Raw genomic sequence first — 57409 nt, 5'->3', positions numbered from 1 at the left:
TACACCTGCAGGGTGGGGTCGGTCTGGTCGGCCCGCATGAGGTCTCCCGTGTGAAGAAGGGAACGATGCTTCTTGTAGAGCTCGATCCACGCAGCGAGGTCGAGGGACTCTTGTTGGGTGGCTTGTGTGAGATCCCATTCGATACCGAAATGACCGAACAGAGCTGTTGCGGCGCGAAATGACAGCTCGTGCCGGCGGCCGGTGGTGTGGTTGACCCCTGATCCGATGTGCGAACCGAGCATCTCGGCGGGAAGGAGCTGCATCGTCCAACGGTTCATCTGCTGCCGGTCGACCGAGTCGAGGCAGTCGCTCACCCACACCCGGTCGGTTCGCTCGATGACACCGAGGTCGACGCGCGATCCGCCTGAGGCGCACGATTCGATTTCGAGACCGGGGTGCCGTCGCTTGAGATCATCCATCAGGCGGTAGGCGGCGAGGGTCTGCTCGTGAACTCCGGGAGCGCCGGAGGGGTAGGTGCCGGCGTCGATCAGGTCTCTATTGTGATCCCACTTGATGTACGTGATGTCGTACTCCGAGAGGATGCTCGACATGCGTTCCACGATATGGTCGTATGCCGCAGGGATGCCGAGATTCAGCACCTGTTGATGCCGCGACTCGACGGGCAGCCGCCCGCCGGTCTGCATGATCCACTCCGGGTGCGCCCGCGCCAGGTCGCTGTCTTCGTTGATCATCTCGGGCTCGAACCAGAGCCCGAATTCCATGCCGAGGCCCCTCACCTGGTCGACAATGGGGGCGAGCCCGGTCGGCCAGACGTCTGTGTCGACGCTCCAGTCGCCGAGACCACGGGTGTCGTCACGTCGCCCCGAGAACCAGCCGTCGTCGAGCACATAGCGCTCGACGCCCATCGCTGCCGCACGGTCGGCCAAGTCGATGAGTCGGGCGCAGTCGTGGTCGAAGTACACCGCCTCCCACACATTCAGGGTGACCCGTCGCTCGCTTGCCGGATGCTCGGCGCGGCTGCGAAGGTACCGATGAAACCGGTGTGCCTGGTCGTCGAGCCCGCTACCGTATGCGCCGTAGAGCCATGGCCCGCGGTAGCTCTCGTCGGGTTGCAGTCGAATCTCACCCGGCAGCAGCAGTTCGCCGCCGCCCACCACCTGAAACCCGGTCGACAAGCGCTCGGCGTAGTGGCGGTGATTGCCGCTGAAAGCAACGTGAACGCCCCATACCTCGCCGTGCTGAAAGCCGAATCCGGGCGTACCGACACTGAGGATCGTCGCCGCATCCGGGCCAGTGCGGCCCTTTCGGCCTTCTCGCTCATGGATGCCGACGACAAGTTGACGACGCTGTGGCGTGCGCTCTCTACTCCAACGGCCGGCAAAATCGAGAATCTCGCTGGCTCGAGAGGGTACCGGCAGCGCCACGTTCAGGTCGGTCACGGTGTACGTGCCCGCAGCAGTGTTCGTCAGTTCGGCGCGGGCGCGCAGCAGCCCGCTCACCAGCAGTTCGACCTCGATCGTCAGGCTCAGCCCCGCATGGCCGTCACCGGCCCGAAACGTTACCGCGGCCGCGCCGGCCTCACTGAGGATGCCCTCTCGATGAGGTTCGGTGGTGAACTCGATCGACGTGACAGCGAACTTGGGCGACCAGTCCGTACCATCGCGATGCCCCGCCACCCCGGGCTTGCCCTCCCAGCCTGCGTGCAGCTCTGGCAACAGTGCCAGACGAACGGGCTGGTCGACCACGTTGCCACTAGCGGGCTCTACCAATGCGTCAGAAAGCGCGCGAGCGTCTTCAGATGTGAGCGATCCGAGAGCAGACCCCCAGTAGACAACCGCTGGCAATCGCGCGTCGGTCGCGTCGAGCAGCAGGCTCACCCCAGCGGTCGTCAGGTGCACCAGCGCGCTGGGCGGGGTCGTGTCCGTCGTATTCATCGGGCCTCGAATCTCAGCTTCATCGAACGGGTCTCGGGGCGGAGCAGTGCGTCTGGCCAGACGTCTGGGCCGCACGCCCGCGAGCCGAGACCGTTCTGTGCGACATCGAGGTACAGGTACGTCGCAGTGGGCGTGAGCAGTTCGTGCTGGTGGGTTGCGCGGGCGACCTCGTGGGCGGTGTGCCGGGCGAGGGTGAACCCCGGCAGCCGGCCCCGAACATCGTGTTCTGCCTCGATACGCAACCACGACCCCTGCGCGGAGTCGATGTCGAGTTGCCGCACGTCGCTCCGATGCCCGCTCTCCTGAGGCCAGGCGTACGGGAACGTCAGCTCGTCGATTCCGGCACGAAAACGGCCAACCTGAACTCCGCGGCGCGAGTCGGGGTACGACTCCCCCGGCCCCGTACCGAACCACTCCGCACCGACCACATCGGCCGGCAGGTCGAACCGCACTCCGAGCCGCGGAAAGACGATGTTCCAGCGGGAGGAGGGAATCATCCGAAGGCTGAGGAGCACTGCCTCGCCATCGATCTGCCACTGCTCGTCGAGGGTGACCGCGACACGCGTGTCTGCTGCGGCCCAGCGGGTTGTGCGTTCGAAGGTGGTCGCGGTGGCCTGAACATCGACCACGCGGCTTCTCAACCGGTCAAGCCCGGCGCCTCGCCATTGGTCTGCGTACGACGGGCCCGGTATTCCGAGCCCCCGCCCTTGCATCGGGTCACTGACGTCGTAGCTGCCCATGTGCGAGCCGCCGTCGTTGTCGGTGGGGGCGCGCCAGAGCTCGAGTCGAGGCCCGGAGATGCTCTGGCCGGCCAGGGCGCTGAGCCTGCCCGACGTGAATTCTGCCGGACCGAGGGTTTGCCGCGCGAAGGCGTCGCGTTGGGGTCCGGATGCCGCCAGAGCCTTCGGGTCTGGCGCGAACCGCGAGCGCTGGGGCGCCGCGCCCGTCTGCAGAAGCGTCTGCTGTACGGCGAGTACGTGCCCCGCCGGCGCCCAGGCGGTGTCGATGGCGAGTTGTGCCTCAACCGTGAACCACAGTTCTCCGGTCTGAATCCTCAGCAGAGTGGGGTCAACAGCTACGTCGACGGTCACAGCCGACCCGGCCGGCAGGGCCACACCGATCTCGGAGACCACGTCGAGCAGGCCAACGGCAACCCTGACTCCGTTGTGCTCGATGCGCCACGCGAAGGTGAGGTCTGAGGCATCGGATGAGTGGCGTCTGTTCGAGACGGTCACCCGCACCGACTGTTCGACAACGGTGAGAGAGAAGCGGAGGGGGGCGGTGACCGCCTTGAACTCGACGAGGCCGGGGGTGGGCGTTCCATCGGAGAGCACCATGCCATCCATACAGAAGTGACCGTCGTGCACACCGGTCTCACCGAAGTCGCCGCCGTAGCCGAAGAACTCGGTGCCGTCGGGCGTTCGCGTGCGTATGCCGTGGTCGCGCCACTCCCACACGAAGCCGCCGTGCAGCCGCGGGTACTGGTCGACCAGGTTTTCGTAGAGGTCGATGCCGCCCGGCCCGTTGCCCATGGCGTGAACGTACTCGCAGAGCAGAAACGGCTTCGTGCGAAGCTTCGCCGACTGCGCGCCCGAGGCATCGAGCAAAAGCTCGGTCGAGTCACTGCCGATGCTCGTCACTTCGGCAATCGAGGCATACATGCGCGAATACACGTCAGTGTAGGCACCCGTCTTGTCTCCTTCGTAGTGAACGGGGCGCTCGGGGTCGCGGGCGTGAACCCACTCCGACATGGCAGCCAGGTTGGCGCCGGTTCCAGACTCGTTGCCGAGCGAGAACATCACGATGCAGGGGTGGTTCTTGTCGCGCTCGACGGTTCGCTCGATGCGATCGAGGTACGTGGGGAGCCAGGCCGGGTCTTCGCTCGGATTGCCCATCCACTCGTCGGTACCGGGCCCGAACACGCTGCCGCCATGATGAAAGGCATGCGTCTCGATGTCGCACTCGAGCATGACCCAGAAGCCCAGTTCGTCGGCGAGGTCGAGCACCCGGGGATGCGGCGGATAGTGCGCCGTGCGAATGGCGTTGACATTGTGGCGCTTCATCAGCTCGAGGTCGCGACGCACGAACTCTTCATCGAAACCGCGGCCGAGATCGGGGTTCGTTTCGTGCCGGTTCATGCCGTGCAGCACCACGCGGCGCCCGTTGACGAGAAACTGGTCGCCCACGATCTCGATGGTGCGAAATCCCAGCATGAGTTCAATCGTCTCGGCCCCGTGACCGCCGGTGACCGTGGCGGCGTAGAGCCGCGGGCTCTCCGCCGTCCAGGGCAGGACCGCGGCGACCTCTGTCGGCTTCACTTCAGAAGCTGCCGCCCACTCGACATCGATGTCGAGTTCGGGAATGCGCAGGCGCACGGGGAATGCGGCGTCGCCGGCGCGCAACTCCGTCGTCAGCAATCCCCTGCCGGTGGTGTGGTCGAAGCCAGCGCGGAGCCACACGTCTTCGATGCCGCCGACCGGGCGCGCCTGGAGGGTCACCGAGCGGTAGATACCGGGCAGCCACCACTGGTCTTGATCTTCAATATAGGTCGAAGCCGACCATTGGTGCACGCGCACCGCGATGGTGTTGTGCCCGGCCTGCACGGCATCGGTCACATCGAACTCCTGGGCCAGGCGCGAGCCTGTACCCACCCCGATCTCGACTCCGTTGACCCACACCCGGTACCGCGACTCGACGCCCTCGAAGCGCAACACCACGGCTTCGAACACGCCCCGCTGCATCCATTCCGGCGGCAGCACGAACGACCGGCGGTGATCTCCGGTCGGGTTCTCGTCGGGTGAGAACGGTGGGTCTTGGGCAAAGGGCAGCTGCACATTGGTGTACTGGGGAAAACCGTAGCGGCCCTCTGCGTGCAGCACCCAGTGGCTCGGCACAGGCAGCTCATCCCAGGCCGAGTCGTCGAATTCTGCAGCGGCGAACGCATCGACCGGTTCTCCGTCTGGCAGAACATCGGGAGCCCCGAGGGTTCCAGGGGCGCCGCTCAGAAGGCGAAACCGCCACGTACCGTCGAGCGCCAGGGTGGGCGCGTCTGAATGCAACCACGACCGTGCGGGCCGTCGCTGACCACGACCGGGGCCGACGTCGTTCAGGTAGTGAGTCGTGTCGTTCATCGAGGGGCCTTTCACGGTGACGCGCGCGGCGCGCGGAATCTCAAGGTCAACAGTTCGAAGGGGCGCAGTTGCAGTTCGAGCCGTCGTGGGGCCGACGAGCGGATCGCGTTGCTCGAGACTACTCGCTCGAGCAGGTCGGTCGGTTCGACTGCGTGCCAGTCGATCGACGTCTCGAGGGTCGCCGACGAGCGGTTGCCGTGGGCTTCGTACAGACGCACCACCAGGTCTCCGCTGTCGTCTTCAGCGAGCTTCACCGCTTCGATGACAACAGCCGGGTTCGACACCACCAGCAGTGGCGCTACCGGCGTGCCGTGGGTGGGCAACGGCACGAGGCTCTGCCGATAGCCGTCTTCGACCGCCTCGGCTATGCCGCCGGGCCGCAGGCTGACCGTAAAGGAGTGTGCACCGCGATCAGCACTCGGATCGGGGTAGTTCGGAGCCCGCAAGAGCGACAGCCGGGCCATCACCATGGGTCGGCCTGACGGCGCGGTCAGCGTGCGCATGTCGTGGCCGTAGACGACGTCGTTGGCAATCGCCACACCCCACGACGGCTCGCCGACATGTATCCAGCGGTGGGCGACCGTCTCGAACCGCGCGGCATCCCACGACGTGTTTCGATGGAGGGGCCGATGCAGGTGCCCGAACTGAATCTCAGACGTGGCATGGTCGGCGCGCACATCGATCGGAAAGGCGAGTTTCAGCAGTTTCTGCGACTCGCGCCAGTCGATGTCGAAGGCCAGGTCGAGGCGGCCGTCGGCGATGCGAAATCGCAGGTCGATGGATGAGGCTCCGAACTCATGGCGCACCGCAACAGCGTCGCCGTCGATTCGAACAGAAACGGGGTCACGAAGCTCGCGGCCGGAGCGTTGGTCTTCTTCATTGATGTCCCAGGCATCCCACTCACGCGGGGTGTCACGCAGAACCTGCAACACGGCTCCGGCTGTTGCCTCGGGTAGCATCTCGCGGCCCACGGTGAGATCCCGCACGGAGACCAGTGTGCCCGCCGCGTCGATCACAACGCGCAGTGTCGGATCCTCCAGCACGAACGTGCCGCCGAGCGCACGCGGCATCACGGGTGTGCGAAGAGAAACCGGCCCGATACCCATCGCTTCGACACCGTTCTGGGCATAGGGGCCCGCGTTGGCGGCGAGTGGCGTGCCACCATCGCCGCTCTCACGCTCGGCGGTCAATTCTGCAATCGCCGCAGAAATGAGAGCCGTGAGTGACGCCTCCACGCGTGCGTACGCGGCTTCGGCATCCTGATGCACCCACGCGATAGAGGTGCCGGGGAGAATGTCGTGAAACTGCTGCAGCAGCACCGTCTGCCAGGCCTCTTTCAGCTCGGCCGCGGGGTACGGCGCGCCTCGCAGAATCGTTGCCGTGCTCGACCAGAGCTCCGCCTGCCTGAGAAGCGCCTCGCTGTGGCGGTTGCCGCGCTTCGTCTTCTGTTGAGAGACCAGAGTGCCGCGGTGCAACTCGAGATACATCTCGCCGATCCACACCGGCGGGTCGCTCAGTTCTGCCTCCGCCGCGGTGAAGAAGGAGTGCGGATCTGACAACCGCACCTTCGGCGACCCATCGAGGTCACGCTTGCGAGCGGCCTGCGCGAGCATCTCGCGGGTCGGCCCGCCGCCCCCGTCACCCCACCCGAAGAGGCCGAGCACTTCGCGGGCTGCCCCCTTCTCGCTGAAGGTGCGTTCAGTACGGGCGAGATCCAGCGCCCCGAGGTCGGAGTTGTACGTCTCTGCCGGGGGAAAGTGCGTGAACACGCGCGACCCGTCGATACCCTCCCAGTGAAAAGTCGAGAACGGCATCTTGTTTGTCTCGTTCCACGACGGCTTCTGGGTGAGAAAGTACCGGGCCCCCGCGGCGCGGGCGATCTGGGGCAGAGCGGCGCTGTAACCGAACGAGTCGGGCAGCCATACCTCGTCGGTCTCCACCCCGAACTCGTGAAGAAAGTACTGCTTTCCCATGACGAACTGCCGCGCAAGGGCTTCTCCCCCGGGCATGTTCGTGTCTGACTCGACCCACATGCCGCCCACCGGTCGAATGCGACCGGCAGCGACGGCAGCCCGAACCCTCTCGAACAGCACAGGCTGGCTCTGCTGAAGCCAGGCGTATTGCTGCGCAGACGACGCGGCGAAGACGAAATCGGCGTCACGGTCGATGAGATCGAGAACGTTTGCGAAGGTGCGTGCGACCTTTCGCACCGTCTCACGGGTCGGCCAGAGCCATGCGCAGTCGATGTGAGCGTGACCGACTGCTGAGACGGTGAGAGCGCTGGCGGGGGCCGTCGTTGCCAGTACTCCGGCGAGAGCGCTGCGTCCGAGCGCCGCCGATGCGGAAACGTCGTCGGGATCCATCAGGTCGACCATGCGTTCGAGCGCATGAACGATCTCCGCGCGCCTGGCACCGTCTCGGGGCAGCACATCGACGAGCCCATCGAGGGTCACGATGTCTTGCAGCAGCTCCCACACCACGAGGTCGCGCCGGGCCACTTCGAGCTTCAGCAATCGGTAGAAGGGTTCGTCGCCAGAGGTTGCCAGGTCGCCGAGCGACGTGGGCTCGTACTCGTACGGAACCTGCACGAGCGGGTTCGCCGCAGCCTCGAGTAGTAATCGGAACGGGCCCGGTTGGGGTAGCGGCACCCACGCGTTGAAGGGTTCGATCGCCTTCACGATCGAGCCGTCAGGTCGGTATGCCGTGGCCTCGGCCTGAAATCCCGGCTGGTCCCCGGTGAATCCGAGATCCACCACGAGCTCGGTTTCTTCCGGCGCCCAGTCGGCCGGAACCTCACCTCGCACGTCGAACCAGACGGTGTCCCACGGCCGGCCCCATCGGGCACCGAGGCTCATCGGCTCGAAGGTCTGCTTCACGGCGTACGCGAACGTCACCGGTTCACCGCCGACGGCCCAGGCGGCCACTTCGACTGCGCGCGACTCCCGGTAGAGCGCCGGTTGGATGCGAAATCGCGTGAATCGACGTACACGCTGCATCGCGAGCGCAGAGGCGTCGAGCCGCACCCGACCGTTCGGATTCGACTCGTCGCTCACTCGTGCAACTCCCGTGGTTCGACGAGCTCGCGAGTGTAGTAGTCGACCAGCCCTGCAGGCGAGGTCAGCACCGGGCGGTCGAACTCTCCAGACAGGTACATCGGTGTCACGAGATACGATTCCCGGGCACGCTCGGGCTTCGCCCACTGCACCCCATTCGCGATGACTCTCTGCACATCGGGGTGGTGGTACACAGGGAAGATCTCATCGCCCGGGCTGAAATAGAACACCTTGCCGTACCCGCGCCGGTAGGTGACGCCGCTTCGAAACACCTCCCCGCCCGAGAAACTGCTGATGAACACGAGCTCATCGGGTTCAGGGATATCGAAGAATTCGCCGTACATCTCCTGGCCCGGGATGACAATCGGCTGCGGAACACCGTCGGAGATCGGATGCCGCGGCGCAACTGTCCACACCAGCTCGCTATCAGCGTCGTTGCGCCAGCGGAGGCTGCACGTGGTGCCCATCAGGCGGCGAAAGATCTTCGAGTGGTGCCCCGAATGCAGCACGATGATGCCCATCCCCTGAAGCACGTGCCGATGGATGCGCTCGACAACCTCGTCGGCTACTTCTTCGTGTGCGGTGTGCCCCCACCAGAGCAGCACGTCGGTATTCGCGAGCGTCTGCTCGGTCATCCCGTGCTCGGAATCGTCGAGTACACGGGTCGTCACCACGGCAGCAGCGCCGAGCAGGCGAGTGATTCCCTCTGCAATAGTGCTGTGCATGCCGTCAGGGTAGATACCGCGAACGACAGGGTTGACCTGTTCGTGGCGGTTCTCGCCCCACACCACCACTCTGATCGGCTCGGTGGTGTTCTGTTCTGAGGTGGTCATTCGGCGCCTCCTGACGCGATCAAAGCTGGGGCTCGGCCCCAAGCCGGTGTTTCAATTCCGTCGACGGCGCTCGCCCACGATTGCAGCTGGCTGGCAACGTCGTCGTGTAGTTCGTCGGCGATGGCTCGGGCGAGTGACTCCTCGAGAAGTTCGGCGATCACGACGCGCTCTCCCCCGCGATCGCTGCTCTGAACTGCCGCCTCGACCATCGCAAGGCTCCGCACATTCGCACGCACCTCGTTCTGCGGCGTCGTACCAGAGCGCACAGCCGAAGCAAATTCTTCGAGTGAGCCTTCGATGCCTTCGCTCGCCTCGCCGACAGCAAGACTCGATTCGGTGGTATCGACCTGCACGACGCTGTCGCCGTTCCATGCCGCGGCGCCGAACTCGCCATACGCATGCCAATCGGCATTCCACGATGTCTGAAGACCCGGTGTGCACCGGCTTCCCGAGTAGATGAACCTGGCCCCGGATGCGAGCTCGAACTCAGCCGAAGCGGCGGCGTCTCCGGCGAACCAACTCCAGGCCGGGTTCCAGGAGCTGCACCGCACGGCAATCGGCTCATCGCCCGTGAGGTAGCGCACCATGTCGAAATGGTGGATCGACATGTCGACGAGCAGTGGATGCGCCATCTGTTCACGAAAGCCCGGTTCATGATCGGCGTGGTAGAACTGCGCGTGCACGGCCGCCAGCGGGCCAAGGCCCGCCACGCCCCGGCGAAACGCGGCGAGATGGTTGAAGTACCGGCGTGACTGGCTGACCATGAGCAGGCCACCGGTCACGTTGACAAGCGCTACCTGACGAAGCGCTTCGGCCACGGTGGGCGCCAACGGCTTCTCGCAGAGAACTGGGAGGCCCGCCCGCAGTGCCTGCTCGTTCACCGTGTTGTGCGCCTGCGGCACCGTCACATTGATCACGGCCTTCGCTCCAGAACGTTCGGCGACGTCGGCGATCGAGGTTGCGACGAGAGCGCCGTCGATACCGGCGGCGGCAACCGCCGAGGCAGCGAGGTCGAGGTTGAGGTCGACTACACCGACGGGCACGGCATACGCCGACGCGCTGAGCATGCGGATCCACTCCAGGCCCATGGCGCCAGCACCGACGACGATGACGGGCAGTCGGTCGCCCGGCACCCAGGCCTGTTCGATCCGATCAGCGGGGGTCGCGGTCATCCTTTCACCGCGCCACCGAGGCTCGAGCGCAGCAAGTGCTTGCGCACGAAGATGTAGAGGATCGCGGGCGGAGCCACATAGACGATCGCACTGGCGGCCAGCAGGCCCCAGTCGACCTGGTTGTGCTCGCTGAAGGCACGGAACAGACCGATCGAGAGCGGGTACAGTTCCTGACTCTGCAGCATGACCAGCGGTGTCAGAAAGTCACCCCACACCCCCATGAACGTGAGCATGGCGGCGGCACCCAAGCCGGGGCCGACGAGTGGCAGCACAATGCGCCAGATGGCCTGGAAGCGCGAGTTGCCGTCGACCCACGCGGCCTCTTCGAGCTCGATGGGAACGGCAGAGATGGTGCCTTTCAGCAGCCACAGGGTAACCGGAAGCTGCAGCACGGCCTCGACGAGAATGAGACCGTAGAGCGTGTTCGTGAGTTTCAGGTTCACCAGGATCAAGTAGAGCGCCACGATGGTGGCCGGGGCCGGAATCACCCTGATCAGAAGGATGCCGTACATGAAGGCGCGGCGGCCTCGAAATTCGAAGCGGGCCAGAGCGTACCCGCCGGCAAGCCCGAGAATCAGGTTGAGCGCGGTGGCGCCAATGCCGATGATGAGGCTGTTCATCAGCAACAGGGGCGTGCCCGAGTTGGTGAAGAATCGCGTGAAGTTCTCGAACGAGAGCGTGGGCAGCTGAACGTTGGGGCCCGCGTGCGCGTCGATGGCGCTCAACACGACCCAGGCAAAAGGCACGAGACAGAAGAGGCCCAGCAAGCCGATCAAGGTATAGCCGAGCACCCGCTGCATCTTCGCCACCGGGGTGAGCCGGCGACGACGGAAGGTCTGCGGTGGCGCGACCTCGGGGGGAGAAACGGGTTTGACCGCGACAGACGTCATGTCATACCTCCACTTTCGCGAGCCGCACATACACGAGCCCGAGCACCAGCACGATGGCCAGCAGAATCATCGACGCGGCACTGCCGATGCCGATCTGGGAGAACTGCAACGCGCGTTCATAGATGTAGATCGCGGCGATGCGGGTCTGGCCGGCGGGGCCGCCCTGCGTGAGGAAGTACACCAGGCCGAACGCTCCGACGGTACTGATGGTTGTGAGAAGCAGATAGAGAAATACCGGGCCTCGAATGAGGGGAAGTGTGACGTGCCGAAAGACCTGAATGGCGCGCGCCCCATCGATGCGTGCGGCCTCGATGAGTTCCACCGGAACGTCTTCGAGCGCGGCTTGGAACATGATCATGGCGAAGGCGATGCCCCGCCAAATGTTCACGGCGACGACCGACGCCAGTGGCACCACCTGCAGCCAGTCTGTCGATCCTGCGCCGAAGAAACTGGTCAGCAGGTTCAGCGTGCCAGACGAGTTGTTCGAGAGCACGCTGGCCCAGGTGAGTGAGGCGACAACCTCTGGTACGACCATCGGCATGAGGATCGCGGCGCCGAAGATACCCTTGCCCCGAATCCAGGGGCGGCTCAGCAGAATGGCCGCAACCATGCCCAGCACCGTCTGGCCGATGATGGCCGAGTACAGCACGAACTCCCCGGTGTGCCCGAGTGAAGACAGAAAGTCAGCGTTTGTCAGCAGGTAGGCGTAGTTGTCGAAGCCGACCAACTTGGGGCTGCGGGCGGCGAAGCCGGTGAGCTGCGTGTTGGTGAAGCTGAGGTACATGCCGTAGACGGCCGGTGCCACGATGAACACAATGATGAGCACGGCGGCCGGGCCGAGCAACAGCGCGATGAGCGGTGTCGAACGGCGGCGACGGCGCTTCCGCGCTGGCGGCTGTGAGGCCGCCAGCGCAGAAGCCGGTGCAGTTACGGTCGACGTCATTATTTGATGAGGCTGGGGCCGAGCAGGTCGGTCGCGTCCTTCTTGAACGCGTCGTAGGCCTGGTCTCCGTCAGCGGTGCCACTGATGATGAGTTCGGTCGCTGCGGCTACCGCCTGGGCGATCTGGTCTGCGCCGTCACCCGTCGGAACATAGACGCTGCTCGCAAGGTTCTTACCCGCCGCGATCAGTTTGGGTTCGTCGGCATAGGGCTTCACATCGGCGAGATCGTCACGCGGAGAAGCTGCGCCCGAACTCACCAGCTGGTCTGCCAGCGGTTCTCCTGCCGAGAGGTACTCGGCCAACAGCATCGCCTCGTCTTTGTGCTGACTCTTCTCTGGAATGCCGAAACCGAAACCGAGACCGCTCCAGCCATAGGGCGTGTCACCGCTGCGGAGCCCAGGGTACTGCCACGTGTCCACGACGTTGTTCAAGTCGGGGATAGGTGCTTTACCAGCGGGGCCCCAGTCGAACTTCCAACCCGAGGTGCCCTGCGCGGCGACGGGAATCGTGCCAGCCGGGAACCCGACGTATTTGGTCGGCTCCCAGGGGTTCGGGTTCTGCAGGTCTTGAACTGGGAGAAGGCCCTTGGAGAAGAGTTGGCTGTACAGGTCGAACACCGCGTGGAAACCACTGCTGTTCAGATCCCACTTGCCGGTGTCCAAGCTGTAGTAGTTTTTGTCGGTTCCACCGAGAATCGGCTGAAACCCTTCGGTCCACGTGCTTCCACCCCAGGCGGTGCCAGCCGGGATCACGATTGGTGTGCCGCCGGTCTTATTCTTGACCTCCACCATGCGGGCGAGCAGGTCGTCCCACGTGGCCGGCTGGGTCGTAGAGATGCCGAGGCTCGTCAGCACGTCTTTTCGGTAGAAGAGGTTCTGCACACCCGTTTCGTGTACGAGATCGTAGACGTGACCGTCTTGACGGGCCGAAGCCGTCTTGATCTGCGGGTAGTAGTGCGACCACCCGTCCCAGTTGTTGAGGTAGTCGTCAAGAGGAGCAAGATAGCCCGCGCCGGCGAAGCCCGGAACGACGCTGTCACCAAGGTCGAGAACATCGGGTGCCTGGCCTGCGATGAGCTGCTGCGTGATTTTGGTCTTGAACTGGTCGTCAGTGAGAACGTCTGCCACCATGGTGACTTTGATGTTCTTGCCCTGCTTCTTCATCTCCGCTTCGAAGCCGGGAATCAGCTTGTTGACGGCATCGATTCGGGTCTGTTGATACTCCGTGATGGAGATGTTGACAACCCCATCGCTGTTGCTGTTGCTGCTTGCGGAGCAGGCGCTGAGCCCACCCGCCGCGACGACGCTCGCGGCGAGGAGGCCGATCACGCGAGAACGCTTCATTGCGGAACCTCTCTTGAACCCTATCCTGTTGGCTACTTTGCCTATTCGATGGGATAAAGCATGTTGCAATGTTAGGACACACTCTCGGTGGCGTCAATACTTTTGCCTAGTTGATAGAATTACTCCAGCGCGACAAGATGTGGCAACGCACCGCACCGACCGATAGCTAGGGAGGCATGACCGTGCTTCGAGGCAGCAACCTCCTTCGCCTGGCCGACTATAACGAAGCCGTCGTGCTTGATCTCATCCGTCGTAACCCCGGTAAGAGCCGGGCCGACCTGCAGAGAGACTCCGGGCTCGCGTCGCAGACCATCTCCAACATCACTCGCCGTCTGATCGAAGCCGAGATGATTCGAGAGAGCGCCCCGAGCAACACGCTTCGCGGAAGACCCAGCATTCCGCTCGCTGTCAACGGCAGCGGAACTTTTTCCATCGGTGTTCACATCGACCCTGCCCGCCTGACCATCCTGCTGCTCGATGTTGCCGGGGAAGTGCGCGACTGGAAGCAGCTGCGCACCCCGCAAGCCACGAGTCCCGAAGATATGACCTCGCTCATCGCCGTGAGTACGGGGCGCCTCATTCGCGAATCGGGCGTCGATCGCGACCGAGTACTCGGGCTCGGCATTGCTGTACCAGGCCCCCTCGACGTTCGCACAGGCGTAGTGCTCGACCCGCCGCAGCTGCCGAAGTGGCGAGATGTGCGCCTCCGCGCAGACCTCCACGATGCGACCGGTATGCCCGTACTGCTCGACAAAGACGTCACCGCCTCAGCCACCGCAGAGCTGCGTCACTCTGATGACGCGGATTTTCTCTTCATCTACCTCGGCTCCGGTGTCGGCGCGTCGGTCGTCACCCAGGGCCAAGTGCTTCGGGGGGTGAGCAACAACATCGGTGAGATCGGAGACATTCTTGTCGACCCGTCAGCCGAAGATCTCGGGTGGAGCGGGCGACGGGGCGGGCTTGCCGCGGCCTGCGTGCCCGAGGCGCTCGTCATCCAGGCCTCGCAGGCCGGCCTTCTGCCTCTGCCCGATCTCGACGACTACCTCGCCATCGACGATGCCTGCACGACGCTGACAGAGCTCGCTGCCAGCGGAAACACCGTAGCCCAGGCACTTCTGTACCGCGCCGCACAAAGGGTTGCGGTGGGTATCGGCGTTCTTGTGAACTTTCTCGATGTTCCACGAGTTGTGCTTGGTGGCCCCGCCTGGAACCGGCTGGCGAGCACCTTTCTACCGATCCTCGAAGACGCGGTGCGGAGCGAGCTCGTCGTGTCCCGAGACGTCTTCTCTGTCGTCGGCTCCGCGGTCGGCGAACAGATTGCCGCCCAGGGCGCCGCCGAACTCGTCATGGACCACTTTCTGGCGCCGCGTCCGAGCGTGCTCTTCATGGACTGAGGCGCACTGTCGGTTCGAGTCGTCTGCGATGCGATGCAATGCAATGCAATGCAACCACCGAAGGCCGCCGACCGGCCCGACACCACTGTGGATGCGGGTCGACCGGCGGCCTTCGCGAGCGCCTGAAGGCCGGAGCGCGTTACCGCATCTGCCGACGGCGGCGACCAGCGACGAAGACGCCAGCACCCGCGGCCAGAAGGAGCGTCGCCACGAGGCCGATCAGCGCCACCTCTGAACCCGTCGCCGCGAGGTTACCCGAGGGCGACTGCCCGTTGCCCTGGCCGGCGACGGGCGCCGGAGTAGCTGGGGAGGAGCCGCCGCCGATCGTGGGAGGAGGTGTCGGTGTGGAGGTGGGGATGGCATCCGCCTCCGTCGAGAAGGCGACGGTCGTCGCCTCGGAGAGCGGCCGAGCCGCCACCTTCACCGAAACCGTTCGCGATGCGGCATCGTATGTCCACGCAGATGCGCCGACGGCGACACCGTCAACGGTGACCACTGCAGGCTGGGCGGCGTTCGTGAAGGCTGCCGTCCAAGCGCGGTTCGTGACCTGGCCGGTGAAGGTGCCAGAGACGGGAGCGATGTTCAGTTTTCCGCCGGTGGCCTGCTGCGTGTACGACAACGCCGTGGTGGCACTCTTCACGCTCTCGGCCGCGCCGCCATCATCCTCGTAGAGGGTGAATGACCCGTCGGCGCCCGTGGCCACGTTGACAGTGACATCTGTCAGCGGGTTCTGGCTGTCATTGGTCACGTTGTTGGTGCGGGTCGGCACGATTCCACCGGAGCGAACGAATACCGGCATGCGATCAAGACCCGTCGTCACGTCAGCGGTGGTTCCTCCCTCGTGAGTCTCGCCGGTGAAGTAGTCGACCCACTGGCTGCCGTCGGGAAACCAGACCGAGGTCGTCGCAGTGTCACCGGGAGTGGTGACCGGCGCGACGAGAATGTCTGAACCGTAGAGGTACTCCCGGCCCGCCATCGAGTAGGCCTGCTGCGAGGTGGGGTACTGCAGGTACAGCGGCTTCACGATCGGCGTGCCGGTTGCGGTGGCCTGCGCGGCGAGGGTGTACGAAAGCGGCACCAGGCTTTCGCGCAGGTTCAGGAACGACGTGGCCGAGGCATCCGTGGCCGCATCGTACTGCCAGGGCAGTCGGTCGCTGTGGTTGCTGTGCAGACGATCGATCGGCTGAAAAGCACCGAACTGCACCCAACGGGCATACAGGTCACCCGGCAACTGCGTACTGCCTTCTTCGGCACCAGGCTTCTGGTCTCCCCCGAAGTGGCCACCGATGTCGTGGCTGATCGAAGCCAGGCCTGTTGCCGCCGATTCGCCGGGCGTGTAGCCCACCTCCCCCTGCAGCATCTGCCACGTCGATCGGGTGTCACCGGTGAAATGCAGTGTCGTGCGCTTGTCGGCCCACGGCCCGGTCGGAACCGCCTGCGGGTTGCCGTACCCGCCGGCCGTCAGCGAGCCGTATGCCCGCGAGAATGCGAAGCCCCGGCCGCCGAGTGCATCGTTGGTGTATGCAGCGTACTGGCTGTTGATGAACGCGTCGGGGGTGACGCCGTTCGCCGAGTATTTCGACTGCTCGTTGCAGCACCAGTCAAGCCAATAGATGTCGGCGCCATCGCTCTGAAACTCACTGTGCAGATCGAAGTACGCCTTCAGCTGGGCAGGGTCTGACCAGTCGATGAGAAACTTGTTGGTGTCGGTACTCGGGCTGAAGGCTCCGTTGGCCGTGGTCTGGGCGGCCGCGAACTTCGGGTCGTCAGACTGGATGGTCGGGTGGATGTTCAGGGTGTTGTGAATGCCCTCGGCCTCGAGGGAGGCGAGAAGACCCTTCATGTCGGGGAATTTGTTCGTGTCGACTTCCCACCCGTTCCAGGTGTCTTTTGCCTTGAAATCGGTGTCGATCGCCATCACATCGACCGGCACACCCTCTGAACGGAATTTCGGCACGATCTGATCGGTGAACTCAGAAGCAGTGCGGTCGTAGTACTCCGAATACCAGACGCCGTAGGCCCACTGGGGTAGCAACATGGTCGGGCCGGTCAGCTGCGAGAGGTCTTTCAAAGCTTGTTCGTAGTTGGTGCCGTACCCGAAGACGTATCCGTCGTGATAGGCCTGGCCGCCGTGGTCACCGCGTGCGGTGACAGCCTTCGTTGTCGGGTCGTAGAGGCTCGACGTGGTGTCATCGACGAGCGACCAGCCGTCTTGAAACAAGAGACCCGGGTTCGTCTTGGGGGAACCGTTCACCTGGTCGAGGTCGCGGCGGTAGCCGCCCAGTGCGGCATGCGGCGCGAGCAAGGGCGAATCACTCTGCACGAGAGCGACAGTGTCGATGTTGAGCTGGCAACTGGATGCATCGGGGCAACCGATCGTGACGTCATTGTTGCCCGCGGCGAGCTGAATTGGCGTGCTGACGGTGTTCCAGTAGTCCCAGCCGCTCGTTGCGGGTAGCGAGACAGCGGTCGGTGTGCCCGAATTGGACTGTACAGCGATGCTGCGAGCGGCGCTCTGCCCGTTGGCGTAGCGCACCTGCATCGCGTATTCGCCGTCGGCGGGCACGCCCGTCACATGTGTTGTTGCCGAGGCACCCTGGCCGAGACCGGCGAGAAAGCTGCCGGCGGAAGCGCCATTGTGGTCTGCGCCGATGTTGGCGCCCCCGGCAAGGGTGCCGGTTTCTGCCTCACACAGAGCACCGAAGGTGCATGACGAGACCGCAACGGTCGGGGCCGGATAGCCCGCCCCGGGAGCGACGAGCGCCAGACTGTCGAGGTTGATCTGGCCCGAGTCGCCGGCGGCGCGCGTGACGGTAATGCGGTGTTCGCCCTGCGTCAGCGTGAGCGGAACCGACGCGAGCGACCAGGAATCCCAACCGGCCGTCGGCGGCAGGGTGAGGGTCTGGGCGGCGCCACCATCGACCGAAGCGCTGAGGGTACGATCGGTGACCTTGCCGTCACCGCCCTGGCTGTTGGCATAGCGCAGCGTGAGGTTGTCGGTGCCGGCCTGGCCGATCGTGGTCTGGAAGGTGAGAGCGTTGCCGACAGCCTCGTAGCCGGCAACGAACCCCTGCCCGGTGTACCCCGAGTGGTTTGTCGCCAGGCTCAGCCCGGCGAGTGACAGCCCCTCGGCTTCACAGAGTGAACCCGAGATGCACTCGGCCGCATCGGTCGTCGCCCACGGCGAACCGGAGACACTCTGGCCAGACGAGGTGACCAACGAGACCGAGAGATTCTCTCCAGTGAAGTCGCCCGAACCCACCCGGTACTTCACGAGCATCTGACCGGTGTCGATCGTGAGCCAGCCGTCGGTGGTCGTCGTCGTGAACGGCGCGGCAGCGAAGTCGTCGCGGCCGACGACGTTGAAGGTCGCCCCGTCGGTGAACTGACCATCGCCGGCGTACTCCGTGCGAATGACCGTCGGTGACACGATCTGAAAGCGAGCATCACCAGAGGCGACAGTCTGTGCTGCGAGGCCTGTGTTGGGTTGGGCGGCTACAGGCAGGGCGGTCAAGCCGACCACCCCGAGAGCCGTGCCGGCTACAAGTAGTGACGCGAGCATCCGCTTTCGCCGTCTGGTTTCTGCCACGAGCAATCTCCTTTGTTTGCTGGGTGAATGCCGTGCGCTGGCGCCAAGACGATGATTCACATCGTGGGCGGAAGGGGCGCGGATCCTTGTTGAGTTTATCCTGTGAACTCAATATGTAAACATACAGAATTGCGGAGCACTCAATCAAGACCCAAAAAGCCTTCGTTGGCTCGTGCTGCTTTTGCCTCCTTCCGATCCGTCGCACACGTCGGAACTAAGAACGTCGTTCGGCGCGTTCGAGCTCGTGCGCGAGCGAGTCGAGTTCCGCACCTCCGGCCATGAGACTCGTCAGCTCGCCCAGCGTGATCTGAGACTTTTCAAAATCCCCGATGCTTGTGCCTCGGTTGAGAAGAAGAAACCTGTCGCCGACAGGATAGGCGTGATGCGGATTGTGGGTGATGAATACAACTCCGAGTCCTTTGTCGCGCGCCCGGGCGATATAGCGAAGAACAACGCCAGATTGCTTGACGCCAAGCGCCGCCGTGGGCTCGTCCAGAATCAAGACGCGAGCCCCGAAGTACACTGCCCGCGCGATTGCAACGCATTGCCGTTCACCGCCGGACAGAGTACCGATGGGTTGATCTACATCACGTAGATCGATGCCCATGTTCGCGAGTTCCTCGACGGTCACTCGCTTCATCTCTTTCACGTCGAGGCGCCGAAAAGGACCTGTGCCTCGGGTCAGCTCCGAGCCGAGAAAGAAATTGCGCCAGACCGGCATCAAGGGAACCACGGCGAGGTCTTGATAGACCGTCGCGATGCCCATGTCGAGCGCCGCTCGAGGCGATGAGAACGTAACCGCAACACCATCTATCAGAAGCTGGCCCTCGCTCGGCGTGTGAGCGCCTGCGAGAATTTTGATGAATGTGGACTTTCCAGCGCCATTGTCACCGAGCACACATGTCACTTGGCCGGCGTTCACTTTGGTGGTGATGCCTGAAAGAGCATTCACTGCTCCATAGCTTTTACCGATTGCATTGACCTCGATGATCGTTGCCGGGGTGGTGGGTAGCGTGACGGTCATCGACTTCCTCCTGTTGCTCTTCTGCGAACCCAGTGATTCAGGAAAACCGCGAGCAGGAGCATGCCGCCCAAAACGGTTCGGAGCCAGTTCGTGTCCCACTGAGCGAAGGTGATGCCCTGGAAGACCATGCCGTAAATCAGTGCGCCAAGCGCAGCGCCAACCGCCGACCCGTAACCACCGGTCAGAAGGCATCCGCCCACGACGGCGCAAATGATGTAGATGAATTCTTGTCCGACACCAGTATTGGCTTGCACTGTCGAAGTACGGAACAGGGAGATCATTCCGACGAGCCAGGCAGCCCCTGAGGTGGTCATGAACAGGCCGACTTTGGTTTTCATAACAGGCACGCCGACCTGACGCGAGGAGTTCAGCGCTCCGCCGACAGCAAAAATCCAGTTGCCAGCGCGAGTACGGAGAAGCACCCAGGTGGCGATGATGGTCACAACGATCCACCAGACGACGGAGATGTAGAACACGCCGCCGCCGATAGTGAGCGAGGAGCCGAAGAACGCTGCGATCGAATCGTAGAACGGAACTTTCGTCATGCCCTGAATCGCGACCTGGCCGGTCAAGAGTTTCGTGACGGCAAGGTCTGCGCCGGCGAGAACGAAGAACGTGCCGAGGGTGACGATGAAGCTCGGCAGGCCTGTGCGCATGACGACGTATCCGTTGAGCGCTCCAATCGCAAGAGCGACGGCGAGCGACACGATCGCTGCGACCCAGATGTTCACCCCGAATTGAGTGGTCAGGATTCCGACCACAAGAGCGGTAAAGCCGGTCATGACGCCTGCGGAGAGGTCGAACTCGCCACCGATCATCAGCAAGGCCACTGCCACGGCCATGATGCCGAAGGTCGAGGCAGATTCGAGCCAGACACCAGCCCCTGGCAACGTGAGGAAGGTGGTGGTGTAGACGGAGAAGAAGATCATGACGGCAAGTGCCGCGACCAGTGCGCCTGTCTCGGGTCGTCCTAATATGCGGCGAATGGGCCGGTTCTCAACACGCGGCCGCGTCGCGATGGTCATGATGTCTGTTGTTGTCACAGGGTGTCCTTTCGTGTAATGCGGGGAAAGCGCGCAACCGTGCGCCCCTCCCCCGCATTGACCGGAATGCTAGCGGGTGCCGTTCTTGGCGAACTGCGCAACCTGTGCGGCATTGTCTTTCGTGACGAATGCCGGCCCGGAGTAGACGGGCTGGCCACCACCGATGATGTTGCCATTGGTGCTGTCGAGGAACAGAGCTGTGACACCGAGGAAACCTTGCACGTAGGGCTGCTGGTCTACGGCGAACAAGATAGTGCCGGCCTGAACGTCAGCGACGACGTCTTCAGACAGGTCGAATGTTGCGACCTTCGCGGTGCTGTTCGATTCACTGACGCCGCCGACCGCGTCAAGGGCGTACTGTCCACCCAAGGTCAGCACGCCGTCGATGGAAGGGTCTGCTTGAAGCTTTGACTTGATCGTGGCCTTGACCTCCGAGTCGTTCGTGCCATCGACCTGCAGGTTGGTCATCGTGCCTTTGAAGGTCGACGTGGCAGCCTTGCACCGTTGCTCGAGTCCGACATTGCCTGCTTCCTGGATGACGCACAGAACGTTGTTCAGGCTGGAGTCGTTCAGCTTGTTGCCGACGGCCTGGCCTGCCACCGTCTCGCTCTGGCCGATGTGGGTGATTGCACCGTATGCTGCTGACTCCTCGATGCCCGAGTTGATCGTCACGACGGGGATGCCTGCTGCGACAGCCGCTTTGATGCTCGTCTTGAGGCCTTCGGGATTAGCCATCGACACGACGATTCCGTTGACCTTCTGAGCGACGGCGTTGTCGATCAGTTGCGATTGCTTCGCCGGGTCAGGATCGGCGTTGTACGTGATCGTCGCGCCGTAGTTCGAACCTGCAGCTTCGGCACCAGACTTCACGCGATCCCAGAAGGCATCACCGGGGCCTGAGTGAGTGATCACGGCGTAGGTGTACTTCGCACCGTTCGGGTTGGCAGAGTTCGTAGCCTGGCCGGTGCCGGAACAGGCCGTCAGTAGAATTCCGGCGACGGCGACAATGCCGATCCCGGTGAATAGTCTCTTCATTATTTGCGTTCCTCTTGTTGTGTGCATCCACCTGATGTGGCGGGGTGAGAACTGCTGACTGACGTCAGTGCACGAAGGAACATTCTGTCCTCTGAAAGCAAGATCTTCATCGAGCTGCCTACCTGCATGTTTTGACGTCAGCGTCAGCATGATTCTGCGGCATCATCTCTCCCGATGTCAATACTTAGTCCTTACATTCTCTCATTCTGCGTATAATTGGTCTGTACGATCATTCAAAGACGAATTGAGGCAGCGCATGACACATCGCAAAACCATTGGAGTGGGCCTGATCTCGGTCGGCTGGATGGGGCGTCTGCACTCGCGCGCCTATCTCGCTGCCGCTCAGCACTACCCGGAGATCCCCGTTCGCGCTGCATTGGTTGTCGCAGCAGATCCAGACGAGAAGTCTCGCGAGTACGCCACTGATGTTCTCGGCTACCGGGAGTCTGTCTCCGACTACCGGGCGGTCCTTGCGCATCCTGATGTTGATGTGGTGTCGATTTGTTCGCCGAATTTTCTGCATGAAGAGATGGCGCTCGCCGCAATTGCCGCGGGCAAACCGTTTTGGATCGAAAAGCCGATGGGACGCGGCGTGCTCGAATCCCGACATATTGCCGAAGCCGCGTCGGCCGCTCAGGTGGTGTCGTCTGTGGGGTTCAACTATCGAAACGCACCGGCGGTGGAGCACGCCCGGCGGCTCGTGCGCGACGGCGCGCTAGGCACCATCACCAACGTGCGAGTGGCATTCATGGCCGACTACTCCGCCGACCCCCTGGGCGCCTTGACATGGCGTTTCAAGAGAGATCTTGCGGGCAGCGGCGTGCTCGGTGACCTCCTCTCGCATGGCGCCGACCTGGCCCAGTATGTCGTCGGCAGAATCGTTTCGGTCACCGCGATGACCGAAACATTCATCCCACAACGTCCGTTACCGGCGTCTGGGGCGGTCAGCCATTTCAGCCGCGGTACCGAGGATGCCCCGATGGGCTCGGTCGAAAATGAGGACTATGCGGCCCTCCTCGCTCGGTTCGCCGGTGGCGGCGTCGCTGTTCTTGAATCGAGTCGGGTATCGGTGGGACCCCGAGCGCAGTATGTACTCGAGGTCTACGGCACCAAAGGGTCACTTCGGTGGGACTTCCAGCGCATGAACGAGCTAGAAATCGCTGACGACCTGTCTGGATTCCGAACAGTGCTGATGGGCCCCGGAATGGGCGACTTCGCGCGGTTCCAGCCCGGGGCAGGAACCGGGATGGGTTTCGATGATCTGAAGACGGTAGAGGCGTCGCTGTTTCTCCGCTCGGTTCTGGAGAACCGGCAATACTCTGCTTCGGCGACGGATGCGTGGGCCGCAGCTGAGATTGTTCACGCGGCACAGACCAGCGCCGAGACAGGCGCATGGGTCGCTGTCGGAGAAACCATGACCCAACACGGGCCGAGTCAATCGGGGCTGACTGACGACGTCGTCAGCTGAAGGCGGCCTGAAACGCGTCGAGTGCGGCGTCGGGGTCGCCGCTCGCCCAGCCTTCCAGGGCCACTACGCCCTCATAACCAAGCGATCGTAGCTCAGCTGCGATCGCTTGGTACCTAATCTCTCCGGTGCCGGGTTCGCACCGGCCGGGAACGTCAGCTACCTGGATTTCACCGACCCACGGCAGTGCGCGGCGAACGAGATCGATGAGGTTTCCTTCGCCGATTTGGGCGTGGTAGAGATCCAGGTTCAGTTTGAGCCCAGGGCTGTCGACAGCGGAGACCAAAGCGAGGGTATCTGCGGCCCTGGCGAACGGGGTGCCGGGATGATCGACGGCAGTATTCAGGTTCTCCAGGGTGAATACTCGGCCGGCACTCTCACCGAGTTCCGCGATGCGGCGGAGCGTGTCTTCTGCCGTGAGCCAATCGGCACCGGTAACGTGGTGCCCCGAGATGACAGGCAACCCCTTCGCATCGAGACCGGTGCCGTGCAGGTTCAATCGTGGCGAGTTGATGATTTCGGCGGCCTGCAGCGATTCTGCAGCCGTACTCAAGAGTTCCCGAATGCCCTCTGCGCTCGTCAGGTCTCCCCGCAGGTAGCCCGTCATTGAGGAAATAACGGCCCCGGTCGCTGCAATCTCCGTGAGATTCTTGGTGTTCCAGCCCCAGATCTCCACTTCGAATCCTCGCTCGTGGAGTCGCTTCACGCGCTCTGTGAACGGGAGCTTCAGGTACAGCATTTCTGCCGATGCGGCGAGGCGGAAGCTCATGAAAGGTCGACAGCGACAGCGGTGTGCTGCTCCGCTGAGCGTTGGGCTGCGTCGGCAAGGATGAGAGCGGCGCGGCCGTCGTCAAACGTCGGGCTCGTCGACGCCTCACCGCGGGCAAGTTTGACGAATTCCTCCAGTTCTGCGGCGTATGCTCCGGCGTAACGCTCGAGGAAGAAGTCCTGGTACGGCGGCCGAGACTCAACTGCGGTTGCGGTCGAGACGCTCACCAGGCTGGTTCCCTGATTTGCGACCTGAAGCATGCCGAGAGCGCCGAATGCTTCGATGCGCTGGTCATAGCCGACGGCGCTGTGTCGGGAGTTCGTGATGGTCACGATCGCGCCGGACGCCGCCCGCAGTACCGTCACGGCCGTGTCGAAGTCGCCGTGCTCGCGCGCTCCGGCATCGAAGGTTCTGGTACCGACGGCGCTCACCTCGACGATGTCGGACACAAAGAACCGGGCCATGTCGAAGTCGTGAATGGTCATGTCACGAAAGATACCTCCGGACACGCCCACGTAGGCCGCGGGCGGCGCAGACGGGTCGCGGCTGATGATCGAGAGCTGCTCAATATCACCGATTTCTCCGGCCGCCACTCTCGCGCGCGCCTCGGCAAAGCCGGGATCGAACCGACGGTTGAAGCCAAGCGCGATCGGTACGCCCGACGATGCGACCCTCGCCCGAAGCCCTTCGACGCGCACGATGTCGAGGTCGATGGGCTTTTCGCACAATGCGGGAATGCCTGCGTCGAGTGCCGCTGAGATGAGGTCGATGTGGGTGGCTGTGGGCGAGGCGATGAGCACTGCATCTACTTCGCCTGACGCGAAGACTTCGTCAGCCGAATCGGTCACTGTTCCGCCGTAGACCGAGGCTGCACTTTTGGCACCGTCGATGAACGGGTCGCACACCCAACTCAGCACGGCATTCGGTGATGCGGCGATACTCGCGGCATGCACCATGCCGATCCGACCGGTGCCAATGAGCCCGAAACGGAGAGGTCGTTTGGTCATTTCAAGGTTTCCTGTCGAGAGTGGTTCATACCCAGGCGCTCAACGCGTCGCGGTTGAGTCGTTGATCGTGGGCACGTTGTTGTTGGAAGGTGGGAAGTGAGAGGTCGCTGCCGTTCAGAACGTCTTGTTCGACAACAACCCATCCCTCAAAGCCGCGCTCGTCGATGGCGGCCATCACAGAGGGAAGGTCGATGTCGCCTGTGCCGAAAGCGACAAATGCGCCCGAAGACCAGACCTCGGGCATTCCGCCGCCCGCTGCCAGCACCCGCTTCAGCTCGGCAAGGTCGACGTCTTTCAGATGCAGATGGTTGATGCGCCCTCCCCACCGCCGCACTGCCTCAAGCGGGTCGCCTCCGGCAATGAAGAGATGCCCGGTGTCGAGAGTGAGATCGATGTCGACGTTGCTGAGAAACCGATCGATCTCATCGGGAGACTCAACAAATGTTCCCGCGTGGTGATGAAATGTGGGCTCGAACCCAGACGCCCGCACGAGGTGTGCCGCGTGTGCAGCGTTTGTGGCAAGTCGCTGCCACCCCTCGTCGTCGAGAGGATCCTCAGTCTGCCCTCGCCCGGGTGCGGCACGTCTCGCTGCGGAGCCGTCGTCAGCGAGAGTCGGCAGAGGAAGACGATTGGGGCTTGATTCAGCCGCATCCGAGAAGACTCGAAGCGCATCGGTGAGACTGGGCAGCGCTGCTTGAAAAGCTTCATCGTCAGAAAACGGCAACTGCACCCAGCCGCCAGCCAGTTCGAGGCCGAAGTTCGCAAGCCTTCTACGCAACTGATCTCCGCGGCCGAAGTAGCCCACCGGCCCGAGATCCACACCGTCGTAGCCCGCCTCGGCGAGAATCTGAAGCATGTCGTCAGCGGCAACCGTTTCAGCTCCCTCCGGCGTCATCTCGAAGACACCGAAACTGACGGGCGCTCCGGCAACTGTTGCTTTCACTGAGCAGATTCCTCTCCGAGCAGCGAGCGTTGGGCTGTGCGTTGCACCTCGTAGTCGGCTCGGGCGATCCGAGTCGATTCCAATGTCGACACTTCGGCCACCGGCACGTCCCACCAGCCCCCACCATCAGGACCGTAAATGCGTGGGTCGCTGTTGATATGGATGAACGTCGCGCGCGATGAGGCTTTAGCGACCGCCATCGCAGCGGTGAGGTCGCCGATGGCGCTCTGCCCCGCCTCGATTTCGATGACGTCGATTCCGTAGCTGCGGGCATTCATCGCCAGATCGATCGGTAACGGCAGTTCGGTTTGAAAGTTTCGCGCTTCGGGGTCGAAATGCCGGTACAGCGTGCCGAATCTTTCTGAACCGACGGTCTCAGAAAGGTGCCCGATGGAGGCGTATCCGTGATTCTGAATGAGCACCACGATGATCTTGATACCTTCGGCGACGGCGGTGACAAGCTCAGAACTGAGCATCAAGTACGAACCGTCACCGACCATGACGATGACATCTCTGTCAGAACCTTCTGCCAGGGCTCCGCGTTTCACACCCAGCCCGCCGGCGATTTCGTAACCCATGCAAGAGAACGCATATTCGACGTGATACCCCAGCGGGTCACGGACTCGCCAGAGTTTGTGCAGGTCTCCGGGCAGTGATCCGGCGGCTTGAACGATGACGTCGTCAGGGTCGGTCGATTCGTGAACGGCCCCGATGATCTCTGGCTGCCCCGGTAGAGCGAGACCCGAGGGGAGGAACGCCTGATCCACAGCCGCATCCCATTCCGCCTTTTCTGCGGTGATGCGGTGCGCGTATTCGACATCGACCAGAACGCCGTCGGTGTGGGCCAGAAGTTCGGTCAGAGCTTCGCGGGCGTCAGCGATGACGGCCATCTGAGTACCGTGTTTGTACGCATCGAAAGCGGCCACGTTGATGTTGACGAACCGAACCACCGGGTTCTGAAAGGCCGTACGCGAGCCGGTGGTGAAGTCGCTGTACCGGGTGCCGATACCGATGATCAGATCTGAGGTTGCAGCCAGCCGGTTCGCTGCCGTTGTGCCGGTCGCACCGATACCGCCAAGGTACTGCGGGTGATCCCAGACCAACGAGCCTCCGCCCGCCTGGGTAGTCGCCACCGGGATTCCGGTCTTCTCGGCGAACGCGCGGAGTTGTTCTTCTGCTCCCGAATAGAGCACACCTCCGCCGGCGACAATGAGAGGTCGTTTCGCTGCTCTGATCGCGTCGATCGCACGCGCGAGAGCCGGCCGCTCAGGAAGCGGGCGCCGAATGTGCCATTCCCGGTCTTGCAAGAACGAAGTGGGCACATCGAGGTGTTCCGCTTGAACATCTTCGGGCAGGGCAATTGTCACCGCGCCCGTGTCTGCTGGGTCAAGCAGAACGCGCATCGCCGAAAGCGCGATCGAATACAGCTGCTCGGGTCGTTGTACCCGGTCGAAAAACTTCGACAGAGGGCGGAAAGCATCATTGACGGTGATTCCGATGTCGTGAGGCAACTCGAGCTGCTGCAGCACGGGGTCGGCGACGCGTGTGGCGAAGGTGTCACTCGGCAACAGCAGCGCAGGTAGCCGATTCGTCGTGGCCACAGCTGCGCCAGTGAGCATGTTGGTTGCGCCTGGGCCAACGGAGGCAGTGGCGGCGAACGTTGCGCGGCGACGATGCATCCGCGCGTATCCGACTGCTTGATGCACCATTGCCTGTTCGTTTCGGGCTTGGTAATAGGGCATCAGATCGGGCGAATCGACGTTGAGCTGTTTCAGCGCCTGGCCCACGCCGGCGACATTTCCATGCCCGAAGATACCGAAGACACCGGGGATGGTGCGTTCGCGAAGGTTCCCGTCGACAGTCCACTGGTGCGCGAGAAACTCTATGAGCGCCTGGCTGACCGTCATTCGTTGTGTTGCCGCCATCAGTGCCAGCCTTTCCTGGTCGAGGTGCTGGTCGTATAGGGGAGCCTGTTGTCAACGTGCTGGTTGTTCCAGCTGTCTCGAACCCAGGCGTGCGCGGGGTCGTCGCTGATGAGCCACGCTCGCTCGGCATCCGGGCCCGCCATCACGTTCAGGTAGTAGAGGTCGTACCCGGGCGCTGCCACCGCCGGGCCGTGGTAGCCGAAGGGCACCAGGGCGATGTCGCCGGTCTGCACCCTCGCGTTGATGTCGATCTCGCCGGCGGGCGACGAGTATGTGCTGAACATGCCGAATGACGCAGCGGGCTCGGGGGCAGCTGACCCGCCTGAGCGGGTCGGAGCCGACTCGAAGTAGTAGATCTCTTCAAGCCGCGATTCGTGGCCGGGCACGTTCTCGTCGTGCTTGTGCGGCGGGTACGACGACCAGTTCTGCGAGGGCGTGATGACCTCGCAGACGATGAGACGCGCGGCGTCGAGAGCCTGGGGCGTGCCGAAATTGTGCACCTGGCGACTGGATGCCCCCGCCCCCCTCAGCTCGACCGGAGTCTCGCTCGCGGCGATGTGCCGCGACGGCCGCACGTCGGTCGTGGGCGACGTGGTGACGGCGAACCGCCCCACCCCCCGAACCGTGGCCGTGGCCGCCGACGAGAGGTAGAGAACGTCGGTCGGGCCGTCGAAGACCGACGACCGGCCCACGAGGGTGACCTCGGTGCGTGAGCCGGCTTCGACGTACGACACCTCGAACGAACCCGCGAGGGGAACGATGATGCGCTCGATTGCGGTCTCGTCGAGCTCGAGGCGCTCGCCCGCCGCAAGCTCGGCGACACGGATGCCCGTGTGCGCCCAGCCCGCGGTCGAGGGGTCGACGACGCTCTGCCACGGCCCGCGAGCGAGCTCGCCGCGGGAATAGAACCATCGTTGGTCAGTCATGTGGTGCTCCAGAAAGAGGCGTGCGCGAAAATCAGTCGTGCTGCGGGAAACCGAGGTTGATGCCGCCATGGCTCGGGTCGAGCCACCGGCTGGTCACGGCCTTCTGCTGCGTGAAGAACTTCACGCCTTCGGCGCCGTGGGCCTTGGTGTCACCGAACAACGAGTCTTTCCAGCCACCGAACGAGAAGGTCGCGACCGGCACGGGAATCGGCACGTTGATGCCGATCATGCCGACCTGGATCTCGTTCTGAAAACGTCGGGCTGCCCCGCCGTCGTTGGTGAAGATCGCCGTTCCGTTGCCGAACGCACCCGAGTTGATGAGCGCCACGCCCTCTTCGTAGCTCGAGACCCGCACGATGGCGAGAACCGGGCCGAAGATTTCTTCGGTGTAGACGCGTGACGAGGTCGGCACGTTGTCGATGAGGGTCGGGCCGAGCCAGAATCCGTTCGGGTCGCCGTCGGCAACCACATCACGGCCGTCGACGACGATCGTCGCGCCGTCTTCTGCGGCGATCTCGATGTACGACGCAACCTTGTCGCGGTGCACCTTGGTGACCAGCGGGCCCATGTCGCAGCCGCGGCGACCGTCACCGGTACGTAGCGTCGCCATGCGCGAGACGATCTTCTCGATCAGTGGATCTGCGACCGGCTCGACCGCGACGACGACCGAGATGGCCATGCAGCGCTCTCCGGCAGAACCGAAGCCCGAGTTGATGGCGGCGTCGGCCACGAGGTCGAGATCGGCATCGGGCAGAACCAGCATGTGGTTCTTCGCGCCCCCGAGGGCCTGAACGCGCTTGCCGTTCTTGGTTCCGGTCTCGTAGACGTACCGGGCGATGGGGGTGGAACCGACGAACGAGATCGACTTCACGTCGGGGTGGGTGAGCAGGCCATCCACAGCCTCTTTGTCGCCGTGCAGAACAGTGAAAACGCCCTCAGGCAGCCCCGCTTCGGCCCACAGAGCAGCAAGCCAATTGGCGGCAGAGGGGTCTTTCTCGCTGGGCTTCAGAACGACGGTGTTGCCCGCAGCGATGGCGATGGGGAAGAACCACGACGGAACCATGGCCGGAAAGTTGAAGGGCGAGATGATGCCCACGACACCGAGCGGCTGGCGGATCGAGTACACGTCGATGCCGGTCGAGACCTGTTCGCTGAACTCGCCCTTGAGGTGGTGCGCGAGACCGGTCGCGAACTCTGCAACCTCTTGGCCGCGGCTGATCTCGCCGAGCGCGTCGCTGGTGACCTTGCCGTGCTCGCTCGTGATGATCTCAGCGAGCTCGCCCTTCTTCGCGTCGAGCAGCTCACGAAATTTGAACATGATGTTCTGACGCTTGGCGAGCGAGGTGTCGCGCCAGGCAGGGAACGCAGCGGCGGCACTGGCGACGGCCGCGTTGATCTCGGCCTGGTCGGCCAGGGCGACGCGTTTGGTGACGATGCCCAGGGCGGGGTCGTAGACGTCTGCCGTACGGCCACTGTGCGAGGGCGACTCGGCACCGTCGATCCAGTGCGGCACGGTGGGCAGATCGGTGACGGCAGGGTCTGTGGTGCTGTCTGTGGTGCTGTCTGTGGTGCTGTCTGTGGTGCTCATATTTCGAATTCCTTACGTGTCTGTATTCGTGAAGCTGGATTACATGCTGCTCTTTAGCGAGCGATGGCTCCAGCCGAGTGAACCAACGCAGCAGCAGTGTCGACGGCGGCGGCGACATTGCCATCGGGTGGATACAACAGAGTACGGCCCGCAGTCAAACCTCGTACCCCTGGAAGCGAAAGTGCGTCTTCCCACGCAGCGAAGGTCTCGTCTGGGTCAGCACCGGAGTCGCCACCGAGCAGCAAAGTCGGCATGGTGGTGGCGTTCATCACGCGCTCCATATCGTCGACCACAGGCAACTTCAGCCAGGTGTAGGCGCTGCTGCTGCCGAGTCCGGCTGCAATGGCAACAGAAAGTACGACGGCGTCAGTGGAGAGGTCATTTGCGACGTGAGTGCCGGACCAGCGGGACACAAACGGTTCGAGCATGATGGGCAACTTGGCCTCTGCCGCCTGCCCCACTGCTCGAGCGGTGGATTCCAAGGTGCTCACGGTGCCGGTGTCATCGAGATTCACGCGCAGCAACGTCTTAGCGAAGTCAATTCCTGACGAGGCCATCGCCGGCACGTCGTACGCGGTGAACCGATCATCCATTTCGAACGAAGCACCGCGAAGACCCCCCCGATTCATCGAACCGACAATGATTTTGTCGTCGAGCAGACCCAGAGCGGCGAGATCGTCGATGATATCGGGCGTGCCGAGCACACCATCGACTCCAGGCCGGCTGAGCGCAATGGCCAGCCGATCGAGAAGAACGTAGCGGTTCTGCATCGCCATCGGGTTCGTGCCGACGCCAAGAGCGCCGCGGGCTGGATGATCCGCAGCAACGATGAAGAGGCGACCGTCTCCGCGGTTCACGTCCCTGCGCCGCCGGGACACGAGCGCTTCGCGAATCTCCCAGGGCCGGAAGGCGCGAATCTCCCGAAGGCGGTCGAAATCCGCGCCGCTGAGTAGCCCATCGGTCACAATTTCACCCCGGTCTTGACGATGGATTCGATCTCCTGCGTCGTCGGCATTGCGGTTGAACACTCACGACGGGAGGCAACAATCGCACCCGCTATGTTTGCGAACTGCACGATGGTTCGAAGATCCCAGCCAGACAGAAGCCCGTGGCACAGAGCCCCGCCGAAGGCATCGCCGGCGCCAAGGCCGTTGACGACTTCGACGAAGTATGGGGGCACTTCAACGGTCTCGTCGCGCGTCATCGCGAGCACACCCTTCGGCCCCTGCTTCACAATTGCGAGCTCGACTCCGCGGTCTAAGAGAGCAGCCGCCGCGCGGAGCGGCTCGGTTTCACCAACCGCGATCTCGCACTCCTCTCGATTGCCCACAGCGACCGTGGCAAAGGCCAGCGCCTCAGACACGTGATGCGATGCGGTGGCAGCATCGGGCCAGAACATCGATCGATAGTCGAGATCGAATATGGTGCCAGCTGCACGCCCTCGTGCCGACAGTGCCGCCAGGTGAGCACTTCGGCTGGGCTCCTGAGTAAGCCCGGTGGCCGTGAACCAGAAAATCGCAGCCGATCGCACCGATTCCACATCGAGGTCTTCGGGCTCGACGTTCAGATCAGGCGCCTTGGGCTGGCGGTAGAAATAGATCGGAAAATTGTCGGGGGGAAATATTTCACAGAACGTCACCGGCGTCGGCAGCGTGGGGTCGACTTTGACCGAATCGGTACCCACACCGAGACGATTCAACTCGCGCAGCAGATACCTGCCGAAGGGATCATCGCCCACCCGCGAGATCAGGTCTACCCGACGGCCGTGCCGAGCTGCTGCGACTGCCACGTTTGCGGCACTACCACCGAGAAACTTTCCGAACGTCTCGACGTCTTCAAGACCGACACCGTCTTGCAGAGGATAGAGATCGACACCGAGTCGGCCGAATGCCAGCACATCGACTGGGGGAGAAAGTGTATTCATACTCCGCTGTAGAACTTTCTGATGGAGGTCTCATTACGAGCTTATGTTGTGCTTACAATAGCACATAAGCTCTTTTTGGCAAGCACAATGTAATGTTGTATCAGCAATGATCGATCGAACTTCAGCTAGAGAATTGGACCCGCCTCATGGTCAGTGCAGACACCGTTTGGCCCGACCATCTGTTCGCTGACTTGGATCGAACCGGCCCGATCCCGCTCTACTTTCAGGTGTCGAGCAGACTAGAGGCGGCCATTCGCTCTGGTGAACTGCCGCCGGGTTCGCGTCTCGAAAACGAGATAGCAATCACCCAGCACCTCGGTATCTCAAGGCCAACGGTGCGTCGGGCGATACAAGAACTCGTAGACATCGGGCTGCTTGTTCGTCGCCGAGGAATCGGCACTCAAGTCGTTCAGGGGCAGATCACCCGCCAAGTCGAACTCACGAGCCTCTACGAAGACCTGAAGAACACAGCGCGTGAACCTGGCACCAAGGTGCTCATCCACGACATTGTCGAGGCTGACGAAATCGTCGCTGAGCGACTGAGGGTGCCGGTCGGATCGAACGTTGTACACCTTCGGCGTCAGCGCACCGCGGGAGGGGTGAGTATCGCGATACTCGAAAACTACCTGCCGGAGGCGTTCGGTGACATCACAACTGAGCAGCTGCAACTCCGAGGGCTGTACCAGATACTCCGCGCACGAGGAGTGACTATCCGGGTCGCCAACCAACTTATCGGCGCCCGCAGGGCCGACACAGACGAGAGCACGCGGTTGGGCATCGACGACGGAGGACCCCTCCTGACCATGGAGCGTGTCGCCTACGACAACGCGGGCGAGGCAATCGAATACGGTCACCACTGCTATCGCCCCGACATGTACAGTTTCGAAACGACGCTCGTAGCCCGGTAACCAGGTATCACCCGCTTCGACCCCCTGTCGGCTCCAGGCAGCGGGCGCCCGCGAACCATTCGCCCCGCGTTAACGTTGCGTTTGCCATGACCCAGCACAGTGGAAGCCATCTGTGAGAGCTCACACCGAGCACTCCTGAAGGGCTGAAAACTCAATGAGACACAACTGGCGGCCGGCAACGGTCGTACTCGCATCGCTGGCTTTGGCCGTTCCCCTGCTCGCGACGGTGTCGCCGGCCGCAGCCGCGACTGCCGCGCTGCCGACCCTCGCCATCAACGAGGTCGACGCCAGCGGCGTGCCGCAAGACTGGATCGAGCTGAAGAACACCGGCTCCTCACCCGTCGACGCATCGGGGCTGATTCTCAAAGACGACAAAGACTCCGACCGCTTCGACATTCCGGCGAACACCATCGTTGCCGCCGGCGGCTACGTGAGCTTCGACGTGGCTGACGCGTTCGGGCTCGGTAAAGGCGGCGATGCCGCGCGCCTGTACCTCAGCGACAACACCACGCTGGTCGACTCGTTCACCTGGGCGAGCGACTCCTCACCCGGCAGCTGGGGTCGCTGCCCCGACGGCACGGGCGCCTTCGCCGTGAACGCCACCAAGACCAAGGGCGCGGCAAACGACTGCGGCACGCCCACACCCCCGGTGACCACACCGGTCACTCCCCCCGGTGGGGTTTCGGATGCCCTGCCCTGGCCCGGCGCATCCAGTGTCAGTACCGCGAGCGTGAAGAACTTCTTCGGCACCAACCTCAGCGGTCTGAGCTACGAGCTCGGCGCCGCCGGCGCACCCGACACGCTCTGGGCCGTTCGCAACGGACCGAGCACGCTCTACCGCCTGCAGCAGAGCGGCACCGACTGGGTCACCGCCACCGACAACGGCTGGGGCGCAGGCAAATCGTTGCACTACGTCGACGGCACCGGCGACCCTGACGCTGAGGGGGTCGTTCACACCTCAGCGGGCACATTCGTTTCGACCGAGCGCGACAACAGCAACAACAAGATCAGCCGGCCCGCGGTGCTGCGCTACGACACCACCCCGAGCGGAACGTCGCTGAACGCGTCGATGGAGTGGAACCTCGTCTCCGACCTGCCGGTCGTCGGCGCGAACCTCGGCCTCGAGGGCATCGCGTTCGTTCCCGACTCGTACCTCACGGCGAAGGGCTTCGTCGACGAGAAGACCGGGGCGACCTACAGCCCCGCCACGTACGCGAACCACGGCGACGGACTCTACTTCGTCGGCCTCGAGGGTACCGGCTCGATCTACGCGTACGCACTCGACCAGACCGACGGTACGAAGTTCACCCGCGTCGCGACCATCAAGAGCGGCTTCCCGTCGATCATGGAGGTGCAGTTCGACGCCGAGAAGTCGGCCGTCTGGGCGGTCTGCGACAACACCTGTGGCGGCCAGTACGCGCTGCTCGACATCGCGGCGACCGGCACGAACGCCGGGCACTTCGCCGTGACGACGGTCTACAACCGCCCGACCGGCATGGGCGACTTCAACAACGAGGGCTTCGTCACCGCACCCCAGGCCCTCTGCATCAACGGCGTCAAGCCGGCCTTCTGGGCCGACGACGACCAAGACAACGGGTATTCGCTGCGGCAGGGAACGATCGACTGCGTCGCGGCGTCAGTACCGACCGACCCGGCCACCACACCCGTCACTTCGGTGACGTCGGGCGCTGATGCTGCGGCCGCGCCTGGCAGAACGTCGACGGGCACGACGGGTTCGGCCAAGGCTCTCGCCGCGACCGGATCTGAGCCCGCACTGCCCGGAGCGGCAGCCCTTCTGGTGCTGCTCGCCGGTGCTGCGGGCCTCGTCGTCGCGCGGCGTCGCCGGCGGGCGTAGGCCTCAGCGCTCAGCCTGCCGTAGCGCGTAGGTACAGCCTGGTCTGGGGCGTCGCACTCTTGGTGCGGCGCCCCAGTCTGTTCACCGAGTGAGCAGCGACGCCCGCTCCGGATGCTCGTCGAACCACTGGCCGACGTACCAGCACATGGGTACCACCCGGTACGCGGTGTTCTTCTCGACGTCGTCGATCGCAAAGGTGACCACCTCGTTCGCGTACCCCTTACCGCGCAGTTTCGGGTCGGTGAAGGTGTGGTTGAACGACACGGAGTCGCCGTTCTGCACGTAGTCGGCAGCGCTCACGAGTGCGCCGTCGATGCGAAGCATGTAGCGGTGCCGATCGGTGTCGTGGATGAATTCGCGGGCCATGACTCCAGCCTACGTCTGTGGGTTCGTGTGAGAACTCCCGGCTGGCGCACCGCTTGTTCTCTTCGGGCCGGAGAATCGTTGCTCAGGCACGTTCGTTCACGATTATTCGACCGCCGGGAGCACACCGAATGAAACATGTCTCAGACAGCTCGTGGTCTAGCCTGAAGCACCACTCCGCGTGCCATGTCGACCCTCTGCACAATCCGCGGCTGAGCGAGCCGAGCGCGATGGAGTCGTTCATCGTCAGCTACCGCAGCACGAGTACGGCGGCCATTCGCCCCGTCGACCTCGGGGAGCCCGTGGATGGTCTGACAGAGAACGACCGGCCGGCCACTGCGTGAGGTGAGACACGACCCTCGGCAGGCCTAACCCGGCGGCGTGTGGGTTGGGGCGGGGGCTGGGGTGGTGGCTGGCGGCGGTTCGATGATCGGCGCGGCCGGGCTTCCCCAGCGCATCCATGCGATCACGTAGACGACGATTCCGCTGATGAGTGCCACGATCACCCAGAGCACCACGACGAAGTCGATCCACGAGCCCACCGGCGGCGCGCCCGGCAGAAACGAGCGCAGCGGAATGATGGCGAAGAGCATGGCGCCCATCCAGCTCAGAAACGACGGCTCGACTTTGCGAAAGCCCCTGAAGACCGAGATTGCCACGAAGAGCTGCAGGATGGGCAGCACCACCATGAGGGCAAGTAAGAGAAAACCGAACGCGAAGGTGCTGCCCGAGCGCGAGGCCGTGAGTTGGGCGAAGTACGCAGGCTTCAACCCCTCGGCGGTTTGAATCATCTCTCCGTGGGTGACCCGGTCGGCCGACAAGCTCCACCCAGGCATGTAGCCCTTGTAGATGACTTTGGTGTCGATGGGCTCGAGCACACCGTTCTTCTCGGCGTAGGCCTGAATGAAGATCTCAGAACGATAGGTGTCGAAGGGCCACTGCTCGACGGCACCGGGGGCGAACGACGTCACCGGCTGAGTGCCGGGGATGGCGTCTTTGGCGAATTGCATTGTCTGCGAGCCCGAGACCGGCGAGAGAACCAAGGTGACGGCCTGGTCGAGCGTGATCGAGTCGTTTGCCTCGATCTCGGTCGAGGGCGTGAGTTCCAACTCCATCGAAATGGTCTCGGTGAGGGGGTTGATGGTCTTCGGCGTGAGCACCACGGTCACGCCGCCGGGGTTCGGCGTCACATCGGCGTCGTTCGCGATGCGCCCACTCGCCGCGTAGAGGGTAACGACGACCGCGTACACGATGACGACCACCGCGATCACAGCGACGAGCCGCGCAGAGCGGCGGCGCCAGAGCGCCAAGGCCTTCTGCGTCGGCGGAACCGGCGAGAGTGGCGGCGAATCCTGAGTGTCGTTGATGCTCACGCATCGAGCCTAGTGACCGCGGCAGCAGCTCAGGCTTCGTAGAGCTCGAGCGGCAGGCCGTCGGGGTCGCGAAAGAACACCATCGCCTTGAGGGTGTTCGGGTCGTGGCGGAGCTCCTCGCAGGCGTACCCCTTCGCCTCGAGTTCGGCGCGAGCGGCCGCGACGTCGGCCACGGCGAAGGCGAGGTGTCTGAGCCCGAGGGCTTCGGGGCCGGATGACCGGGGTGGAGCATCCGGAAAGCTGAACAGTTCGAGCATGTAGGTGCCGTTCAGGGCGAGTTTGCCCATCCACGAGCCGCGTTCGGCGCGAAAGTATTCGGCCTCGAGCACGAAGCCGAGGGTGTCGGCGTAGAACGCCTTCGACCGTTCGTAGTCGCTGGCGATGACGGCGATGTGGTGGAGCGCGAGAACCTGCATGGCTCCAGCATGGCGCACTCAGCAGGTCTTGATCAGTGGGCGGAGATGAGCGCCGCGAAACGGGCGAGGTCGACGTTGCCGCCGCTCACGATCACGCCCACGCGCTGCCCGGCCAGTTCGCGACCGGCGGCGAGCACGGCGGCCAACCCCAGGCATCCGGTCGGCTCGACAATCAGTTTCATGCGCGACGCGAAGAACTCCATCGCCTCGACCAGCGCGGGGTCGTCGGCGGTGAGCATGTCGGTCACCAGGCGCCGCATGACCTCGAACGTGACCTCTCCCATACGCTGGGTCTGCGCGCCGTCGGCGATGGTGTCGGGCGTCGGGATGCTCACGATCGCGCCACTTCGAAACGACTGCCGCGCGTCGTCACCTGCCGCGGGTTCGACGCCGTACACACGGGTGCGAGGGCTCCTCCCGCTCGCGGCGAGCGCAGAACCCGCCAGCAGCCCTCCTCCGCCGACCGGAACGAACAGGGCATCGAGCTCCCCGACCTCGTCGAACAGTTCGAGCGCCGCCGTGCCCTGGCCCGCAGCGATGTCGGCGTGATCGTACGGCGGCACCAGCGTCATGCCGGCGCCCCGCACAAAACCGGCCGCAACCTCTTCGCGGTTCTCGGTGTAGCGGTCGTACTCGACAACCGTCGCCCCATAGCCGAGTGTGGCCGCCTTCTTCACCGGCGGAGCGTCTCGCGGCATCACAATCGTCGCAGCGATGCCGAGCGTTCGCGCCGCGAGCGCCACCGCCTGCGCGTGGTTGCCCGACGAGAACGCCACGACCCCCCTCGAGCGCTCGTCGTCGCCCAGCCGCAGCAGAGCGTTGAATGCACCGCGCGCCTTGAACGCGCCCACCCGCTGAAAGTTCTCGCACTTGAAGAACACCTCGGCCCCGGTCAGCTCGTTCAGCGTGCGCGAGGTCATCACGGGCGTGTGATTCACATAGCTCCGGATGCGCGCCGCCGCCTGCTCGACGTCGTCGAACGTGAGCAGGGCGGTGGTGGCTTCGGGCATGCTCCCACTATACGAACCGGCTCGCTGCGCCCGTCTCCCCCCGGGGTGCGCACGCCGCGCCCCCCACCCGCCCCGGCTGCGCCTGGGGCGAGGGAGCGACGCACGATCAGTTCGGGCAGGTGATCGCGTTGCCGTCGGTGTTGAAGTCGCAGCCGCCGCCCTTCTCCGCGTTGAACATGTCGACGTCGCCCTGCGTCGGCAGTACCCCGCCCACACTGGGGCCGTAGAAGTAGACGCCCGAGTAATAGCCGAGCGCGGTGTAGTACGGCGCCATCGATTTCGGCACGGCGCCGTTCGCGAGCGCATCATCGATGTCCCAGCCGTTCGACCCGCTCCAGCCGCCACCGCCGCCGGTCGAACCGCCCGAGCCGCTGCCGTCGCCTACATCGCCGCCGCCGCCTGAGGTGGCCGTGCCGTCGTCGGTTTGAGTCTGGTCGGGCATGCCCGAGCCGTCTTCGGCAGCGTGGGCAGCGAGGCCGGTGCCACCGATGAGCGCGCCGGTGAGCGCGCAGAAGACCGCGAGGTTGCGGAATTTTGACATGGTTCTCCTATCGATTGCCCACCGCGATTGTGCGGCGGGATGCTTACGAGAAGAGAGATGCAGGGGCGGGCCCTGGCTTACGCCGAACGTCGAAAATCCAGCGGGTGCTCAGGCTCGGGCATCCGAAAGCCCGGTACTTGCGGGCGGAGATGGCGAGTGCCACAGTAGGGCGGATGAGCGAATCAGAACGGCGCGAACCGGCCGAGAGCACGTCGGGCAAACGGGAAGCCGCCGAGAAGGAGACCCTGCAGAGCTACCTGCAGCGCGCCCGCGAGGCACTGCTGTGGAAGCTCGACGGCCTCACCGAGTACGACGTTCGCCGCCCGCTGGTGGCCACCGGCACCAATCTGCTGGGGCTCGTCAAGCACATGGCCTTCATCGAGGCGGGGTACTTCGGCGACACGTTCGGCCGCCCGTTCGCCGAACCCCTGCCGTGGGGGCACGACGATGCCCCGGTGAACTCCGACATGTGGGCGACAGCCGATGAGCCACGCGAGTGGATGCTCGACCTGTACCGCCGGGTCTGGGCGCACGCCGACGCGACCATCGCCGCGCTGCCGCTCGATGCCACGGGGCGCGTGCCGTGGTGGGAACGCGACCGCGCGAACGTCACCCTGCACCAGATTCTCGTGCACGTCATCGCCGAACTGAACCGCCACGACGGGCATGCCGACATCGTGCGCGAACTCATCGACGAGAAGACGGGCCTCCGCGAAGACAGCGACAACATGCCCGACGGCGACCCAGAGTGGTGGGCAACGTACCGCGACCAGCTCGAGCGGGTGGCACGGGAGGCCGGCGCAGCCCGCGGGTAGACCCGTCGGGCGGCGGCAGAGGCGCGAGACGCGCGCGACGGGTCAGAAGTCGAACAGGTTGCCGCGCAGGGTGCTGCTGCCGAAGGAGTCACGCAGGATGCCCCGGGCCCGCAACCCGGGAACCAGCTGGTCGAGCATCCGGTGCACCGTCACAGGGTGAAGGTCGCCGTTGAAGATGAATCCGTCGTTGTCGGTCGTCTCACCGAGTTCTTCGATGAAGTCGGCGAGCTGTGACGCCGTCGTGACATAACCGGCGCGGTCGACGAGTCTCCCCTTGCGAGCCTTGCGCGAGGCGATCTGCCGCAGGGTGTCGGTGGCGAGGTCTCCCCCGGCGCCGACGAGGTTGTTGATGGTGCCTTGCGACACGTGGTCGCCGAAGACGCCGGGGCCGATGGGCCGGTCGAGGTCGAGCACCGTGAGATCGGTTTCGAGGTCGCTCGACTGGGCGGCCAGCACGTGCCTCAGCGCCAGGTCGGTCGGATGCTGCGACGCCGCCACCACCCGGTCGACCTCCTCCTCGCTGCCGACGATCTCCGGGGTCAGCACGAACAGCACCTTGATGTCACCGGGCCGTCGCCCGCGGGCTCTCGCCGCATCGTGGATCTTGGCGCGGTACGCCCGCACACTCGCCGCATCGAGGGGTGCGAGCGCCAGTTGCACGTCGGAGTTGCCTCCGGCGAAGCCGAGCCCCCGACCCGAGCCGCCGGGCGAGACGATGATGGGGTCGCCGGCGTCGAACGGCAGGGCGTTCAGGGGCCCGTCGAACGTGAAGTACTCGCCCTCGTGGTGCTGGGCCTCGAGCCGGGTGCCGTCGGCGAAACGGCCCGTGGCCGGGTCGTTCACCAGAGCGCCGTCGGGCCAGCTGTGCCAGAGTTCCCGCAGTGACCCCAGCCATTCCTCGGCCCGGTCGTAGGCGGCATCGTGAGAGAGTTCGGGCAGGCCGAAGTGCCGGGCGCTCTTCACATCGGTGACCACATTCACGCCGAACCGGCTGCCGCTGAGGTGCTGCAGCGTGGCGAACTGGCGGGCGGCGAGGTAGGGCGGGTACGCGCCGGCGTTCACGGTGGGAGCGACGCCGATCTGCGACGTGGCACCGAAGAGGTAGGGCGCGAGTAGCAGCGGGTCGTGCTTCGGGCCGCCATAGGCCGCGCGCACGCGCAGGTCGAGCGTCTCGGGCGAGCCGAGCGAGAGGGCGTCTTCGATGATGAGCAGGTCAAGACCTGCCTGCTCGAGTTCCCGCACCGACTGCTGGTAGAGGGCGGGTTCCTGCCAGCGGTAGTTCCAGCCGTGGTCGGGCTTGCCCCAGCCCTGGGGGCCGAAACCGCGGCCGAAGAACCATCCGAAATGTTGCAGGTGAGCCATGCATCCAGTGTCTGCGCACCGGCGTGAAACCGCTCAAATGTGACTCTGTGTGAAGTGCGGCATTGGCGGCGCCACGCCTGAACCGTAGCGTTGCACAATCGACAGAAGGCAAGCGCTATGACCACCAACCAGGTGCCCTACGGGTACGACAACTTCGGCTTCACCACCGAGCAGGTGCACGCCGGCGAGGTGGTCGACGCCCAGTTCGGCGCCCGCATCGCCCCCATCTACCTCACGGCGGGCTTTCTCTTCGACTCGTTCGACCACGCCCGCGAGCGCTTCGCCGGCAACGACGGCGGCCTGGTCTACTCGCGCTACGCGAACCCCACGAACACGGCGGTCGAAGCCAAGCTGACTGCGCTCGAGCGCGGCGTCGATTCGCTGCTCGTGGCCAGTGGGCAGGCCGCGATCACCGTGGCGCTGCTGGGCATTCTGCGGTCGGGCGACCACTTTCTGTCGACACCGAGCCTGTACGAGGGTTCGAAGACACTGTTCCGCGAGAACTTCGAGCGGTTCGGCATCGAGGTGGAGTTCGTCGACGACCCGCACGACATCGACGACTGGAAGCGCCGCGTGCGCCCGAACACCCGCGCGGTCTACGGCGAGACCATTCCGAACCCGAAGAACGACCTCATCGACATCGGGCTGATCGCCGACTTCGCCCGCCAAGAGGGCCTGCCCTTCATCATCGACAGCACGGCGTCGACACCATACCTGATCAGGCCCATCGAGCACGGCGCCACGATCGTGGTGCACTCGGCGAGCAAGTTTCTGAGCGGGCACGGCGCCTCACTCGCCGGCGTGGTGGTCGACGGCGGAAACTTCGACTGGGCGCGCTACCCCGAGAAGTTTCCCCAGTTCAGCACGCCCATCGGAGGCGCGGGCAGCCCCGGCAGCCCGACACTGGTCGAGAAGTTCGGCAACCGCGCCTACCTCGAGTACACCCGCTCGGTGATCGCCGGGCGCCTCGGGCCGGTGCTCTCGCCGCTGAACGCCTTCCTGCTGCAGCAGGGCCTCGAGACGCTCTCGCTGCGGGTCGAGCGGCACTCCCGCAACTCGCTCGTGGTTGCGCGCTGGCTCGAGGCACAGCCCGAGGTCAGCTCGGTCGACTACCCGGGCCTCGCCTCGAACCCCTCGCACGACCTCGCGGTGAAGTACTACCCGCGCGGCACCGGTTCGGTCTTCGGATTCACCCTCGAAGGCGGCCAGAACGACGCCCGCACGGTGATCGACGCGCTGCAGCTGTTCAGCCGCATGTCGCACATGGGTGACGTGCGTTCGCTGGTGCTGCACCCGGGCACGACCTCGCACGCGCACCTCAGCGAGGCCGAGCGGGTGAAGCTGGGCATCCTGCCCGGGCTCGTGCGCCTCTCGGTGGGCATCGAAGACGAAGCCGACCTGCTCGCCGACCTCGAGCTGGCGTTCGCGGTGTTGCGTTCGGCTCCGGGTGCCCGCGGCACGGCCTCAGCAGACCAGATCGTCGGCGCGCGGTAGATGCCCGGGCGGCACGCGGCTGGTGCTGGGGCACTGAGCGTCGGCGTTCTGGGCCTCGGGCGAATGGGCCTACCCATCGCCGCGCGGCTCGCTCGCGCGGGCTTCGTCGTCTCGGGGTTTGACATCGACGATTCACGTCGCCGGCCCGCCGAGCTGGTTGCGCTCTCGTGGGCAGCGAACGCCGACGAGCTCGCCGCCGGTTGCGACATTCTCGTCACCGTGCTGCCCGGCCCGGCCGAGGTCAAGGCCGCGGCGAGCCGCGCGTTCGCCCACTTGGCCCCCAAAACCTGCTGGATCGACCTGACGAGCACCGATCCTCGGGTCGCAACGCGCCTCGCGGCCCTGGCAGCCGAACGCAGCATCGCGAGTGTCGCGGCGCCCATGGGCGGCGGGGTCGAAGCTGCCGCGGCCGGGCGGCTGACCTTCTTCGTGAGCGGGGCTGCGGGTGCTGTGGAGCGCGCCGCACCGGTGCTCGAGGTGCTCGGCGGGGCGATCGGCCGGGCGGCGGGCATCCGGAGCCTCGGAGACGACATCGCAGCGGGCCCCACCGCGAAGCTGCTCGCGAACCTGCTGTGGTTCGGGCAGAGCGTGGCCGTCACCGAGGCGCTGCTGCTCGGGCAGGCGCTCGGGCTCGACCTTGCGACGCTGCGCGACACGCTCGCGGCGAGCGCCGGCGGCAGCGCCTTCATCGACCGGCACCTCGACCACCTGCTCGCGGGCGACTACCTCACCTCGTTCGGGCTCGACCGGTGCGTCGAAGAACTCGACACCGTGGCGGAGCTGGCGGGCGGGGCGGGCGTTCCGTTCGAGCTGTCGACGCTGGTCGGCCGGATGCACCGCGATGCCCTGCACGAATTCGGAGCCGTCGACGGCGAGCTGTTGGCCGCCAAGCTGCTCGAACGGCGCGCGGGGCGCACCCTGCGCTCTGCACCCACCACATCTGCACCCGCCGCATCTGCCCCCGCCGCGCGCCCCGCACCCACCGTACCCACACCGAGGGTGAAAGACTGATCCCATGCCAGAGAACACTCACCGCATCGAGACCAGCCACGCCGGCAGCCTGCCGCGCACGCCCGAACTCATCGCCGCGAACGACGCCCGCCAGCTCTCGGCCGACGGCTTCACCCTGCAGCACACCCCCGAATTCGAACGGTTGCTCACCGACGCCGTGGTCGACCTCGTCGAACGCCAGCAGGCCATCGGCATCACCCTGCCGGGAGACGGCGAGTTCGGCAAGGCCATGACGAGCCCGGTCGACTACGGTGCCTGGTGGTCGTACTCGTTCCAGCGCGTCAGCGGGCTGTCGCTCACCGGCGACGACCCGTTCTCGGCCGCACCCGTGCGCTCGACGCCCGGAAACGTGCAGCTCACCACATTTCCCGACCGCCGCGACTGGAGCATCTTTCGCGACGCCTACACCGACCCCACCAGCGGAATCTCGACCGGAAAGACCGCCACAGCCTTCCCCTCGACCACCGGGCCGCTCGTCTACACCGGGTACGACGCCATCGCCTCCGACATAGCGAACCTGAGGGCGGGGCTCGCCGCCTCCGGCCAGCCCGACGGCTTCATCACCGCACTCTCGCCCGGCAGCGGCTCGCGCGTGGCGAACAACTTCTACGCCACCGAAGAAGAACACATCTGGGCATGGGCCGACGTTCTGCGTGAGGAATACACGGCGATCATCGACGCCGGCCTGCTGCTGCAAATCGACGACCCCTCGATCGCCGAGAACTGGGACCAGATCAACCCCGAGCCGTCGATCGCCGACTACCAGGCGTTCACCCGCATCCGTGTCGAGGCGCTGAACCACGCGCTCCGCGGGCTTCCCGAAGACCGCATCCGCTTCCATCTCTGCTGGGGCAGCTGGCACGGCCCGCACACCACCGACATCGAGCTGCGGCACATCGTCGACCTGATGCTCGAGATCAACGCAGGTTCGTACTCGTTCGAGGCCGCGAACGCGCGCCACGAGCACGAATGGCGCGTCTGGAACGACGTGGCCCTGCCCGAGGGCAAACTCATCGTGCCCGGCATCGTGGGCCACGCAACCAACGTGGTCGAGCATCCCGAACTCGTCGCCGACCGCATCGAACGATTCGCCTCGGTCGTGGGGCGCGAGCGCGTCGTCGCCGCCACCGACTGCGGCCTCGGCGGCCGGGTGCACCCGCACATCGCGTGGGCCAAACTCGAGTCGCTCGCCCGCGGCGCCGAAATCGCGTCGGCACGCCTCTGGAAATGAGCACCTCGGTGACAACGCTCGCGCATCGCGCGCCTGCCGCGGGTGGCCCGGCCTGGGGCCGGTCAGCGGCCGGCTGGTCATTCGACGGCGAAGCAGAACGCGGCCCGGCCGCAGCTCCGTCGGCATGCGGATGGGCTGCGGCGGCCCTGCAGTGACAGCGTGCACAAAACTCGCAGCCGCCGCCGATCGGCTGGCGAGTGGCGGCTTCGCCGGTCGGCGCTACCTGGTCGAGTTCGGCCGGGAGGGGGCAGGCATTCCCGCGGGGCCCCTCTGGTTCGTGGCCGCAGCAGCAGCGGGCCGCAACCGGATGCCCGGGCGCGGCTTCAGCCCAGAACTCGATGACGGTACCTCAGGCCAGGCGCGGCACTTCGCCGGAATCGTGGCCACCACCGCCCGTGTCGGCCCCACCGCCACCCGCTGGGTCTCGGTGCGCCTTCGGCGCGACCCCGGAGCCTCCGCCGACGGCCGGCTCACCGAACTCGCCCTCGAGTTCGCCACCCTCATCCGCTCAGGCACCCTCCACCCGCACGAGGCCGGCACCTGGATCACCACCCACCTCTGCGCCGACTCCTGACCCCGCCCGCCGCACGGGCACCGCGGATTTGGCACACGCCTTCCGTTTGTCGGCCTCCACGCGGCCCTCACACCTACCCGCTCTCATCGACTCGGCAGAGTTTGCGGGTGCCGGGGGCTGCGACCCGCAAACTTTGCCGAGTGGAATGGGGTGGGGTGGGGTGGGAGGAGGAGGAGGGCGGCGGGGGCGGTCAGACGGGGGCGTCAGGCCGCGAGCGGCAGCTCCGCGGCGAGGCCGGCCGACACGGTGAGGCGGCCGGCGAGGGCGTCGACGGTCACTGAACCGCCGTCGGCGAGGGCACCGGTGACGAGCAGGTCGGCGATGCGATCATCCACTTCGCGTTGAATGACGCGGCGCAGCGGCCGGGCGCCGTACTCGGGTTCGTAGCCGTTGTCGGCGATCCAGTCGATGGCTTCGTCGGTGACGGTCACCGAGATCGAGCGGCCTGCGAGGCGGGCGCGGGTGGCACCGAGCAGCAGTGTCACGATGGCGCGCAACTGCGTAGTCTCGAGCTTTCTGAACAGCACGATCTCGTCGATGCGGTTCAGGAACTCGGGGCGCATGGCCTCGCGGAGCTTGCCCATGACGCGGTCGCGCAGCGCCTTGTCGCTGCCGAAACCGCCGCCGGCGGTCGGGTCGGCCACGAAGCCGATCGCGCCGCCGCGGCTCGCCAGAAACTCCGAACCGAGGTTCGAGGTCATGATGATCACCGTGTTGCGAAAGTCGACCGTGCGACCCTGTCCGTCGGTCAGGCGACCGTCGTCGAGCACCTGCAGAAGCAGGTTGAACACGTCGGGGTGCGCCTTCTCGATCTCGTCGAACAGGATCACCGAGTACGGGTTGCGGCGAACACGCTCGGTGAGCTGGCCCGCCTCGTCGTACCCGACGTACCCGGGAGGGGCACCGACCAGCCGCGACACCGTGTGTCGCTCGCCGTACTCGCTCATGTCGAAGCGCAGCATCGCTTTCTCGTCACCGAACAGCGACCCGGCGAGCGTCTTCGCAAGCTCGGTCTTACCGACCCCGGTGGGGCCGAGAAAGAGAAAGCTGCCGACGGGCCGATTCTGGTCGCCCATACCGGTACGGTTGCGGCGCACGGCCTTGGCCACCACCGACACCGCGTCGTCTTGGCCGATCACGCGGGAGTGCAGCTCGGTCTCGAGCAGCGCCAGGCGCTCACGGTCGACCTGCGTGAGCCGGTTGGCCGGGATGCCCGTGGCCCGACTGATGACGGCAGCGATCTCGTTCTCGTCGACGACGGCCGCGGCATCCAGTGCCTCAGTCGACCCCACCGAGGCGAGCTTGGTGTGCACGCCCACGATCTCGTCGCGCAGGCGCGATGCCTCTTCGTAGTGCTCGGCCGCCACGGCAGAGTTCTTCGACGCCTCGAGCTCGGCGAGCTGCTCGAGCAGGGTCGACGCGTCGAAGCGCGAACCCAGTTTCAGGCGCAGCCGCGCGCCGGCCTGGTCGATCAGGTCGATGGCCTTGTCTGGCAGAAAACGGTCGCTGATGTACCGCGACGACAGCTCGACCGAGGCCCGGATGGCCGCGTCGGTGTACCGAACACCGTGGTGCTCTTCGTAGGCCGGCTTCAGCCCGGCGAGAATCAGCACTGCGTCTTCGATGCTCGGCTCGCCCACCTGAACGGGCTGGAACCGCCGCTCGAGCGCGGGATCTTTCTCGATGGAGCGGTACTCCTTCAGCGTGGTCGCACCGACCACGTGCAGGTCGCCGCGGGCGAGCCGGGGCTTCAGGATGTTCGCCGCGTCCATTCCGCCCTCACCCGAACCGCCGGCGCCCACCACGGTGTGCAGCTCGTCGATGAAAATGATGAGGTCGGCCTTGTGGGCGCTGATCTCGTTCATCAGCTTTGTCAGGCGCTCTTCGAAGTCGCCGCGGTACTTGGTGCCGGCCAGCATTGCGGGCAGGTCGAGAGAGATGACGCGTTTGCCACGCAACTGCTCGGGCACACCGCCGTCGACGATGGCCTGCGCGAGGCCTTGCGCGATGGCGGTCTTGCCCACGCCGGCCTCGCCGATCAGAACGGGGTTGTTCTTCGTGCGGCGCGACAGAATCTCGATGGTCTGCTCGATCTCGTCAGCGCGCCCGATCACGGGGTCGAGGTCGCCCTCGCGGGCAAGCTCGGTGAGGTCGGTGCCGTACGTGTCGAGGGTGGGGGTGTCTGACTCGGTCGAGCGGCCGACATCGTTCGCCCCGGCAGAACCAGCCGCGTTGCCGGCCGCGTTCGTGTCGGACGCGCCCGAGAGCCCGCCGTCGCGAAGCCCCGCCTGCAGTGCTTCGGGCGTGACGCCCGCCGCGCTCAGCACCTGACCGGCCGGGGTGTCGCCGGCGATGACGAGTGCAAAGAAGAGGTGTTCTGGGTCGATGTAGGTCGAACCGGATGCCCGGGCCACCTGGTACGCGTGAAACAGTGCGCGCTGGGCCGACTGGGTCAGTACCGGCGCGGAATCGGTGCGCTCGGTCGAGGCCTGGGGCAGGCGCTGCTCAGCGGCAGCGGCCACCGCGGCGGGGTCTGATCCGACGCGGGAGATGGCGTCGGCCGCGGGCTGTTGCTCGGCGATGACGCGCAGGATGTGCAGTGCATCCAGCTCGCTGTGGCCGTGCTCGAGCGCGAACCGGCCGGCCTCTGCCAGCACCTCGTGGGTGCGGCGGCTGAGCAGTCGGCTGATGTCGATGGGGCGGCCCTGCTGGGCTCGCTGCTCGCCCTGCAGGTAGCGGGCGAGAAATTCGTCGAACGAGCTGGTGCCCGATGCGTCGTGGTCTGAGTAGGTCGGCATGCGTCCTCCTGTGAAACTTGAGTGCCTTCGACTCAACTTAACGTCGTGCAGGCCAATGCATTCCCACGAACGCAGAAATTCTCGTCACCGCGCCGCGATGGTGCCTACCACGACCGTCGCGTCGAGTTCGTCGAGGGTCACGATGCGGGCGACCAGACCCGCCCGTTCGAACAGAGCGAGCGTCAGCGGAGCCTGGACGGCGCTCGTCTCCACCAGCAGTCGCCCCCCGGGCGCGAGCCACGCAGGAGCCTCAGCGGCGATGCGGCGATGCAGGTCGAGCCCGTCGTCGCCTCCGTCGAGTGCCGTCGCAGACTCATACAGTCTCGCCTCTGGCGGCATCAGCGCGATGGCCTCGGTGGGAACGTATGGCGCGTTCGCCACGATCACATCGACCCGGCCCCGCAGATGCGCGGGCAGCGGCTCGTAGAGGTCGCCGATGAGCACGGTGGCACCCGCGCCCAGGTTGCGCCGGGCGTACTCGAGCACAGCCGGATCGATGTCGGCCGCATACACCTCGAGTTTCATCGGGGCGCCAGCTGTCTCGCTGGCGACAGAACTTTCGCTGACCTCGGCGAGAACGGATGCCGCCACCGCCGCCACCCCACAGCACAACTCGACCAGCACCACCCGCGCCACTTCGGCGCCGCGGTCGGGCGTGGCGGCAGCGGAGAGCGTCTCGGCAGCAGCCGCCGCAACCGCCGCAACGGCCAGCGTCGCCAACAGCTGCGTACGCCGCCGCGGAACGAAGACCCCGGGCCCGACGGCCAGCCGTTGCCCGAGAAACTCCACCCAGCCCACGAGGTGCTCGAGCGGGATGCCCTGCACCCGCCGAACCACCAGCTCCTCGAGCTCGGCCGGGGTGCCCGCCCCTTCGAGCAGCAGGTCGGCCTCGTCTTCGGCGAAGACGCAACCGGCTGCGCGGAGCCGCGCCACGATCGTGTCTCGGAGGAGCGACGCCTCAGCGGGCGCAGCCGGCAGGTGCTCGTGCATGGCAGCCAATGCTAGTCGGGAAGAGATGCAGTGGGCTTTGGCGAGGTACATTGGAACAACGCAGTCGACATTCTCAGGGGAGATCAGAAATGACCGGGTTACTCATTGGCCTGCTGGCCTTCATCACGGTTGGCGTGGGCATCACCGGGATCGTCGCGGGCATCGCGATGGCGAAGTCGCCCTACCGCGGCTGAGGGTGCTTCGCACGCTCCACCGGCGCGCAACGCGACCGATCTTCACAACACAATAGATCGAGGGGCACGGCAAGATGACCGACAGGGCCGTCTTCAGCGAGGCACTCGAAGAGCTCTCCCGTGCACAGCGCGGCGGAGGCCGGGCCGTCACCTCTGCCGATCTCTGCGGCCCTTTCTTGCGCGTTCTGCCGGTGACGGGTGCCGCGGTGTCGACCATCGGCAGCGGGCTCGGCGTCTCGACGATCTGTGCCAGCGACGACGCTGCCGCCAAGATCGATGAGCTTCAGATCGATTTGGGCGAGGGCCCGTGCTGGGAGGCCCTCTCGACGCGCAGACCCGTCATCGCCGACAACTTCGCGGTCGAGAAGCACCCCGCCTGGCCTGTCTTCGCCGAGGCGCTCCGCGGCTACCGCATCGGTGCGCTCTACGCGTTTCCACTCACGCTCGGCGCCCTCGACATCGGCTCGATCGACTTCTACTCGAATTCGGCGCGCAGTATCAGCAAGACAGAACTCGACGACGTGACGGCCCTCAGCGAGATCGCAGCCTGGCAGGTTCTGCGCCGCGTGCTGGCCGACGACTCGCAGAACACCCGTGACGTCGACGCCGACCCCAGCCCCGGGTTCTCCCGCAAACAGGTTCACCAGGCGACAGGCATGATCATCGCCCAACTGCAGGTGCCGGCGACCGATGCCATGTTGCTGTTGCGCGCCCACGCATTCTCATCGGGGCGAACCGTACGCGAAGTCGCACACGACGTGGTGGCGCGTCGACTCGACTTCCTTCCCGCATCAGAGCGGTCGTAGGATCAAGTTATGACGGAGCAAACCCGCGAAGGGCTCCTCGCCGCATCTTTTGTCTCCCTGGCTGACACGCTGGTGGTGGGGTACGACGTCGTCGATCTTCTGCAGACCCTGGTGGAGACCTGCGCAACAGTCCTCGATGCGGCGGCGGTCGGCCTGTTGCTCGCCGACGAAGGAAATGTGCTCGAAGTGGTCGCCTCGACCAACGAGCGCAGCCGTCTGCTCGAGATTCTTCAACTGCGTGCGGGTCTCGGCCCGTGCGTCGAGTGCTACATCACCGGCAAGGTCGTCTCGGTACCCGACGTGCGTGAGCTTCGCGACGACTGGCATGTCTTTCGCGAAGGCGCGCTCGAACAGGGCTTTCTCTCGGTGCACGCGGTGCCGCTGCGCCTGCGCGGCTTCACGATGGGTGCATTGAACCTCTTTCGCGAGACAACCGGGGCCCTGAACAGCAACGATGCGGCCGCGGCCCAAGCGCTTGCCGACGTGGCGACCATCGGCATCGTTCACGAACGAGCAATGAGACAGAGCGAACTGACCCGGGAACAGTTGCAGCGGGCTCTCGACAGCCGCGTGATCATCGAACAGGCGAAGGGTGTCATCGCCCAGTCGAAGAACATCGACATGAACGGTGCGTTCTCGGTTCTGCGGGAGTACGCGCGCTCGAATTCGCTCTCGCTCACCGATCTTGCTGGGCGCGTCGTGGAGCGCACCATCATTCTCTGACCTGACACGCCGCCCCACCTACGCCAGACTCCACCGCACGTCAAGGCGCCGCCCCGAAACTCTGATCTGACCTTCACGGCCGGGCCCGGTGCTAGCGTGAAGAAAGCCCAAGACCTCGGCTTCGTCAGTGTCATTGACACGCCTGAGTCGAGGTTCACATGATCGTTCGTTCACACGAGACCGATACCGCTGCCGAGGGCCCAGACGAAACCGGCCAACCCGAACCGGTCGGCGGGGCGGGCGATCGTGCTGGCCCGCACCGGGCGCATCCATACCTCGCGCCGGAGGATTACCGCACGTTCGCAGACGACTTCGACTGGGGCCTGGTCTGATTCGGCCAGCACCCCGACGGGCGCCTGCGGCTAGCCTTGGGCGTCAGGCTCGGGAATGTAGTAGAGACCCGAGCCGCTGTTCGCCGAGTCAGACAGCTGGCGAACCCACTCGCGGTTGATGCTTGGCGTCTTGCTACCGAAGTATTTGAAGTAGAGCGGCACCGAGGCGTCCATCCAGAGGCTCGAACGGCCCGACCCCGTGTCGGCATCGTCTTTCCACGAAAAGAAGAAGCTTTCTCTGCGTCGCAGTTTCGCACCGATGACGATCTGCAGGTGCGCAAGAACCCGGTCATCGAAGAAGGTCTCGATGCTGGCATTGCCGTAGATGAGTTTTCCCACGTTTACTTCCTCCGACCATGCTCGCAGAGGTCGTTCCCTGTAGCGCTATACCTAGACCATATTCAACCAACGAACGTCTTCTGCGCCAGCGCCTAGGGGGTTGACCGGCATTTTGGCATGCGCTAATGGCAGACTGGAGGGGTGAATCAGCAAACCACTCTTGCCCTCGTTCGTCACGGTGAAACCGACTGGAACGCTGAGCGCCGCCTGCAGGGCAGCTCAGACATCGCTCTGAACGACGTGGGCCGCGGCCAGGTTCTGGCTACCGCCGAGCTGCTGCAGGGTCAGCCGTGGGATTTTGTGGTGTGCTCTCCGCTCTCCCGGGCCCGTGAAAGTGCGAGCATCATCGCCCGCACACTGGGTATCGAAGTGAGCACGGTGGTTCCCGAGCTGGTCGAGCGCGACTACGGGCCCGCCGAAGGCATGCAAGACGGTGACGAGCTGCGGGCCCTTCGCATTCCGGGCGGTTTTCAGGGCGCCGAGACCGAAGCAGACGTCACCGCTCGGGCCACCGCCGCCCTCGGTCGCATCGCCACAGAGTACCCGGGTGCGCGGGTCATCGTCGTTGCGCACGGCACCCTCATTCGGCTGGCCCTCAGCGAGTTGAGCGGCAGCGCCATCACGACGATCACGAACGCGGGCCACTGCCTGCTGCACCACGAACCCAGCGCCGATAGCGCCGCAGCCGATGCGTGGTCGATCTCGGTCGTCAACGGTGCGCCGTTCGAACCGGTAGCGGTCGGCTGACAGGGCCCGCCTCGGGGCCGCCCTGTTGCACCCACCGCGAACGCGCGGGGGCGCCTGGCGGTGCTACTGCTCTGCGCGCAGCAGCACCTGGCCACTGTCGGTGGCAATGATGGTGGCAGAGGCAATGTCGGCGCGCCGGATGCTCGTGGTGGCGGTCGGCAGAGCCACGGTACCCGGGCCCGAGCTCCACGTGGCCACCTGCGTGCTGAGGCCGGCCCGATCGGTGATGACCATGGCGTAGCCCCTCGAATACGCCTGCTCGGGTTGGCTGCCACCTCCGTACGTGCACTTCCACTCGATCAGAGTGCCCCACGGCTCATCCGCGAACGTCGCCACGGCGGTGAGGGGGCTCGGTATCTCTTGATCGAAGACCACCGAATTGGCGGGATCGCCACCGGGGGTGGGCGACGACGTCGGCGCTGCCTGAACGCGTGACTGCGGCGACACCGCCAGAGAAATGACCAGCGTGAGAGAAACCGCCGCCGCTACCGCGACGAGAGCAGCGGCCGACGCCACGACCCTGGTGCGGGTGCGATGTCGACGGGCCCGGGCAAGCAGGGTCGGCAGCACGGTGAGCCGGTCATCCTCGAGCCCTGCCGGTGGTGCTTCGAGTAGGGCAGCACCCTCGGCGGCGCTGAGGGTGGCGAGCAGGCCCGGCACACCGGCGAGTTCGGCCAGTGCGGCCTTGCACGCGGGGCACTCAGCGAGATGCTGTTCGTATTCATGGCGTTCGGCGGGCGCCAGCGCGCCCAGAACGTAGGCGGCATCCCATTCGGCGAACCGATCGTCGGGCGTCACCTTGTCACCCCCTTCTCCTGCAGAACGAGCCGCAACGCGCGCAGGCCGTAGTGCAGGCGCGACTTGACCGTTCCCTCGGGAATGCCGAGGTGCTCGCCGATCTCGGCAACCGACCGGCCACCGTAGAACGAGTGCACCACCACCTCGCGGTGCTCGCGCGAGAGCTCACGCAGTGCGTCGGAGACCAGCCAGGCCTGCAGAACGGTGTCGGTGTGATCGACGCTCAGCCGTTCGGGCGGCGCATCGGTGGCGATCTCGTGGCGCGAGCGGGCGCTCCGCCAGTCGTCGATGACCAGGTTTCGCGCCACGGTGAACAACCACGATTGCACGGAGTCTTGTTCGCTCTGCAGGATGCGCGGGCTACGCCAGGCCCGAAAGAGCGTCTCCTGCACCACGTCTTCGGCCCACTCCCTGTCGCTTGTCAACCGGATGACGAACCGCAGCAGGGCTGGGGCATGCTGATCGTGCAGCGAACGCAACACCTGGGCTTGGTCATCCACGCCAACGCACCTCCACCTGTACATACGAAACACCCAGCGAAAAAGTTCACTGGTCGGTGAACGAAACCACGCGTCTTATCGTAGATACGGGTAGCAGTGTCTCAGCCACCCCTCGCAGAAGGAACACTATGACCGAGAAATCTCCCGTCACCCGCCGCGTCGTTCTCACCGCCGGAAGCGCGGGTGTGCTCGGTGCGAGCGCCCTGGTGCTGGCCGCGTGCGCACCCACCGACAACACGAACACCGGTGGGGCGGCCGCCGGCAGCACCGCCGCGCCGACCGGGGCGCCCAGCACAGCCGCCGCCGAAGCGCCCGCGACCTCGAGCGGAAGCGCTGCGGGTGGCACCGAAGTCGCCAAGCTGGCAGATGTTCCGGTGGGCCAGGCAAAGACGGTCACCTTCAAAGGAAAGTCGATTCTGGTGGCGCAGCCCACCGCCGGCGAGGTCGTCGCCTTCAGCTCGGTGTGCCCCCACCAGGGCTGCGCGGTCGCCTTCGCACAGACCGACTTCGCATGCCCCTGCCACGGGTCGACCTTCGACCTCAGTTCGGGAAGTGTCACCCACGGGCCGGCCCAGACCGGGCTCAGCAAGATCGCCGTTGCCGTGTCGGGCGACTCCATCGTCGCTTCCTAGAGCAGAACCCCCCAGGAGACCAGCATGCTGCCCTACGAGATCAACGGCCTTCCCCTCCACATTCTGCTCGTGCACTTCGTCGTCATCGTGATTCCCGCGGGGGCCCTGATGACGGCAGCCGGAGCGGTGTGGCCAGCGTTCCGGCGAAAGCTTGGCATCGTGACCCCCATCGTCACGCTGCTCGGGCTGCTCAGTGTGCCGCTTGCGACGAACGCCGGCGAGTGGCTCCAGCAACGGGTGGGAGCCACCCCGCTCATCGCGGCACACGTGGCGCTCGGAGACACGCTGTTGCCGTGGGCCATCGCGCAGTTTCTGGTATCGCTCGTGATCTGGGGCTGGTACCGATTCTTCGCGGCGTCGAAGGCGTTTCCTGACGCACCCGTGCGGCGGGTCAGCGAACTGGTGCCCGTGGGCGGCGACACGGGGGGTGCCACGCGAGCGGATGCACGCCCGGCCGCTCCGGGTCTGAACGGTTCGGCAGCGGCAGCTTCAGCAGCGGTCACCGCTGAATCCGCAGCCGCTCCTCGGCGCCGAGCCAGCCTCGCTGTGTCTCTGGTGGTGTCGATCGTACTGATCGTCGCCGGCGTCGGCATCTCGGCCGGAACGTTCTACAAAGTCGTTCAGATCGGTGAGTCGGGTTCGAGCGCTGTGTGGCAGGGCTCGTTCAGCGAAAACCCGAAATAGCGACAGTGACGAAGTAGCAGCACTGACGAAGTAACAACCCAGAGACGGGCGGGTCAGCCCGCGTGGGTGGCGGCCTGCCAGGCCGACGCGATCATCTCGGTGAGGGTGTGGTGGGGCATCCAGAGCCCGTCGCCCGTGGCGAGTTCGCCCGATGCGACGATGCGTGCAGGGTCGCCCGGACGGGCGGCGAGAACTTCGGGGGTGAAGTCGATGCCGGTCACTGCCGCCATTTCGCTCATGATCTCGCGCACTGAGACGCCAGAACCGCTGCCGAGGTTGTAGGCCGGGGCGAGCGTCTCGCCCGCGTCGAGCTTCTGGGCGGCGGCAACGTGGGCGGCCGCCACATCGGCGACGTGAACGTAGTCGCGCACGCAGGTTCCGTCGGGCGTGGGGTAGTCGTCGCCGAAGATCTTCGGGGTCTGGCCGGCCAACAGCGCGCGAAAGACGAGCGGGAACAGGTTGTGCGGGCTGGTGTCGCTCACGACAGGCGTCGCCGACCCCACCACGTTGAAGTACCGCAGAGCGGTGTGCCGAAGGCCGGATGCCACGGCCTGGTCGGCGATCAGCCACTCGCCGATGAGCTTGGTCTCGCCGTACGGCGACTCGGGGGTGGTGGCGGTGGCCTCGGTGACGAACTCGGCCGGGGCGTTGCCGTACACAGCCGCACTCGACGAGAACACGATCGACGGTACCTCGTGGTTCTGCATGGCAGACAGCAGGTTCACGGTGGCCGTGACGTTCTGCGTGTAGGTGTGCAGCGGGCGCTGAACGCTCACCCCCGCGTACTTGAAGCCGGCGAGGTGCACGACTCCGGTCACCGGATGCTCGTCGAAGACCCGCTCGACGAAGCCAGCGTCGACCAGCGAGCCCCGCTCGAGCACGGCGCCTTCGGGAACGAAGCCCTCGTGCCCGCTCGAGAGGTCGTCGATCACGACCACGTCGATGCCGCTGTCAAGAAAGGCACGTGCCACGTGCGAGCCGATGTAGCCGGCCCCGCCTGTCACCAACCACGTCATGAAAATTCTCCTTCGGGTGCTTCGGGCTCTGCTGCGGTGTCGGACTCTGCTGCGGCCGCGACGAACGTGATACCCCAAGTGGAGTGCCAGGTGTCGGCGGGCTCGATCCAGCGCAGGTCTTCGCCGGTGTTGAGCGCGTCGGGCGGTGCGGTGGTCGGCTCGACCGTGACCGCCCAGCCGAGGCCCGCAGGGGTGGGAAAGATCTGGGTGGTGAAGACCTGGGTGTGCTTGTAGTTCTGGTCGCCCCAGAGCTCGATACGGCGGCCGTCGGGCGCGGCGATGGTGTGCCGGTAGGTGCCGTCGGCACCTGGGGTGAGACCGAAATAGGCGGTGTCGAGGTCGAGGGTACCCACGACCGCGCCCTGCGAGAGGTCGTACGCGGTACCCGCGACGGCGGCGGTGCCGGTGGGGTTCAGCCGGGCATCCACGCTCACCCGCATGGTGGCGTTGACCGTGATCGTGAGCTGCTCGGTGGGCACATCGCCGATGCGAAAGTAGGGGTGGGCGCCGATGGCGGCCGGCGCGGGGGCCTCGCCGTCATTTCGGATGTCATGGTTCACCGTCAGGCCGTCGGGCCCGACCGTGTAGGTGGTGTCGACAGTGAGGGTGAACGGGTAGGCGTCGCTTGCGGCGATGACGGCACGGAGGGTGATCATCGAGTCGCTCTGTGAAATCGGCTCATGCGGCAGCCCGAACAGGAAACCGTGCAGCGCGTTGCCGCGGTCGGGCTCGGTGAGTGGCAGCTGCAGGTCGCGGCCGTCGTAGCTCCAGCTGCCGTCACGAACCCGATTCGGCCAGGGCACGAGAATCTGGCCGGCGCAGAAGAGCGGAGCGGCGGTCTCGGCGAAACCCTCGATGAGCGCAGTACCGTCGACCTCGAGTACGCGCAGGGTGGCGCCCACGGCGGTGACCACGGCGCGGGTTCGGTGCTCACCCTGGGCCCAGCTCAGCTCGAACTGGGATCCGGTGGGCAGGGCGGTATCTGCGGCCCTGGCGGTACTGGCGGTACTCATACGTGGTGGCCTTTCATGGTCGCGCCGTCAGAGGGCTGCACGACGAACAGATCAGGGCGGTCAAAACCTCGGGCAGCGAAGGCTTCGACCAGCGCGGCTTCGAGAGCGGGCCGGAGCGAGCGCGGAATGAGCGCGATGGCTGCTCCGCCGAAACCGCCGCCGGTCATCCGGGCACCGACGGCGCCGCTGGCCAACGAAACTTCGACGGCGAGGTCGAGTTCGGGCACCGAGATCTCGAAGTCGTCGCGCATCGAGACGTGGGAGGCGTCAAGCAGCGACCCGATGGCGTTCGGGCCCGCCTCGGTGAGCAGGCGCACGGTCTCTTCGACGCGGGCGTTCTCGGTGATGACGTGGCGGGCGCGCCGAAAGGTCACGTCGTCGAGCAGCCGCTGCATGCGCGGCAGGTCGTCGACGGTCAGCTCGCGAAGGGTGGGCACACCGAGGGTCTGGGCCGCCAGTTCGCAGGATGCCCGGCGGGCTGCGTACCCGCCCGTGGCGTGCGCGTGGGTGACCTTGGTGTCGACCACCAGTATCTCGAGTGCCGCGGCGTCAAGGCCGAGGGCGATCGACTGGCTCTCGAGGCTGCGGCAGTCGAGGAAGACGGCCGCGTCGGCGCGGCCGAGCATCGAGGCGGTCTGGTCCATGATGCCGGTGGGGGCGCCGACGGCCTGGTTCTCGGCGACCTGGCCCACGGCAGCGAGTTCTTCGGGCTCGAAGCCGAGGCCCCAGAACTCGTTCAGGGCCACGGCGGTGGCGCACTCGATGGCGGCAGACGACGACAGGCCGGCCCCGATGGGCACGTCGGAGTGGATGTGCAGCGCGAAGCCCCGGCGGGCGAGGTCGCTCGCGGCGGCAGTGTCGGCTGTGCCAGCCCGGGCGAGGAGCGCCCAAGCCACGCCGAGCGGGTACGCCGACCATCCGTCGAGCGCAGCGGGCGCCAGGTCGGCCAGGTCGATCTCGACCGTCTCCTCGGAGAAGGTCGACGAGACCCG

The 57409-nt window shown here is 65.2% G+C and carries 51 protein-coding genes (2 of these 51 only partly in view); 16 read left to right on the top strand and 35 right to left on the bottom strand.

What is annotated here, in order from left to right; all coding sequences use genetic code 11:
- The 8 genes in view from D4765_RS02315 to D4765_RS02280 are tightly spaced (at most 11 nt apart) and all read right to left on the bottom strand, a layout consistent with a single transcriptional unit that may run on beyond the window.
- Positions 1–1895, bottom strand: partial view of an alpha-galactosidase gene (locus D4765_RS02315; protein WP_136640613.1) — the 5' portion only. Its footprint begins 292 nt before the window's first position; the window shows 1895 of its 2187 coding nt (coding positions 1–1895); the start codon lies at positions 1893–1895; its stop codon lies off the left edge, out of view.
- Positions 1892–5026, bottom strand: coding sequence for a glycoside hydrolase family 2 TIM barrel-domain containing protein (locus tag D4765_RS02310; protein ID WP_136640612.1), 3135 nt, complete (start codon positions 5024–5026; stop codon positions 1892–1894). The genes D4765_RS02315 and D4765_RS02310 overlap by 4 nt, the downstream gene beginning before the upstream one ends.
- Positions 5027–5037: 11 nt before the next feature.
- Positions 5038–8079 carry an alpha-mannosidase gene (locus D4765_RS02305; RefSeq protein WP_323511931.1) on the bottom strand — a complete coding sequence of 1014 codons (3042 nt, stop codon included), beginning with the start codon at positions 8077–8079 and terminating at the stop codon, positions 5038–5040.
- Entirely contained in the window at positions 8076–8912 is an 837-nt protein-coding gene (locus D4765_RS02300; RefSeq protein WP_136640611.1) for a ThuA domain-containing protein, read from the bottom strand. Before D4765_RS02300 ends, D4765_RS02305 begins: the two co-directional genes overlap by 4 nt.
- Positions 8909–10084 (bottom strand): Gfo/Idh/MocA family protein, encoded by a 1176-nt coding sequence (locus tag D4765_RS02295; protein WP_136640610.1) that lies wholly within the window; start codon positions 10082–10084, stop codon positions 8909–8911. Before D4765_RS02295 ends, D4765_RS02300 begins: the two co-directional genes overlap by 4 nt.
- Positions 10081–10974 carry a carbohydrate ABC transporter permease gene (locus tag D4765_RS02290; RefSeq protein WP_136640609.1) on the bottom strand — a complete coding sequence of 298 codons (894 nt, stop codon included), beginning with the start codon at positions 10972–10974 and terminating at the stop codon, positions 10081–10083. Before D4765_RS02290 ends, D4765_RS02295 begins: the two co-directional genes overlap by 4 nt.
- Position 10975: 1 nt before the next feature.
- Entirely contained in the window at positions 10976–11917 is a 942-nt protein-coding gene (locus D4765_RS02285) for a carbohydrate ABC transporter permease (RefSeq protein WP_136640608.1), read from the bottom strand.
- Positions 11917–13260 (bottom strand): ABC transporter substrate-binding protein, encoded by a 1344-nt coding sequence (locus D4765_RS02280; RefSeq protein ID WP_136640607.1) that lies wholly within the window; start codon positions 13258–13260, stop codon positions 11917–11919. Before D4765_RS02280 ends, D4765_RS02285 begins: the two co-directional genes overlap by 1 nt.
- 176 nt (positions 13261–13436) lie before the next feature.
- Between D4765_RS02280 and D4765_RS02275 the strand changes: the two genes are divergently transcribed.
- Positions 13437–14654: an ROK family transcriptional regulator gene (locus D4765_RS02275; protein ID WP_201799203.1), complete on the top strand. Its 1218-nt coding sequence runs from the start codon at positions 13437–13439 to the stop codon at positions 14652–14654.
- A 139-nt stretch (positions 14655–14793) separates the two neighbouring features.
- On the opposite strand, the gene D4765_RS02270 is transcribed toward D4765_RS02275, so the two are convergent.
- The 4 genes from D4765_RS02270 to D4765_RS02255 all read right to left on the bottom strand — a co-directional run bounded on the left by D4765_RS02270 (position 14794) and on the right by D4765_RS02255 (position 21345).
- A complete protein-coding gene (locus D4765_RS02270) occupies positions 14794–18243 on the bottom strand; it encodes a TIM-barrel domain-containing protein (RefSeq protein WP_201799202.1) in 3450 nt (1149 codons plus the stop codon).
- A 214-nt stretch (positions 18244–18457) separates the two neighbouring features.
- Complete coding sequence (locus D4765_RS02265; RefSeq protein ID WP_136640606.1) at positions 18458–19267, bottom strand: ATP-binding cassette domain-containing protein; 810 nt, start codon at positions 19265–19267, stop codon at positions 18458–18460.
- A complete protein-coding gene (locus D4765_RS02260) occupies positions 19264–20310 on the bottom strand; it encodes an ABC transporter permease (protein ID WP_136640605.1) in 1047 nt (348 codons plus the stop codon). The genes D4765_RS02265 and D4765_RS02260 overlap by 4 nt, the downstream gene beginning before the upstream one ends.
- 69 nt (positions 20311–20379) lie before the next feature.
- Positions 20380–21345 carry a substrate-binding domain-containing protein gene (locus D4765_RS02255; protein WP_136640604.1) on the bottom strand — a complete coding sequence of 322 codons (966 nt, stop codon included), beginning with the start codon at positions 21343–21345 and terminating at the stop codon, positions 20380–20382.
- A gap of 256 nt (positions 21346–21601) precedes the next feature.
- Here D4765_RS02255 and D4765_RS02250 point away from each other — a divergent pair, with 256 nt between their 5' ends.
- Positions 21602–22813 carry a Gfo/Idh/MocA family protein gene (locus tag D4765_RS02250; protein ID WP_136640670.1) on the top strand — a complete coding sequence of 404 codons (1212 nt, stop codon included), beginning with the start codon at positions 21602–21604 and terminating at the stop codon, positions 22811–22813.
- On the opposite strand, the gene D4765_RS02245 is transcribed toward D4765_RS02250, so the two are convergent.
- From D4765_RS02245 to iolC, 8 genes are read right to left on the bottom strand one after another with little or no spacing between them, the layout of a single operon-like run.
- A complete protein-coding gene (locus D4765_RS02245) occupies positions 22806–23579 on the bottom strand; it encodes a TIM barrel protein (RefSeq protein ID WP_136640603.1) in 774 nt (257 codons plus the stop codon). The genes D4765_RS02250 and D4765_RS02245 overlap by 8 nt on opposite strands.
- Positions 23576–24586 carry an inositol 2-dehydrogenase gene (gene iolG, locus D4765_RS02240; RefSeq protein ID WP_136640602.1) on the bottom strand — a complete coding sequence of 337 codons (1011 nt, stop codon included), beginning with the start codon at positions 24584–24586 and terminating at the stop codon, positions 23576–23578. The genes D4765_RS02245 and iolG overlap by 4 nt, the downstream gene beginning before the upstream one ends.
- A gap of 25 nt (positions 24587–24611) precedes the next feature.
- Positions 24612–25529, bottom strand: coding sequence for a sugar phosphate isomerase/epimerase family protein (locus D4765_RS02235; protein ID WP_136640601.1), 918 nt, complete (start codon positions 25527–25529; stop codon positions 24612–24614).
- Positions 25526–27454 (bottom strand): 3D-(3,5/4)-trihydroxycyclohexane-1,2-dione acylhydrolase (decyclizing), encoded by a 1929-nt coding sequence (iolD, locus tag D4765_RS02230; RefSeq protein ID WP_136640600.1) that lies wholly within the window; start codon positions 27452–27454, stop codon positions 25526–25528. The genes D4765_RS02235 and iolD overlap by 4 nt, the downstream gene beginning before the upstream one ends.
- Positions 27454–28380 (bottom strand): 5-deoxy-glucuronate isomerase, encoded by a 927-nt coding sequence (iolB, locus tag D4765_RS02225; protein WP_136640599.1) that lies wholly within the window; start codon positions 28378–28380, stop codon positions 27454–27456. The genes iolD and iolB overlap by 1 nt, the downstream gene beginning before the upstream one ends.
- A gap of 31 nt (positions 28381–28411) precedes the next feature.
- Positions 28412–29968: a CoA-acylating methylmalonate-semialdehyde dehydrogenase gene (locus D4765_RS02220; protein ID WP_136640598.1), complete on the bottom strand. Its 1557-nt coding sequence runs from the start codon at positions 29966–29968 to the stop codon at positions 28412–28414.
- 53 nt (positions 29969–30021) lie between these two features.
- Positions 30022–30933, bottom strand: a complete 912-nt coding sequence (locus D4765_RS02215; RefSeq protein ID WP_136640597.1) for a class I fructose-bisphosphate aldolase — start codon at positions 30931–30933, stop codon at positions 30022–30024.
- Positions 30930–31892 carry a 5-dehydro-2-deoxygluconokinase gene (gene iolC, locus D4765_RS02210; protein ID WP_136640596.1) on the bottom strand — a complete coding sequence of 321 codons (963 nt, stop codon included), beginning with the start codon at positions 31890–31892 and terminating at the stop codon, positions 30930–30932. The genes D4765_RS02215 and iolC overlap by 4 nt, the downstream gene beginning before the upstream one ends.
- A 146-nt stretch (positions 31893–32038) precedes the next feature.
- On the opposite strand from iolC, the gene D4765_RS02205 reads away from it, so the two are divergent.
- Together D4765_RS02205 and D4765_RS02200 are read left to right on the top strand one after the other, a co-directional pair.
- The gene (locus D4765_RS02205) at positions 32039–32800 is read left to right on the top strand and encodes a GntR family transcriptional regulator (RefSeq protein WP_136640595.1); all 762 of its coding nucleotides are present in this window, start codon (positions 32039–32041) and stop codon (positions 32798–32800) included.
- A gap of 154 nt (positions 32801–32954) precedes the next feature.
- A complete protein-coding gene (locus D4765_RS02200; RefSeq protein WP_136640594.1) occupies positions 32955–34655 on the top strand; it encodes a lamin tail domain-containing protein in 1701 nt (566 codons plus the stop codon).
- Between the two features lie 81 nt (positions 34656–34736).
- Here D4765_RS02200 and D4765_RS02195 read toward each other — a convergent pair whose 3' ends face one another.
- Positions 34737–35021 carry a GNAT family N-acetyltransferase gene (locus D4765_RS02195; RefSeq protein WP_136640593.1) on the bottom strand — a complete coding sequence of 95 codons (285 nt, stop codon included), beginning with the start codon at positions 35019–35021 and terminating at the stop codon, positions 34737–34739.
- 128 nt (positions 35022–35149) lie between these two features.
- Here D4765_RS02195 and D4765_RS02190 point away from each other — a divergent pair, with 128 nt between their 5' ends.
- Positions 35150–35362, top strand: a complete 213-nt coding sequence (locus D4765_RS02190; protein ID WP_136640592.1) for a hypothetical protein — start codon at positions 35150–35152, stop codon at positions 35360–35362.
- Between the two features lie 24 nt (positions 35363–35386).
- On the opposite strand, the gene D4765_RS02185 is transcribed toward D4765_RS02190, so the two are convergent.
- The 4 genes from D4765_RS02185 to D4765_RS02170 all read right to left on the bottom strand — a co-directional run bounded on the left by D4765_RS02185 (position 35387) and on the right by D4765_RS02170 (position 38358).
- Positions 35387–36391: a DUF4436 family protein gene (locus D4765_RS02185; protein WP_136640591.1), complete on the bottom strand. Its 1005-nt coding sequence runs from the start codon at positions 36389–36391 to the stop codon at positions 35387–35389.
- Positions 36392–36420: 29 nt separating this feature from the next.
- Positions 36421–36807 (bottom strand): VOC family protein, encoded by a 387-nt coding sequence (locus tag D4765_RS02180; RefSeq protein ID WP_136640590.1) that lies wholly within the window; start codon positions 36805–36807, stop codon positions 36421–36423.
- Positions 36808–36839: 32 nt separating this feature from the next.
- Positions 36840–37817: a threo-3-hydroxy-L-aspartate ammonia-lyase gene (locus D4765_RS02175; protein WP_136640589.1), complete on the bottom strand. Its 978-nt coding sequence runs from the start codon at positions 37815–37817 to the stop codon at positions 36840–36842.
- A 106-nt stretch (positions 37818–37923) separates the two neighbouring features.
- Positions 37924–38358, bottom strand: coding sequence for a hypothetical protein (locus D4765_RS02170; RefSeq protein WP_136640588.1), 435 nt, complete (start codon positions 38356–38358; stop codon positions 37924–37926).
- Positions 38359–38531: 173 nt separating this feature from the next.
- Here D4765_RS02170 and D4765_RS02165 point away from each other — a divergent pair, with 173 nt between their 5' ends.
- On the top strand, positions 38532–39173 hold the full coding sequence (locus tag D4765_RS02165) for a DinB family protein (protein WP_136640587.1): 642 nt from the start codon (positions 38532–38534) through the stop codon (positions 39171–39173).
- A 42-nt stretch (positions 39174–39215) separates the two neighbouring features.
- Here D4765_RS02165 and D4765_RS02160 read toward each other — a convergent pair whose 3' ends face one another.
- The gene (locus tag D4765_RS02160; protein WP_136640586.1) at positions 39216–40535 is read right to left on the bottom strand and encodes an LLM class flavin-dependent oxidoreductase; all 1320 of its coding nucleotides are present in this window, start codon (positions 40533–40535) and stop codon (positions 39216–39218) included.
- 117 nt (positions 40536–40652) lie between these two features.
- Here D4765_RS02160 and D4765_RS02155 point away from each other — a divergent pair, with 117 nt between their 5' ends.
- Genes D4765_RS02155 through D4765_RS02140 form a run of 5 tightly spaced genes read left to right on the top strand, consistent with a single transcriptional unit; the run spans position 40653 to position 44845 of the window.
- Positions 40653–42029 (top strand): O-acetylhomoserine aminocarboxypropyltransferase/cysteine synthase family protein, encoded by a 1377-nt coding sequence (locus tag D4765_RS02155; protein WP_136640585.1) that lies wholly within the window; start codon positions 40653–40655, stop codon positions 42027–42029.
- Complete coding sequence (locus tag D4765_RS02150; protein ID WP_136640584.1) at positions 42030–43040, top strand: NAD(P)-dependent oxidoreductase; 1011 nt, start codon at positions 42030–42032, stop codon at positions 43038–43040.
- 4 nt (positions 43041–43044) lie between these two features.
- Complete coding sequence (locus D4765_RS02145; protein WP_136640583.1) at positions 43045–44271, top strand: cobalamin-independent methionine synthase II family protein; 1227 nt, start codon at positions 43045–43047, stop codon at positions 44269–44271.
- Positions 44268–44426 carry a hypothetical protein gene (locus D4765_RS19070; protein ID WP_161580321.1) on the top strand — a complete coding sequence of 53 codons (159 nt, stop codon included), beginning with the start codon at positions 44268–44270 and terminating at the stop codon, positions 44424–44426. Before D4765_RS02145 ends, D4765_RS19070 begins: the two co-directional genes overlap by 4 nt.
- The gene (locus D4765_RS02140) at positions 44423–44845 is read left to right on the top strand and encodes a hypothetical protein (RefSeq protein WP_136640582.1); all 423 of its coding nucleotides are present in this window, start codon (positions 44423–44425) and stop codon (positions 44843–44845) included. Before D4765_RS19070 ends, D4765_RS02140 begins: the two co-directional genes overlap by 4 nt.
- Before the next feature lie 203 nt (positions 44846–45048).
- On the opposite strand, the gene D4765_RS02135 is transcribed toward D4765_RS02140, so the two are convergent.
- Both D4765_RS02135 and D4765_RS02130 read right to left on the bottom strand, forming a co-directional pair.
- Entirely contained in the window at positions 45049–47643 is a 2595-nt protein-coding gene (locus tag D4765_RS02135; RefSeq protein WP_136640581.1) for an ATP-dependent Clp protease ATP-binding subunit, read from the bottom strand.
- An 84-nt stretch (positions 47644–47727) separates the two neighbouring features.
- Entirely contained in the window at positions 47728–48633 is a 906-nt protein-coding gene (locus D4765_RS02130) for a putative protein N(5)-glutamine methyltransferase (RefSeq protein WP_201799201.1), read from the bottom strand.
- Positions 48634–48901: 268 nt separating this feature from the next.
- On the opposite strand from D4765_RS02130, the gene D4765_RS02125 reads away from it, so the two are divergent.
- Both D4765_RS02125 and D4765_RS02120 read left to right on the top strand, forming a co-directional pair.
- Positions 48902–49633: a GAF and ANTAR domain-containing protein gene (locus D4765_RS02125; protein ID WP_136640579.1), complete on the top strand. Its 732-nt coding sequence runs from the start codon at positions 48902–48904 to the stop codon at positions 49631–49633.
- A gap of 9 nt (positions 49634–49642) precedes the next feature.
- A complete protein-coding gene (locus D4765_RS02120) occupies positions 49643–50356 on the top strand; it encodes a GAF and ANTAR domain-containing protein (protein WP_136640578.1) in 714 nt (237 codons plus the stop codon).
- A 170-nt stretch (positions 50357–50526) separates the two neighbouring features.
- Here the strand turns inward: D4765_RS02120 and D4765_RS19065 are convergent, their stop codons facing one another.
- Positions 50527–50700: a hypothetical protein gene (locus tag D4765_RS19065; RefSeq protein WP_161580320.1), complete on the bottom strand. Its 174-nt coding sequence runs from the start codon at positions 50698–50700 to the stop codon at positions 50527–50529.
- An 18-nt stretch (positions 50701–50718) separates the two neighbouring features.
- Positions 50719–51027 (bottom strand): DUF7882 family protein, encoded by a 309-nt coding sequence (locus D4765_RS02115; RefSeq protein WP_136640577.1) that lies wholly within the window; start codon positions 51025–51027, stop codon positions 50719–50721.
- Between the two features lie 141 nt (positions 51028–51168).
- Here D4765_RS02115 and D4765_RS02110 point away from each other — a divergent pair, with 141 nt between their 5' ends.
- Positions 51169–51774 carry a histidine phosphatase family protein gene (locus tag D4765_RS02110; RefSeq protein WP_136640576.1) on the top strand — a complete coding sequence of 202 codons (606 nt, stop codon included), beginning with the start codon at positions 51169–51171 and terminating at the stop codon, positions 51772–51774.
- A 63-nt stretch (positions 51775–51837) separates the two neighbouring features.
- On the opposite strand, the gene D4765_RS02105 is transcribed toward D4765_RS02110, so the two are convergent.
- Both D4765_RS02105 and D4765_RS02100 read right to left on the bottom strand, forming a co-directional pair.
- Positions 51838–52572, bottom strand: coding sequence for an anti-sigma factor family protein (locus tag D4765_RS02105; protein ID WP_136640575.1), 735 nt, complete (start codon positions 52570–52572; stop codon positions 51838–51840).
- Complete coding sequence (locus tag D4765_RS02100; protein WP_416352018.1) at positions 52569–53072, bottom strand: sigma-70 family RNA polymerase sigma factor; 504 nt, start codon at positions 53070–53072, stop codon at positions 52569–52571. Before D4765_RS02100 ends, D4765_RS02105 begins: the two co-directional genes overlap by 4 nt.
- A 128-nt stretch (positions 53073–53200) precedes the next feature.
- On the opposite strand from D4765_RS02100, the gene D4765_RS02095 reads away from it, so the two are divergent.
- Entirely contained in the window at positions 53201–53704 is a 504-nt protein-coding gene (locus tag D4765_RS02095; RefSeq protein WP_136640573.1) for a QcrA and Rieske domain-containing protein, read from the top strand.
- A 24-nt stretch (positions 53705–53728) separates the two neighbouring features.
- Positions 53729–54388, top strand: coding sequence for a hypothetical protein (locus D4765_RS02090; RefSeq protein ID WP_136640572.1), 660 nt, complete (start codon positions 53729–53731; stop codon positions 54386–54388).
- Between the two features lie 53 nt (positions 54389–54441).
- On the opposite strand, the gene galE is transcribed toward D4765_RS02090, so the two are convergent.
- The 3 genes in view from galE to galK are tightly spaced (each overlapping or abutting the next) and all read right to left on the bottom strand, a layout consistent with a single transcriptional unit that may run on beyond the window.
- Positions 54442–55404, bottom strand: a complete 963-nt coding sequence (galE, locus tag D4765_RS02085) for a UDP-glucose 4-epimerase GalE (protein ID WP_136640571.1) — start codon at positions 55402–55404, stop codon at positions 54442–54444.
- A complete protein-coding gene (locus D4765_RS02080) occupies positions 55401–56417 on the bottom strand; it encodes an aldose 1-epimerase family protein (RefSeq protein WP_136640570.1) in 1017 nt (338 codons plus the stop codon). Before D4765_RS02080 ends, galE begins: the two co-directional genes overlap by 4 nt.
- Positions 56414–57409, bottom strand: the 3' portion of a protein-coding gene (galK, locus tag D4765_RS02075) for a galactokinase (protein WP_136640569.1). 240 nt of this gene lie beyond the right edge of the window; the window shows 996 of its 1236 coding nt (coding positions 241–1236); its start codon lies off the right edge, out of view — the gene reads right to left on this strand; its stop codon occupies positions 56414–56416. Before galK ends, D4765_RS02080 begins: the two co-directional genes overlap by 4 nt.

The organism is Subtercola vilae (genome assembly GCF_004923255.1).
Taxonomy (GTDB): domain Bacteria; phylum Actinomycetota; class Actinomycetes; order Actinomycetales; family Microbacteriaceae; genus Subtercola; species Subtercola vilae.
Note: the sequence above shows the minus strand (reverse complement) of the source record. Positions and strands in the feature narration are given on the sequence as shown.

Bases quoted from the DNA above. Each gene is read 5' to 3' on its own strand.
- D4765_RS02150 (WP_136640584.1), top strand. From the start codon at position 42,030: ATGCCCGGGCGGCACGCGGCTGGTGCTGGGGCACTGAGCGTCGGCGTT.
- D4765_RS02245 (WP_136640603.1), bottom strand. From the start codon at position 23,579: ATGAGCTTCCGCCTCGCCGCATCGGCAGAAATGCTGTACCTGAAGCTC.
- D4765_RS02295 (WP_136640610.1), bottom strand. From the start codon at position 10,084: ATGACCGCGACCCCCGCTGATCGGATCGAACAGGCCTGGGTGCCGGGC.
- D4765_RS02280 (WP_136640607.1), bottom strand. From the start codon at position 13,260: ATGAAGCGTTCTCGCGTGATCGGCCTCCTCGCCGCGAGCGTCGTCGCG.
- D4765_RS02250 (WP_136640670.1), top strand. From the start codon at position 21,602: ATGACACATCGCAAAACCATTGGAGTGGGCCTGATCTCGGTCGGCTGG.
- D4765_RS02135 (WP_136640581.1), bottom strand. From the start codon at position 47,643: ATGCCGACCTACTCAGACCACGACGCATCGGGCACCAGCTCGTTCGAC.
- D4765_RS02275 (WP_201799203.1), top strand. From the start codon at position 13,437: ATGACCGTGCTTCGAGGCAGCAACCTCCTTCGCCTGGCCGACTATAAC.
- D4765_RS02205 (WP_136640595.1), top strand. From the start codon at position 32,039: ATGGTCAGTGCAGACACCGTTTGGCCCGACCATCTGTTCGCTGACTTG.
- D4765_RS02080 (WP_136640570.1), bottom strand. From the start codon at position 56,417: ATGAGTACCGCCAGTACCGCCAGGGCCGCAGATACCGCCCTGCCCACC.
- galE (WP_136640571.1), bottom strand. From the start codon at position 55,404: ATGACGTGGTTGGTGACAGGCGGGGCCGGCTACATCGGCTCGCACGTG.
- D4765_RS02290 (WP_136640609.1), bottom strand. From the start codon at position 10,974: ATGACGTCTGTCGCGGTCAAACCCGTTTCTCCCCCCGAGGTCGCGCCA.
- D4765_RS02285 (WP_136640608.1), bottom strand. From the start codon at position 11,917: ATGACGTCGACCGTAACTGCACCGGCTTCTGCGCTGGCGGCCTCACAG.
- D4765_RS02145 (WP_136640583.1), top strand. From the start codon at position 43,045: ATGCCAGAGAACACTCACCGCATCGAGACCAGCCACGCCGGCAGCCTG.
- D4765_RS02120 (WP_136640578.1), top strand. From the start codon at position 49,643: ATGACGGAGCAAACCCGCGAAGGGCTCCTCGCCGCATCTTTTGTCTCC.
- D4765_RS02300 (WP_136640611.1), bottom strand. From the start codon at position 8,912: ATGACCACCTCAGAACAGAACACCACCGAGCCGATCAGAGTGGTGGTG.
- D4765_RS02155 (WP_136640585.1), top strand. From the start codon at position 40,653: ATGACCACCAACCAGGTGCCCTACGGGTACGACAACTTCGGCTTCACC.
- iolD (WP_136640600.1), bottom strand. From the start codon at position 27,454: ATGGCGGCAACACAACGAATGACGGTCAGCCAGGCGCTCATAGAGTTT.
- iolB (WP_136640599.1), bottom strand. From the start codon at position 28,380: ATGACTGACCAACGATGGTTCTATTCCCGCGGCGAGCTCGCTCGCGGG.
- D4765_RS02220 (WP_136640598.1), bottom strand. From the start codon at position 29,968: ATGAGCACCACAGACAGCACCACAGACAGCACCACAGACAGCACCACA.
- iolC (WP_136640596.1), bottom strand. From the start codon at position 31,892: ATGAATACACTTTCTCCCCCAGTCGATGTGCTGGCATTCGGCCGACTC.
- D4765_RS02165 (WP_136640587.1), top strand. From the start codon at position 38,532: ATGAGCGAATCAGAACGGCGCGAACCGGCCGAGAGCACGTCGGGCAAA.
- D4765_RS02180 (WP_136640590.1), bottom strand. From the start codon at position 36,807: ATGCAGGTTCTCGCGCTCCACCACATCGCCGTCATCGCCAGCGACTAC.
- D4765_RS02160 (WP_136640586.1), bottom strand. From the start codon at position 40,535: ATGGCTCACCTGCAACATTTCGGATGGTTCTTCGGCCGCGGTTTCGGC.
- D4765_RS02190 (WP_136640592.1), top strand. From the start codon at position 35,150: ATGAAACATGTCTCAGACAGCTCGTGGTCTAGCCTGAAGCACCACTCC.
- D4765_RS02090 (WP_136640572.1), top strand. From the start codon at position 53,729: ATGCTGCCCTACGAGATCAACGGCCTTCCCCTCCACATTCTGCTCGTG.
- D4765_RS02175 (WP_136640589.1), bottom strand. From the start codon at position 37,817: ATGCCCGAAGCCACCACCGCCCTGCTCACGTTCGACGACGTCGAGCAG.
- D4765_RS02125 (WP_136640579.1), top strand. From the start codon at position 48,902: ATGACCGACAGGGCCGTCTTCAGCGAGGCACTCGAAGAGCTCTCCCGT.
- D4765_RS02170 (WP_136640588.1), bottom strand. From the start codon at position 38,358: ATGTCAAAATTCCGCAACCTCGCGGTCTTCTGCGCGCTCACCGGCGCG.
- D4765_RS02195 (WP_136640593.1), bottom strand. From the start codon at position 35,021: ATGGCCCGCGAATTCATCCACGACACCGATCGGCACCGCTACATGCTT.
- D4765_RS02200 (WP_136640594.1), top strand. From the start codon at position 32,955: ATGAGACACAACTGGCGGCCGGCAACGGTCGTACTCGCATCGCTGGCT.
- D4765_RS02130 (WP_201799201.1), bottom strand. From the start codon at position 48,633: ATGCACGAGCACCTGCCGGCTGCGCCCGCTGAGGCGTCGCTCCTCCGA.
- D4765_RS19070 (WP_161580321.1), top strand. From the start codon at position 44,268: ATGAGCACCTCGGTGACAACGCTCGCGCATCGCGCGCCTGCCGCGGGT.
- D4765_RS02095 (WP_136640573.1), top strand. From the start codon at position 53,201: ATGACCGAGAAATCTCCCGTCACCCGCCGCGTCGTTCTCACCGCCGGA.
- D4765_RS02255 (WP_136640604.1), bottom strand. From the start codon at position 21,345: ATGAAGAGACTATTCACCGGGATCGGCATTGTCGCCGTCGCCGGAATT.
- D4765_RS02310 (WP_136640612.1), bottom strand. From the start codon at position 5,026: ATGAACGACACGACTCACTACCTGAACGACGTCGGCCCCGGTCGTGGT.
- iolG (WP_136640602.1), bottom strand. From the start codon at position 24,586: ATGACCAAACGACCTCTCCGTTTCGGGCTCATTGGCACCGGTCGGATC.
- D4765_RS02265 (WP_136640606.1), bottom strand. From the start codon at position 19,267: ATGACCGTCACGCTACCCACCACCCCGGCAACGATCATCGAGGTCAAT.